This window comes from Pseudomonas sp. BRG-100 (genome assembly GCF_000737955.1).
In the GTDB taxonomy this organism is placed as follows: domain Bacteria; phylum Pseudomonadota; class Gammaproteobacteria; order Pseudomonadales; family Pseudomonadaceae; genus Aquipseudomonas; species Aquipseudomonas synxantha_A.
Map to the genome: position 1 here is coordinate 5,290,393 of NZ_JPRX01000001.1, position 55,963 is coordinate 5,346,355.

The 55,963-nt window shown below is 59.9% G+C and carries 54 protein-coding genes, 1 tRNA gene and 1 pseudogene (1 of these 56 cut by a window edge); 34 read left to right on the top strand and 22 right to left on the bottom strand.

Annotation, left to right across the window (positions count from 1 at the left end; all coding sequences use genetic code 11):
- The 6 genes from JH25_RS04070 to JH25_RS04045 all read left to right on the top strand — a co-directional run.
- Nucleotides 1-1,460, top strand: the 3' portion of a protein-coding gene (locus tag JH25_RS04070; protein ID WP_032880162.1) for an RHS repeat-associated core domain-containing protein. It extends 1,447 nt beyond the left edge of the window; 1,460 of the gene's 2,907 nt are visible here — the last part of the coding sequence; its start codon lies beyond the left edge, outside the window; it ends in the stop codon at nt 1,458-1,460.
- Between the two features lie 131 nt (nt 1,461-1,591).
- The gene (trhO, locus tag JH25_RS04065) at nt 1,592-2,533 is read left to right on the top strand and encodes an oxygen-dependent tRNA uridine(34) hydroxylase TrhO (protein ID WP_005789885.1); all 942 of its coding nucleotides are present in this window, start codon (nt 1,592-1,594) and stop codon (nt 2,531-2,533) included.
- Between the two features lie 3 nt (nt 2,534-2,536).
- Complete coding sequence (locus JH25_RS04060; RefSeq protein ID WP_032880163.1) at nt 2,537-3,172, top strand: DsbA family protein; 636 nt, start codon at nt 2,537-2,539, stop codon at nt 3,170-3,172.
- On the top strand, nt 3,165-4,967 hold the full coding sequence (locus tag JH25_RS04055) for an ABC transporter ATP-binding protein (RefSeq protein ID WP_005789883.1): 1,803 nt from the start codon (nt 3,165-3,167) through the stop codon (nt 4,965-4,967). The genes JH25_RS04060 and JH25_RS04055 overlap by 8 nt, the downstream gene beginning before the upstream one ends.
- Nucleotides 4,968-5,038: 71 nt before the next feature.
- Entirely contained in the window at nt 5,039-7,501 is a 2,463-nt protein-coding gene (locus tag JH25_RS04050; protein WP_032880164.1) for an EAL domain-containing protein, read from the top strand.
- 78 nt (nt 7,502-7,579) lie between these two features.
- Nucleotides 7,580-8,359 carry a TenA family transcriptional regulator gene (locus JH25_RS04045; RefSeq protein ID WP_282442878.1) on the top strand — a complete coding sequence of 260 codons (780 nt, stop codon included), beginning with the start codon at nt 7,580-7,582 and terminating at the stop codon, nt 8,357-8,359.
- 21 nt (nt 8,360-8,380) lie between these two features.
- Here JH25_RS04045 and JH25_RS04040 read toward each other — a convergent pair whose 3' ends face one another.
- Nucleotides 8,381-9,307 (bottom strand): GGDEF domain-containing protein, encoded by a 927-nt coding sequence (locus JH25_RS04040; protein WP_032880166.1) that lies wholly within the window; start codon nt 9,305-9,307, stop codon nt 8,381-8,383.
- Nucleotides 9,308-9,716: 409 nt separating this feature from the next.
- Nucleotides 9,717-10,853, bottom strand: coding sequence for an FMN-dependent L-lactate dehydrogenase LldD (gene lldD, locus JH25_RS04035; RefSeq protein ID WP_032880167.1), 1,137 nt, complete (start codon nt 10,851-10,853; stop codon nt 9,717-9,719).
- A 100-nt stretch (nt 10,854-10,953) separates the two neighbouring features.
- Between lldD and JH25_RS04030 the strand changes: the two genes are divergently transcribed.
- Complete coding sequence (locus tag JH25_RS04030; RefSeq protein WP_032880168.1) at nt 10,954-11,850, top strand: LysR family transcriptional regulator; 897 nt, start codon at nt 10,954-10,956, stop codon at nt 11,848-11,850.
- Nucleotides 11,851-11,910: 60 nt separating this feature from the next.
- Nucleotides 11,911-11,986 (top strand) — tRNA-Asn (locus JH25_RS04025).
- Nucleotides 11,987-12,281: 295 nt separating this feature from the next.
- Here the strand turns inward: JH25_RS04025 and JH25_RS04020 are convergent.
- Nucleotides 12,282-13,529: a benzoate/H(+) symporter BenE family transporter gene (locus JH25_RS04020; RefSeq protein ID WP_032880169.1), complete on the bottom strand. Its 1,248-nt coding sequence runs from the start codon at nt 13,527-13,529 to the stop codon at nt 12,282-12,284.
- Nucleotides 13,530-13,624: 95 nt separating this feature from the next.
- Here JH25_RS04020 and pdxR point away from each other — a divergent pair, with 95 nt between their 5' ends.
- Nucleotides 13,625-15,124 (top strand): MocR-like pyridoxine biosynthesis transcription factor PdxR, encoded by a 1,500-nt coding sequence (gene pdxR / locus JH25_RS04015; protein ID WP_032880170.1) that lies wholly within the window; start codon nt 13,625-13,627, stop codon nt 15,122-15,124.
- A gap of 38 nt (nt 15,125-15,162) precedes the next feature.
- Here pdxR and JH25_RS04010 read toward each other — a convergent pair whose 3' ends face one another.
- The gene (locus JH25_RS04010) at nt 15,163-15,441 is read right to left on the bottom strand and encodes a hypothetical protein (RefSeq protein ID WP_032880171.1); all 279 of its coding nucleotides are present in this window, start codon (nt 15,439-15,441) and stop codon (nt 15,163-15,165) included.
- The gene (locus tag JH25_RS28775) at nt 15,422-15,595 is read right to left on the bottom strand and encodes a hypothetical protein (RefSeq protein WP_164365968.1); all 174 of its coding nucleotides are present in this window, start codon (nt 15,593-15,595) and stop codon (nt 15,422-15,424) included. The genes JH25_RS04010 and JH25_RS28775 overlap by 20 nt, the downstream gene beginning before the upstream one ends.
- Before the next feature lie 136 nt (nt 15,596-15,731).
- Here JH25_RS28775 and JH25_RS04005 point away from each other — a divergent pair, with 136 nt between their 5' ends.
- Complete coding sequence (locus tag JH25_RS04005; protein ID WP_032880172.1) at nt 15,732-16,406, top strand: response regulator transcription factor; 675 nt, start codon at nt 15,732-15,734, stop codon at nt 16,404-16,406.
- Nucleotides 16,399-17,709, top strand: a complete 1,311-nt coding sequence (locus JH25_RS04000) for a sensor histidine kinase (RefSeq protein WP_032880173.1) — start codon at nt 16,399-16,401, stop codon at nt 17,707-17,709. The genes JH25_RS04005 and JH25_RS04000 overlap by 8 nt, the downstream gene beginning before the upstream one ends.
- 128 nt (nt 17,710-17,837) lie before the next feature.
- On the opposite strand, the gene JH25_RS03995 is transcribed toward JH25_RS04000, so the two are convergent.
- Entirely contained in the window at nt 17,838-19,700 is a 1,863-nt protein-coding gene (locus tag JH25_RS03995; RefSeq protein WP_032880174.1) for a DUF3857 domain-containing transglutaminase family protein, read from the bottom strand.
- A 252-nt stretch (nt 19,701-19,952) separates the two neighbouring features.
- Between JH25_RS03995 and JH25_RS28780 the strand changes: the two genes are divergently transcribed.
- Both JH25_RS28780 and JH25_RS03990 read left to right on the top strand, forming a co-directional pair.
- Nucleotides 19,953-20,105, top strand: coding sequence for a hypothetical protein (locus JH25_RS28780; RefSeq protein WP_164699537.1), 153 nt, complete (start codon nt 19,953-19,955; stop codon nt 20,103-20,105).
- 31 nt (nt 20,106-20,136) lie between these two features.
- Nucleotides 20,137-21,198, top strand: a complete 1,062-nt coding sequence (locus tag JH25_RS03990) for an NAD(P)-dependent oxidoreductase (RefSeq protein ID WP_032880175.1) — start codon at nt 20,137-20,139, stop codon at nt 21,196-21,198.
- 23 nt (nt 21,199-21,221) lie between these two features.
- On the opposite strand, the gene JH25_RS03985 is transcribed toward JH25_RS03990, so the two are convergent.
- Complete coding sequence (locus JH25_RS03985; protein WP_005789870.1) at nt 21,222-21,662, bottom strand: hotdog fold domain-containing protein; 441 nt, start codon at nt 21,660-21,662, stop codon at nt 21,222-21,224.
- Nucleotides 21,663-21,797: 135 nt separating this feature from the next.
- Between JH25_RS03985 and JH25_RS03980 the strand changes: the two genes are divergently transcribed.
- From JH25_RS03980 to JH25_RS03955, 5 genes are all read left to right on the top strand, one after another.
- Nucleotides 21,798-22,415 carry a TetR/AcrR family transcriptional regulator gene (locus tag JH25_RS03980; protein ID WP_032880176.1) on the top strand — a complete coding sequence of 206 codons (618 nt, stop codon included), beginning with the start codon at nt 21,798-21,800 and terminating at the stop codon, nt 22,413-22,415.
- 528 nt (nt 22,416-22,943) lie between these two features.
- Complete coding sequence (locus tag JH25_RS03970; RefSeq protein ID WP_032880178.1) at nt 22,944-24,155, top strand: YeeE/YedE family protein; 1,212 nt, start codon at nt 22,944-22,946, stop codon at nt 24,153-24,155.
- Nucleotides 24,145-24,678: a GNAT family N-acetyltransferase gene (locus JH25_RS03965; RefSeq protein ID WP_032880179.1), complete on the top strand. Its 534-nt coding sequence runs from the start codon at nt 24,145-24,147 to the stop codon at nt 24,676-24,678. Before JH25_RS03970 ends, JH25_RS03965 begins: the two co-directional genes overlap by 11 nt.
- A 91-nt stretch (nt 24,679-24,769) precedes the next feature.
- Nucleotides 24,770-25,312 (top strand): cysteine hydrolase family protein, encoded by a 543-nt coding sequence (locus tag JH25_RS03960; RefSeq protein WP_032880180.1) that lies wholly within the window; start codon nt 24,770-24,772, stop codon nt 25,310-25,312.
- A 4-nt stretch (nt 25,313-25,316) separates the two neighbouring features.
- Nucleotides 25,317-26,312, top strand: coding sequence for a GlxA family transcriptional regulator (locus JH25_RS03955; protein WP_032880181.1), 996 nt, complete (start codon nt 25,317-25,319; stop codon nt 26,310-26,312).
- Here JH25_RS03955 and JH25_RS28330 read toward each other — a convergent pair.
- Nucleotides 26,284-26,454: a DUF2986 domain-containing protein gene (locus tag JH25_RS28330; protein ID WP_078821893.1), complete on the bottom strand. Its 171-nt coding sequence runs from the start codon at nt 26,452-26,454 to the stop codon at nt 26,284-26,286. The genes JH25_RS03955 and JH25_RS28330 overlap by 29 nt on opposite strands.
- 154 nt (nt 26,455-26,608) lie before the next feature.
- Here JH25_RS28330 and panB point away from each other — a divergent pair, with 154 nt between their 5' ends.
- A complete protein-coding gene (gene panB / locus JH25_RS03950) occupies nt 26,609-27,424 on the top strand; it encodes a 3-methyl-2-oxobutanoate hydroxymethyltransferase (RefSeq protein ID WP_032880182.1) in 816 nt (271 codons plus the stop codon).
- Here panB and JH25_RS03945 read toward each other — a convergent pair.
- The 4 genes from JH25_RS03945 to JH25_RS03930 form a co-directional block, all read right to left on the bottom strand.
- On the bottom strand, nt 27,412-28,803 hold the full coding sequence (locus JH25_RS03945) for an aminotransferase-like domain-containing protein (protein WP_032880184.1): 1,392 nt from the start codon (nt 28,801-28,803) through the stop codon (nt 27,412-27,414). The two genes, panB and JH25_RS03945, sit on opposite strands and share 13 nt — an antisense overlap.
- Nucleotides 28,804-28,937: 134 nt before the next feature.
- A complete protein-coding gene (locus tag JH25_RS03940) occupies nt 28,938-29,966 on the bottom strand; it encodes an alpha/beta hydrolase family protein (protein WP_032880185.1) in 1,029 nt (342 codons plus the stop codon).
- A gap of 176 nt (nt 29,967-30,142) precedes the next feature.
- Nucleotides 30,143-30,451: a DUF6124 family protein gene (locus JH25_RS03935; RefSeq protein ID WP_032880186.1), complete on the bottom strand. Its 309-nt coding sequence runs from the start codon at nt 30,449-30,451 to the stop codon at nt 30,143-30,145.
- A gap of 336 nt (nt 30,452-30,787) precedes the next feature.
- Nucleotides 30,788-31,399 carry a DapH/DapD/GlmU-related protein gene (locus JH25_RS03930; RefSeq protein ID WP_032880188.1) on the bottom strand — a complete coding sequence of 204 codons (612 nt, stop codon included), beginning with the start codon at nt 31,397-31,399 and terminating at the stop codon, nt 30,788-30,790.
- Nucleotides 31,400-31,760: 361 nt separating this feature from the next.
- Here JH25_RS03930 and JH25_RS03925 point away from each other — a divergent pair, with 361 nt between their 5' ends.
- The 3 genes and pseudogenes from JH25_RS03925 to JH25_RS03915 form a co-directional block, all read left to right on the top strand.
- Complete coding sequence (locus JH25_RS03925) at nt 31,761-32,135, top strand: addiction module antidote protein (protein WP_032880190.1); 375 nt, start codon at nt 31,761-31,763, stop codon at nt 32,133-32,135.
- Between the two features lie 322 nt (nt 32,136-32,457).
- The gene (locus tag JH25_RS03920) at nt 32,458-33,093 is read left to right on the top strand and encodes a lytic polysaccharide monooxygenase auxiliary activity family 9 protein (protein ID WP_032880191.1); all 636 of its coding nucleotides are present in this window, start codon (nt 32,458-32,460) and stop codon (nt 33,091-33,093) included.
- Nucleotides 33,094-33,133: 40 nt separating this feature from the next.
- Nucleotides 33,134-34,135, top strand: a pseudogene (locus JH25_RS03915) (chitinase); the annotation flags it as partial.
- 197 nt (nt 34,136-34,332) lie between these two features.
- Here the strand turns inward: JH25_RS03915 and gudD are convergent.
- A complete protein-coding gene (gudD, locus tag JH25_RS03910; RefSeq protein ID WP_032880193.1) occupies nt 34,333-35,658 on the bottom strand; it encodes a glucarate dehydratase in 1,326 nt (441 codons plus the stop codon).
- Nucleotides 35,659-35,678: 20 nt separating this feature from the next.
- Nucleotides 35,679-37,040, bottom strand: coding sequence for an MFS transporter (locus tag JH25_RS03905; RefSeq protein WP_032881269.1), 1,362 nt, complete (start codon nt 37,038-37,040; stop codon nt 35,679-35,681).
- A 328-nt stretch (nt 37,041-37,368) separates the two neighbouring features.
- Between JH25_RS03905 and JH25_RS03900 the strand changes: the two genes are divergently transcribed.
- The 7 genes from JH25_RS03900 to JH25_RS03870 all read left to right on the top strand — a co-directional run bounded on the left by JH25_RS03900 (nt 37,369) and on the right by JH25_RS03870 (nt 44,903).
- Nucleotides 37,369-38,082: a FadR/GntR family transcriptional regulator gene (locus JH25_RS03900; protein ID WP_032880194.1), complete on the top strand. Its 714-nt coding sequence runs from the start codon at nt 37,369-37,371 to the stop codon at nt 38,080-38,082.
- 10 nt (nt 38,083-38,092) lie between these two features.
- Nucleotides 38,093-38,788 carry a tRNA (adenine(22)-N(1))-methyltransferase gene (locus JH25_RS03895; RefSeq protein ID WP_032880195.1) on the top strand — a complete coding sequence of 232 codons (696 nt, stop codon included), beginning with the start codon at nt 38,093-38,095 and terminating at the stop codon, nt 38,786-38,788.
- 67 nt (nt 38,789-38,855) lie between these two features.
- Nucleotides 38,856-39,482, top strand: coding sequence for a glutathione S-transferase family protein (locus JH25_RS03890; RefSeq protein ID WP_032880196.1), 627 nt, complete (start codon nt 38,856-38,858; stop codon nt 39,480-39,482).
- A 186-nt stretch (nt 39,483-39,668) separates the two neighbouring features.
- Nucleotides 39,669-41,399, top strand: coding sequence for an OPT family oligopeptide transporter (locus JH25_RS03885; protein WP_032880197.1), 1,731 nt, complete (start codon nt 39,669-39,671; stop codon nt 41,397-41,399).
- Nucleotides 41,400-41,509: 110 nt separating this feature from the next.
- Complete coding sequence (locus JH25_RS03880; RefSeq protein WP_032880198.1) at nt 41,510-42,250, top strand: BPL-N domain-containing protein; 741 nt, start codon at nt 41,510-41,512, stop codon at nt 42,248-42,250.
- A gap of 138 nt (nt 42,251-42,388) precedes the next feature.
- Entirely contained in the window at nt 42,389-43,795 is a 1,407-nt protein-coding gene (locus JH25_RS03875; protein ID WP_032880200.1) for an amino acid permease, read from the top strand.
- 22 nt (nt 43,796-43,817) lie between these two features.
- Nucleotides 43,818-44,903: a GlxA family transcriptional regulator gene (locus JH25_RS03870; protein WP_032880201.1), complete on the top strand. Its 1,086-nt coding sequence runs from the start codon at nt 43,818-43,820 to the stop codon at nt 44,901-44,903.
- A 19-nt stretch (nt 44,904-44,922) separates the two neighbouring features.
- Here JH25_RS03870 and JH25_RS03865 read toward each other — a convergent pair whose 3' ends face one another.
- The 4 genes from JH25_RS03865 to JH25_RS03850 form a co-directional block, all read right to left on the bottom strand.
- On the bottom strand, nt 44,923-47,760 hold the full coding sequence (locus tag JH25_RS03865) for a TonB-dependent receptor (RefSeq protein WP_032880202.1): 2,838 nt from the start codon (nt 47,758-47,760) through the stop codon (nt 44,923-44,925).
- Between the two features lie 96 nt (nt 47,761-47,856).
- Complete coding sequence (locus JH25_RS03860; protein WP_032880203.1) at nt 47,857-48,819, bottom strand: FecR domain-containing protein; 963 nt, start codon at nt 48,817-48,819, stop codon at nt 47,857-47,859.
- Nucleotides 48,816-49,322, bottom strand: coding sequence for a sigma-70 family RNA polymerase sigma factor (locus tag JH25_RS03855; protein WP_032880204.1), 507 nt, complete (start codon nt 49,320-49,322; stop codon nt 48,816-48,818). The genes JH25_RS03860 and JH25_RS03855 overlap by 4 nt, the downstream gene beginning before the upstream one ends.
- An 89-nt stretch (nt 49,323-49,411) precedes the next feature.
- Nucleotides 49,412-49,792: a cupin domain-containing protein gene (locus JH25_RS03850; RefSeq protein ID WP_032880206.1), complete on the bottom strand. Its 381-nt coding sequence runs from the start codon at nt 49,790-49,792 to the stop codon at nt 49,412-49,414.
- Nucleotides 49,793-49,976: 184 nt separating this feature from the next.
- On the opposite strand from JH25_RS03850, the gene JH25_RS03845 reads away from it, so the two are divergent.
- On the top strand, nt 49,977-50,693 hold the full coding sequence (locus JH25_RS03845) for a class I SAM-dependent methyltransferase (RefSeq protein ID WP_032880207.1): 717 nt from the start codon (nt 49,977-49,979) through the stop codon (nt 50,691-50,693).
- Between the two features lie 38 nt (nt 50,694-50,731).
- On the opposite strand, the gene JH25_RS03840 is transcribed toward JH25_RS03845, so the two are convergent.
- From JH25_RS03840 to JH25_RS03830, 3 genes are all read right to left on the bottom strand, one after another.
- Complete coding sequence (locus JH25_RS03840) at nt 50,732-51,097, bottom strand: hypothetical protein (RefSeq protein WP_032880208.1); 366 nt, start codon at nt 51,095-51,097, stop codon at nt 50,732-50,734.
- A gap of 667 nt (nt 51,098-51,764) precedes the next feature.
- On the bottom strand, nt 51,765-52,019 hold the full coding sequence (locus tag JH25_RS03835; RefSeq protein WP_032880210.1) for a hypothetical protein: 255 nt from the start codon (nt 52,017-52,019) through the stop codon (nt 51,765-51,767).
- A 32-nt stretch (nt 52,020-52,051) separates the two neighbouring features.
- Nucleotides 52,052-52,594, bottom strand: coding sequence for a GNAT family N-acetyltransferase (locus tag JH25_RS03830; protein ID WP_032880211.1), 543 nt, complete (start codon nt 52,592-52,594; stop codon nt 52,052-52,054).
- A 162-nt stretch (nt 52,595-52,756) separates the two neighbouring features.
- On the opposite strand from JH25_RS03830, the gene JH25_RS03825 reads away from it, so the two are divergent.
- Nucleotides 52,757-52,990, top strand: coding sequence for a hypothetical protein (locus JH25_RS03825; RefSeq protein ID WP_003192651.1), 234 nt, complete (start codon nt 52,757-52,759; stop codon nt 52,988-52,990).
- Between the two features lie 6 nt (nt 52,991-52,996).
- Here the strand turns inward: JH25_RS03825 and JH25_RS03820 are convergent, their stop codons facing one another.
- Nucleotides 52,997-53,491 (bottom strand): GNAT family N-acetyltransferase, encoded by a 495-nt coding sequence (locus JH25_RS03820; RefSeq protein ID WP_032880212.1) that lies wholly within the window; start codon nt 53,489-53,491, stop codon nt 52,997-52,999.
- 119 nt (nt 53,492-53,610) lie between these two features.
- Between JH25_RS03820 and JH25_RS03815 the strand changes: the two genes are divergently transcribed.
- The 3 genes from JH25_RS03815 (at nt 53,611) to JH25_RS03805 (ending at nt 55,884) form a co-directional block, all read left to right on the top strand.
- Nucleotides 53,611-54,126 carry a GNAT family N-acetyltransferase gene (locus tag JH25_RS03815; protein WP_032880214.1) on the top strand — a complete coding sequence of 172 codons (516 nt, stop codon included), beginning with the start codon at nt 53,611-53,613 and terminating at the stop codon, nt 54,124-54,126.
- Between the two features lie 163 nt (nt 54,127-54,289).
- Nucleotides 54,290-55,165 carry a glyoxalase III HchA gene (hchA, locus tag JH25_RS03810; protein ID WP_032880215.1) on the top strand — a complete coding sequence of 292 codons (876 nt, stop codon included), beginning with the start codon at nt 54,290-54,292 and terminating at the stop codon, nt 55,163-55,165.
- The gene (locus JH25_RS03805) at nt 55,165-55,884 is read left to right on the top strand and encodes a PA1136 family autoinducer-binding transcriptional regulator (RefSeq protein WP_032880216.1); all 720 of its coding nucleotides are present in this window, start codon (nt 55,165-55,167) and stop codon (nt 55,882-55,884) included. The genes hchA and JH25_RS03805 overlap by 1 nt, the downstream gene beginning before the upstream one ends.
- The last annotated feature ends 79 nt before the right edge of the window (nt 55,885-55,963 follow it).

Consider the following 55,963-nt stretch of genomic DNA (forward strand, 5'->3'; position numbering starts at 1 on the left):
CTTATGTGTATGCAGGCGACGGCCAGCGTGTGCTCAAGCTCACTCACCAGCAGGTTGCCGGCAGTCGACAAACGGCGCGTGTCTATTACCTGCCAGGCCTGGAAATTCGTCAGTGGCCATTGCGTCGATTGAATGTGTTGCGCCTTGACGTAGCGCGCTGCGCGGTGGAGGTCTTGCAATGGGAGCTGGGACTTGATGAGGGGGCTGACGATGAAGCCCTGCGTTTCTGCCTGACCGATCAGCAGTCGAGCCATGGGTTGGAGTTGGGCGAAGAGGCCGAGTTATTGAGTCAGGAGAGTTATTTCCCGTATGGGGGGACAGCGTGGTGGGCATCGCGCAACGCGGTGGAGGGCAGTTACAAAACCCGTCGATATTCAGGCAAGGAGCGTGACGGCAGCGGTTTGTATTACTACGGTTTCCGCTATTACGCCCCATGGTTGCAGCGCTGGATAAGCCCCGACCCCGTTGGGGGAGGGACGCAGCTGAATCCTTATCTCATGGCGTTCAACAACCCGGTCACGTTCGTTGATTCAATGGGGTTGCAGCCTACCGACATGGAAAATCCTCAGATACAGGACGAGATCATACTCATCCTGGTTCTGGCCTTGCTGGGCCTGGGGGCGGGAGCGTTGCTGGGTGATGAGAGGGTGGGGGCTGCCGTGGGGGGGCTGGTGGGAGGCCTGCTGGTTGGTACCGCCCGCTTCATTACCTATCAAAGCATGCAGCCGCAGGCCCTGGCCAGCGCAGCGCAACAACAGGAAGAAAATTTCGCCAGGGCCGTTTCGGAGACGGCGATTGCTGCGGCGGAGGATGCGGGGCTGAGTCACGAAGAAACGGAGCGGCTGGTGAATTTTGCCTACGCGCGCCGTCATGCTGAAAAAGGCATTACCCTTATGGTCCATCGGCGTCAGGGGACCCTCCGTGGCTACGTGGGGCCTGTGGACGAGGCGGAAGACCTCGAACGCGTACTGGGGGGGAATCGTAACCCGATGCCGGAGTTGAAACGCATGGGCTATGGCGTGATAGTGCTGCGAAGTCCAGCACGTGAGTCCGCTGCCGCGAGCGGTCAGCAGGCGGGGCCAAGCGCGTTCGAGGTTGGGGTGACGACACCGGTGGCTGGTTCAAGTCGCGCACGCGGTGGTCGGCAAGCACAGGCGCAGGTGCCGTTGGTGGCGCCGGCGGCAGCGAGAGCCGCTACCCCGCAGATGGAGTTCGATACCGCGAGGCTTGTAGATACCCAACTATCGGGCCGCGAGCGCCGCAGTATTGCCCTTACCCTCAGCCACTTGCGTGAAGGGCGTTTTGGCGCGGTTCATTGGCATGCTCACAGAGACCAACTATGGTCCGCTGATTTGCACGGCTACGCCGCTGCTCGTGGGCGCGGTGCCTATCGTTTGATGTTCAGCCATCTCGGCGGCCAGCGGTACCGAGTGGAAGGGGTACGTAACCCACATCGCTGAGGACATATCAGCGGCTGCGTGCCGATGCGATGGCGCCGCACTTTTGTTAGAATGCGCGCCGCGTCGCCTGACCGACGCCTTTTTGCATCCGGTTCACCCCTTACGAGGGTAGCCACCTGGAGAGAACACCCATGACTCAACCGATTGTTGTGGCGGCACTGTATAAGTTCGTCACCCTCGAAGATTACGTCGCCCTGCGCGAGCCACTGCTGCAGGCGATGGTCGACAACGGCATCAAAGGCACCTTGCTGATCGCCGAAGAAGGCATCAACGGCACCGTTTCCGGCAGCCGCGAAGGTATCGATGGCCTGATGGCCTGGCTGAAAAAAGACCCGCGCATGGTCGACATTGACCACAAGGAATCCTACTGCGACGATCAGCCGTTCTACCGAACCAAGGTCAAACTCAAGAAAGAGATCGTGACCCTGGGCGTCGAAGGGGTTGATCCGAACAAAAAGGTCGGCACCTACGTCAACCCGCAAGACTGGAACGCACTGATCAGCGATCCTGAAGTGCTGTTGATCGACACCCGTAACGATTATGAGGTGTCAATCGGTACCTTTGAGGGCGCAATCGACCCAAAGACCACCAGTTTTCGCGAATTTCCCGACTATATCAAAGCCAACTTCGACCCGGCCAAGCACAAGAAAGTCGCCATGTTCTGCACCGGCGGAATTCGCTGCGAGAAGGCGTCGAGCTATATGCTCAGCGAAGGCTTTGATGAGGTTTATCACCTCAAGGGCGGGATCCTGAAGTACCTCGAAGAGGTGCCCCAGGAAGAAACCAAATGGCAGGGCGACTGCTTTGTGTTCGACAATCGCGTGACCGTGCGCCACGACTTGAGCGAAGGCGACTACGATCAATGTCATGCCTGCCGCACACCAGTGAGCGTAGAAGATCGCGCCTCTGAGCATTATGTGGCTGGCATCAGTTGCCCCCATTGCTGGGATAAGCTGCCGGAGAAGACCCGTCGCAGCGCGATCGACCGGCAGAAGCAGATCGAGCTGGCCAAGGCACGCAACATGCCGCACCCGATTGGTTTCAACTACAAGCAAACTCCTTCCGAGGCCTGAGCCATGTCTGCGCGCCTGCTCTATGTAATGGATCCGATGTGTTCCTGGTGCTGGGGCTTCGCCCCGGTCGCGCAGGCGCTGGTTGAGCAGGCCCAGGCGGCCGGCGTGGACGTGCACCTGGTGGTGGGCGGCTTGCGTACCGGTAGCGGTGCAGCGCTGGAGCCGACCACCCGGCGCTACATTCTTGAGCACTGGCAAGCGGTGACCGAGGCCACCGGCCAGCCATTCAAGCGTGAGGGCGCATTGCCTGACGGGTTTGTCTACGACACCGAGCCTGCCTGCCGTGCCATCGTCACCGCGCGCAGCCTGGCGCCGGATTGCGCCTGGACGCTGCTGGGGCTGATCCAGCGCGCGTTCTATGTCGAGGGACAGGACGTGACCCTCGCCCATGTGCTGGTGGACCTGGCCGAGCAGGCCGGTATTCCGCGTATCGAGTTTGCAGGCGAGTTCGACCGCGCCGAGCAGCATGCCGCCACGGCCGCCGATTTCACCTGGGTGCAGGATCTGGGGATCGCCGGTTTCCCGACGTTGCTCGCAGAGCGCAATGGCCAGTTGGCCTTGCTGACCAATGGTTACCAGCCGCTGTCCGAGCTGTCGCCGTTATTGGGTCGATGGCTGGAGCGAGCTGCCTGTGTATGAGCAACCTCAACGCACTGACCGCCTGACCTGGGCAGAGATTCGCCGTCTGGCGCTGCGCCACAAGAAAGCCCTGTGGATCGCCAATGGCGTGGCCGTGCTGGCGACGCTGTGCAGTGTGCCGATCCCCCTGCTGTTGCCATTGCTGGTGGACGAAGTGCTGCTGGGCCACGGCGATGCCGCGCTCAAGGTGATGAACCACGCATTGCCCCTGGGTTGGCAGAAAGCCGCCGGCTACATCGGCCTGATGCTATTGGTAACGCTGGCCCTGCGCTGTGGTGCGTTGGTGTTCAACGTGGTGCAGGCGCGGCTGTTTGCGCGTTTGGCCAAGGACATCGTCTATCGCATCCGCGTGCGCCTGATCGAACGCCTCAAGCGGATCTCCCTGGGTGAGTACGAAAGCCTGGGTAGTGGTACGGTCACTACCCACCTGGTCACCGACCTGGACACCCTGGACAAATTCGTCGGCGAAACCCTCAGCCGTTTCCTGGTGGCGATGCTCACCCTGGTCGGCACGTCGGCAATCCTGGTGTGGATGCATTGGCAGCTGGCGCTATTGATCCTGTTGTTCAACCCGCTGGTGATCTACGCCACCGTGCAATTGGGCAAGCGCGTCAAGCATCTGAAGAAGTTGGAGAACGACAGCACCTCGCGCTTTACCCAGGCATTGACCGAAACCCTCGATGCCATCCAGGAAGTGCGCGCCGGCAATCGCCAGGGCTTTTTCCTTGGGCGCCTGGGCCAGCGTGCCCAGGAAGTGCGCGACTATGCGATTCATTCCCAATGGAAAACCGATGCTTCCAGCCGCGCCAGTGGGTTGCTGTTCCAGTTCGGTATCGACATTTTCCGTGCGGCAGCCATGCTTACGGTGCTGTTCTCCGACCTGTCCATCGGCCAGATGCTCGCCGTGTTCAGCTACTTGTGGTTCATGATCGGCCCGGTGGAACAACTGCTGAACCTGCAATACGCCTACTACGCCGCGGGCGGCGCGCTGACGCGGATCAACGAGCTGTTGGCACGCGCCGATGAGCCGCAGTACGCCGGTGGTGCCGACCCGTTTACCGGGCATGAGACTGTCGGTATCGAGGTGCGTGGTCTGGAGTTTGGCTACGGTGAGGACCTGGTGCTCGACCAATTGAACCTGGCGATCGCGCCGGGGGAGAAGGTGGCGATTGTCGGCGCCAGCGGCGGCGGCAAAAGTACCCTGGTGCAGTTGCTGCTGGGGCTCTATACACCACAGGCCGGCAGCATTCGTTTTGGCGGGGCCACCCAGCAGGAGATCGGCCTGGAAACCATTCGTGAAAACGTCGCCGTAGTCCTGCAACACCCGGCGCTGTTCAACGACACCGTGCGCGCCAATTTGACCATGGGCCGCACTCGCTCCGATCAAGCCTGCTGGCAGGCGCTGGAAATCGCCCAGCTGGATGCTACTGTCAGGGCGCTGCCCATGGGCCTGGACAGTGTGGTGGGGCGCTCGGGTGTGCGCTTCTCCGGTGGTCAACGGCAGCGCCTGGCCATCGCCCGCATGGTGCTCGCCGAGCCAAAAGTGGTGATTCTGGACGAAGCCACGTCGGCACTGGATGCGGCGACCGAGTACAACCTGCACCAGGCATTGGCGCGGTTTCTCAGCGGGCGTACTACACTGATCATCGCCCACCGGCTGTCCGCGGTGAAACAGGCTGACCGAGTACTGGTGTTCGATGGCGGGCACATCGCCGAGGATGGTGACCATCAGCAATTGATTGCCGACGGCGGGCTCTACGCCAAACTTTACGGACACCTGCAACAAGTGCGTTGATTTAGCTTAGGCTGTGCTATCGGAAGCGGATTTTCGCGTGCGTATCAAGCTGTGCATGTGTAAGGGACTTCATGAAGCAAAAGCGGACTCTCGGAACGCCACGGTTGTTGGGTATCGTCTGGCCCTTTATTGCCGTTGTCTTGTTCCAGGCATTGTTAGGCTGTGGCAGTCTCTACGTGCTCTCTGCGGTGCGTGGCTATGTGGCTGGCGAAAGCTTGTGGTCCAAGGGCCAGAAGGATGCCATCTATTACCTGACGCTGTATGCCGATAGCCGCGACGACGCCACCTATCTCAAATACCAGCATGCCATTGCCGTACCTCAAGGCGGGCATGAGCTGCGTGTGGCTCTGGATCGGGCCACGCCAAACCTGGCTGCCGCGCGCCTGGGCATCCTCAAGGGTGGCAATCACCCGGACGACGTCCCCAGCCTGATCTGGCTGTACCTCAACTTCCGCCATTTCAGCTACCTGGAAAAAGCCATTGAGCTGTGGACGGTGGGCGATGGCTACCTTGAGCAACTGGATGAACTGGCCCAGCAGATGCACAGCGCCATCAGCACCGATCAGGTCACCGAGCAGGATGTGCGCGCCTGGAAAGCGCGCATCATTGCCATCAACGAGGGTGTAACGCCGGCCGCCAAGGCGTTCAGTGATGCGCTGGGCGAAGGTTCGCGAATGATCCTGCGCCTGTTGTTGATCACCAACCTGGCCACCGCCCTGGGGCTGATCGTCCTGGCGCTGTTGCGTACCCACAAGTTGCTGGCCCAGCGCCACGCCTTCGCTGACGCGCTGCAGGCGGAGAAGGAGCGGGCGCAGATCACGTTGGAGTCGATTGGTGACGGGGTGATCACCACCGACGTCGACGGCGCCATTGCTTATATGAACCCCGCGGCCGAAGCGCTGACCCACTGGAAGTCCGAACAGGCCCAGGGCTTGCCGTTGGCGGCGTTATTCAAGTTGCTGGATGAAAACGCCGAGCCCGACGGCTTTACCTTGATTGAACACATCATCAAGGGCCAACTCAGTGGCGGCAGCGAGCATTCCAAGCTGATCCAGCGCCTGGACGGCAGCACCGTCTCGGTCACGCTGGTGGGCGCGCCGATCCGCAGTGCCGGCAAGGTCAGCGGTGCGGTGTTGGTGCTGCACGACATGACCCAGGAGCGCCAGTACATCGCCAACCTTTCGTGGCAGGCGACCCATGATGCCTTGACTGGCCTGGCCAATCGCCGCGAATTCGAGTTCCGTCTTGAGCAGGTACTGCAACAGGTGGCACGCCAGCAAAATGGGCGACATGCCTTGATGTTTCTCGATCTAGACCAGTTCAAGCTGGTCAACGACACCTGCGGCCATGCGGCAGGCGACGAACTCCTGCGCCACATCTGCGCGCTGTTGCAATCTGACTTGCGCGAGGGAGATACGTTGGCACGCCTGGGGGGGGACGAGTTCGGCATTCTGCTGGAGAACTGCCCGGCGCCGGTGGCGGAAAAGATCGCCGAGAGCTTGCGCCATACGGTGCAAAGCCTGCACTTTGTGTGGAAAGGCCGACCGTTCATGACCACCGTCAGCATCGGCCTTGTGCATATCTCGCAAACCCCAACCACCCTGGAAACCTCCCTGCGGGCGGCCGACATGGCCTGCTACATGGCTAAGGAAAAAGGGCGCAACCGCATACAGGTCTATCACGCCGATGATTCCGAGTTGTCGCTGCGCTTTGGCGAAATGGCCTGGGTGCAGCGCCTGCACATTGCCCTTGAGGAGGATCGGTTTTGCCTCTATGCGCAGGAAATCTCGCCGTTGGGCCACACCGAAGCCGGCAATGGGCACATCGAAATTCTTCTACGCCTGCATGACGAAGCCGGGCGCATCATTTTGCCCGACAGTTTTATCCCGGCAGCCGAACGATACGGTTTGATGACGTCGCTGGATCGTTGGGTGGTTGAAAACGTATTCAAGATCATTGCTCGATGCATGACTGAACGTCCGGGCCGTCCTATGGCCATGTGTGCGATTAATCTGTCAGGAATAACTATCGGTGATGACGATTTTCTAGGTTTTTTACGTGAGAAATTCGGTGCTTACAGCATTCCACCAGAAATGATTTGTTTTGAAATAACTGAAACCAGCGCTATAGCCAATTTGGGTAGTGCCATTCGATTTATTAATGAACTCAAAGCGTTAGGTTGCCATTTCTCACTCGACGACTTTTGCGCCGGAATGTCCTCATTCGCATATTTGAAACATTTACCTGTAGACTTCCTGAAGATCGATGGAAGTTTCGTAAAGGATATGCTGGACGACCCGATTAACCGCGCCATGGTCGAAGTGATCAACCACATCGGCCACGTCATGGGTAAGCGCACAATTGCCGAATTTGTTGAAACACCCCAGATCGAACAAGCGTTGCTTGAGATCGGTGTGGATTACGCTCAGGGCTACCTGATTGAACGCCCGCAATTGTTTACCTTTGATAGCTTGCAGTGTCGACCCGTGCGGCCTCAGCCCTTGGTGTTCAAGGCGCCCGGCACATTCCGCTGAAACATTTGCTGGTCTGTAAAATCACACTTAAAAAGGAGCCCTACAGTGATCGACACATTCAACAGAACCGGGCCGCTTATGGAAGCCTCTAGTTACCCAGCCTGGGCGCAGCAATTGATCCAGGCCTGTAGCGAGAGCAAGCGTCGGGTTGTCGAGCACGAACTGTATCAGCGTATGCGCGACAACGCCCTCAGCGCCAAGACCATGCGCCACTACCTCATTGGTGGTTGGCCGGTGGTGGAACAGTTTGCTTTGTACATGGCGCAAAACCTGACCAAGACCAAGTTCGCCCGCCACCCGGGTGAGGATATGGCGCGACGTTGGCTGATGCGCAACATTCGCGTGGAACTCAACCATGCTGATTATTGGGTGAATTGGGCGCGTGCCCATGGTGTCAGCCTTGAAGAGCTGCAAGCCCAGGACGTGCCGCCGGAACTGCATGCACTGAGCCATTGGTGCTGGCACACCAGCTCGGCGGATTCGTTGATCGTCGCGATTGCCGCCACCAACTATGCGATCGAGGGTGCGACTGGGGAGTGGTCTGCCGTGGTCTGCTCTACCGGTGTGTATGCCGACGCCTTCCCCGAGGAAGATCGCAAGCGGGCGATGAAGTGGCTGAAGATGCACGCCCAGTACGACGACGCCCACCCGTGGGAAGCCCTGGAAATCATCTGCACCCTGGCCGGGAACAACCCTGGCAAGGCCCTGCAGGAAGAGTTGCGCCAGGCAGTATGCAAAAGCTACGACTACATGTACCTGTTCCTGGAAAGCTGCATGCGCCTGGAAAACGTCGAGAAAGACAAAGAGAAGGCGCCAGCCATTCGCGAGCGCCCGGTGCGCGTTGCCAGCGAGGCGTGATGTAAACGTGATGGCGGGGACTTACCCCGCCATCGCCAAGCGGTTGCGGCCTTCGCGCTTGGCCACGTACAGCGCGTTGTCTGCCCGGCGCAGCAGGCTTTCAGCCGATTCGGCCGCCAGCAGCGTCGAGCAACCCAGGCTCACCGTCAATTCGACCCGCGTGCCTTCCACCCAATAGTCCTGGGCTTGTGCCGCCTGGCGCAAACGCTCACCGACCATCTTCGCTGCATCGCGTCCGGTGTTGGACAGCAGGATCAGAAACTCTTCCCCGCCAAACCGAAATACCATGTCGACGTTACGCAACTGGTGTTTGATCGCCCCCGCCACGGTGCGCAGCACGCTATCGCCGGCGGCGTGACCATGGGTGTCATTGATTCTCTTGAAGTGGTCGATGTCCAGCATCAGCACGGACAAGGGGTGCAGATGCCGCCTGGCCATGTCGATTTCCCGTTGCAGCGTCTGATCCATGGCCACGCGGTTACCGGTTTCGGTCAGCGAATCGCGCAGGGCGCTGCGGGTGGCTGCACGGTAGAGCAGGGCGTTACGCATCGGATACAGCAACGTCACCAGCAGGGATTCGAGCTGGCTCAGTTCCTCGTCGATCAACCGTTGGTTGCGGCGAAACACCAGTTCTCCAAGGTGCTCGCCTTCGTGGCTCAAGGTGTAGCTCACCGAATGGTGGCCACGATGACCGAACTCGAGGCGCAGGTCGCTGGCGGTATGGCGATACTGCAACGCGTCCAGCGGCACCAGGCGTTGTATTTCGCGAAAGAACAGGCCGAGGATGCGCTCCGGCTCCAGGCTGGTTTGCAACTGTTGGCTCAGTTGCTGGCACAGTTCGCTCAGGGTTGCGGGGCGGCGTGGCCGCAGGGAAGGCTGACCAAATCCCAGGCGCTGCAATTTGGCAGTGTCGAAGTCAATCGCGTTGGTCTGGGTGGGTGTTTTCATAAGCGGATGGCCTCTAAGCACTTGGCTGTCTTACAGGCGGGATGAGGGCGGCAAGTGCCAGGCGTCTTACTGTTCCTTCAGTTCCGTAAAACATGAGGAGCAGTTTAAACCGCTTTGCATTGAGTTATAACCCCGAGGCACGTGCCGCACGTCTTGTCATCACTTAACCTGCTTGGCAAGTGTTACAGCGAGATTCGTGCCAAAGCCGTTTTGTTTTAAAAAGTTCTTATAAATCAAAAGACTGTAATTAAAATAAAAAATTATCTTTTAATTAATGGCGCCAGTTATTTGGCTGGTATGGGCCGGCGTTGCAGCCGACCCGTTCAACTTTAATGTCACGGTGGTTCGCGTTGTTTGTCGCGAACAAACAACGACTCAAATAAACCTCACATAAATGACACCGCCTTCATCACGGCTGGACCAGCGTCGTGCGGTCGATCTGCGCGATGGAAGTGACGCCGGTCAGCGTCATGGCCACGCGCATTTCCTTGGCGAAGATATCCAGCACGTTCTCTACCCCACGTTGGCCTTCGGCGGCCAGCGCATAGGTGGTCGCACGCCCCAGCAGGCACGCCTTGGCACCCAGGGCGAGCATACGCACCACGTCGAGCCCGGAACGAATGCCGGAGTCCACCAGCACGGTCAAGTCATCGCCCACCGCGTCGGCAATCGGCGGCAACGCCTTGGCGGTGGACAGCACGCCGTCGAGTTGGCGGCCGCCATGGTTGGACACCACGATACCGTCGGCACCGAAACTCACCGCATCCCTGGCATCCTGGGGGTCGAGGATGCCCTTGATGATCATCGGGCCTTTCCAGAATTCGCGGATCCACTCCAGGTCTTTCCAACTGATCGACGGGTCGAAGTTGTTGGCAAGCCAGCCAATGTAGTCCTCCAGATGGGTGGGTTTTCCCAGGTACTTTGAGATATTGCCCAAGTCGTGGGGGCGGCCCATCAAGCCCACATCGAATGCCCATTGCGGCTTGGTGACCGCCTGCAGCATGCGCCGCTGCGCCGCGTACGGCCCGGACATGCCCGAGTGCGCATCGCGATAGCGTGCGCCGGGTGTGGGCATATCCACGGTGAACACCAGCGTGGTCACGCCGGCCGCCTGAGCTCGCTCCAGCGCATTGCGCATAAAGCCGCGATCCTTGAGCACATAGAGCTGGAACCAGATCGACTGCGGGCTCTGCGAGGCCACTTCCTCAATTGAACACACCGACACCGTCGACAGGCAGAAGGGGATGTTTTTGTTGGCAGCTGCCTTGGCCGCTTGCACTTCGCCGCGCCGCGCATACATGCCGGTCAGGCCGACCGGGCTAAGAATGACCGGCATCGCCAGTTCCGTGCCGAACAAGTTGGTGCTCAGGCTCAGGCTGTCGACATTGCGCAGGATGCGTTGGCGCAGGCTGATCTCGGCCAGGTCCGAACTGTTGGCGCGCAACGTGTGCTCGGCGTAGGCGCCGCCGTCGATGTAGTCGAACAGAAAGCGCGGCAACTTGCGCTTGGCCGCAGCGCGGTAGTCGGAAGCGGACGAGATGATCATCGACGGTGTCTCCACAGGGCAAAGTGCTACACGATAAGCAAAGTTGTGACATGATAAAAACAACTTTTATCACTGCTATCCAGTCGCAAAAGGAATACTGATGAACCTGCGAACATTGCGTGCGTTTGTCGAAGTGGTGCGCCAGGGTGGGTTCTCCCAGGCGGCCGAGGTGGTAGCGTTGACTCAGTCTACCGTCAGCAAGGCGATCAAGACGTTGGAAGACGAGCTGGGTACGCCGTTGCTCAACCGCCTCGGCCACAAGAACGAGCTGACCGCCGCCGGTGAAATCGCCTACCGCCGCGCCTTGGTGATACTCGCCGAACGCAACGACCTGATGGCTGAAATCAACGACCTGCGCGGTCTTACACGCGGCGTACTACGCATTGGCCTGCCGCCGGTGGGGTGCGGGGTGCTGTTTGCCGCCATGTTCGCCACGTACCGCAGCCGTTACCCGGACATCGACATTGAACTGACCGAGTACGGCAGTAAAAAACTGCGTGAATGCCTGGAAGCCGGGGAGGTCGATCTGGCCGCACTGCTGTTGCCGGTGGACGAAGGCTTTGACTACCAACCGGTACGCAACGAACCCCTGATCGCAGTACTGCCCATCAGCCATCCACTGGCCCGACGCAAGCGCATCGACTTCACCGACCTGGCGGACTCGCCGTTCATCCTGTTCGAAGCCGGTTTCGCCCTCAACGCCAAGATTCTCAGCGCGTGTGAGCGCAAAGGTGTGACCCCGAAAGTCACCGCCCGTAGCGGGCAGATCGACTTTATCGTCGACCTGGTCACCGCCGGCCTGGGCGTTGCCTTCCTGCCGCGAATGCTGGCGCACAAGCACCAACACGCCGGCATCGCCTTGATCCCCCTGGACGAACCCCACACCGACTGGCACATCGCCCTGGCCTGGCGCGCCAGCGCCCACCTGCCACCGGCGGCACGGGCCTGGCTGGATCTGGCGGCGGAACCGGCGTTTTCAAGCGGTCATGGCGGGTAATTGAAGCGAATGTAACGCAAAGCTTGACTTCTTCTTTTTAATCAGTAACATACGGCGCATTCCGCGATAGCTCAGTTGGTAGAGCAAATGACTGTTAATCATTGGGTCCCTGGTTCGAGTCCAGGTCGTGGAGCCAGATAGAGAAAAGCCTGCAGAGATGCAGGCTTTTTTTTTGCTTTGCGCCCAGCATGGGGCGCAATCTTGTGGGTAAAAGTTCCACCGTAAGCTGATCACAGCGAACGAAGTGAAGCGCAACTGCATGAGGGCGACCGAATGTGGGGAGCAAGCGTGAATCTAAACCGCGAACAGCGGGGGGGCGTGGGTCAAGTCATTGCTACAGGGAGCTGACGCGCCGGTTAACCCGCCATACGAAGGTAGCTCCCAATCATTAGCTATCTGCCAACCATGAACGAAAACAATACGTACGCGCCTCAACTAGCGGCTTCTTTACCACTGACAGACTCGGCAGCCACATTGACGACCGGCTTGCCACGCAGCAGACGGCCATTGATTAAGGCGTACGCCATCAGACCAATCAGCAGCCCCCAGAACGCCCCGCCAATCCCGAACAACGTGATATTGGCCGCACTTGCCAGAAAGGTAATCAGCGAGGCTTCACGGGTTTTGGCGTCGGCCATCGCATTGGCCAGGCTGCCGCCAATGGTGCCCAGCAGGGCGAGCCCGGCCAGCGCCGTGATGAAAGCTGGCGGGAAGGCCATGAACACCGCTGCCAGGGTCACGCCGAATATCCCTACAAGGATGTAAAAGAAGCCCGCTGCAATGCCGGCGATCCAGCGTTTGGAGGGCTCTTCGTGGGCTTCCTTGCCGGTGCAGATGGCGGCGGTAATCGCGGCGATATTGAATGCGTGGGAACCAAAGGGCGCCATAAGCAAGGAGCCCAACCCGGTAAGGGTCACGATTGGATTGGCACTGGTGCTGAACCCGTCATTGCGCAACACCAGCATCCCAGGCATGTACTGGCCGGTCAGCGTGATCAGAAACAGCGGCAGCGCGATACTGAGCAAAGCGTTGAGCGAGAACTCTGGCCGGGTGAACACGGGTGCCGCGAGTTGCAGTGTCAGCCCAGACATATCCAGACGTCCCTGAAGCAGCAGCGCAACCACTCCCACTACCAGGATGCCCACTACTGCGTACCGTGCGGTAAAGCGTTTGAGCAGGATATATACGGTAATCAGCAAGCCGACCAGCATGGGATCAAGGCTTATGCCGCCAAACGCGCCGATGCCAAACTGCAGCAGGATACCGGCCAGCAGCCCCGCCGCCACACCCGGCGGTATCAGGCGGATGACTTTTTCGAAGTGGCCCGACAATCCCAGCAGCACAAAGGCGGCGGCCGAGATCATGTATGCGCCCACCGCTTCGGCATAGGGCGCGCTTGCCAGGGCGATCACCAGAAATGCCGCCGCCGGTGTTGACCAGGCGGTGATGATCGGTTCGCGAGAAACCCAACTGAGGAACAACCCGGTAACGCCCACACCAATCGATACGGACCACACCCACGAAGCGGTCAACTCCGGGCTTAACCCGGCGACCCTGGCCGCCTGGAACACCAGAATGAAGGTGCCGCCATAGTTGACGATGACCGAGATCAAACCGGCGAGAATCGGATGAAGCAGATCGCCGAGGCGAACAGATGACATGGATGTTGATGAAGACATGGCTTTACGTTGCTCCCTGCAAATGGCGATGAGCAGAGTCTACGGATAAACTGGCCTGCCTTTTCCGGCCAATTTATTCGCATAGGGCAGACCGCATGGCGAAAACCTTCGAGCTCGACACCTTGAAGATAAGGATCAATGACGCCGAGTTTCAGAAGCTGGACCTGCATCAGCGGATTCAGCGGGCTCTGCGTGCACTTATCCTTGAGGGCACCCTTGGGTCTGGCCTGAAATTGCCGGCGACGCGGGTCCTGGCCAAGTCGCTTGGCGTGGCCCGCGACACGGTCGAGAACGCTTATGGGCAACTGCATCGTGATGGTTTCATCGTGCGACGTGAGGGGGCGGGAAGCTATGTCTGCGAAACGGTCGGCGCCCAATTGCGCGGTGCTGCACGTCGCCGTATCAAGGCGCAAGCCACCCGACCCAGTGAGGTGACGCCAGGAGTGGGCTTGAGTCAGCGCGGCATGATGATTTTCAACAGTGGTGGCGTTAACGATCAACAGACGGTTAAGGCCTTTGCTACAGGGTTGCCGGAAACCCGTACCTTCCCCACTGATGTATGGGAGCGCCTGCAACGCCACGTCATGAAGGACTATCGCAGTAACGTTCTTCTGCATGGCGACCCGCAAGGCGCTGAGCCTCTGCGCAAGGCCATCGCCACCTACTTGAACCTTGAACGCGGAGCCAAGTGCTCTGCCGACCAGATTCTGGTGTTGAGCAGTACGCGCCAAGCCCTGTTCCTGTGCGCCCAATTGCTGGTGGATGCGGGTAAACCGATCTTGTTGGAAAACCCCGGCTACTACGGCGCCAGAAAGGCCTTTGAAACGGCCGAGACCAAGGTCGTGCCCATAGAGGTCGATGGCCAAGGCATACGTACGGACTTGCTGCGAGCAGACCGCAGCGGCGCCGATTGCGTCTATGTCACCCCCTCGCATCAATACCCCACCGGAGCGACGTTGCCCCTGGAGCGTCGGCTTGAGTTGATCAACTGGGCAGCCGAGCACGGCAAGTGGGTCATCGAGGACGACTACGACAGCGAGTTCCACTACGACGGGCTACCGACCGCCTGCGTGCAGGGCCTGGATAAATATCGGCGCACGATCTACCTCGGCACGTTCAGCAAAACGCTCTATCCGGGGTTGCGGATGGGCTATATGGTGCTGCCTGTCGAACTGGTCAAAGCCTTCACCTATGCGCGCAGCATGATGGACGGCCATACGCCGCAGGTCCTTCAATTGACCCTGGCGCGATTCATGGAGGACGGTCACTACAACGCCCATGTTCGGGCCATGCGCAAACTCTACGCCAGCCGCCGTGCGGTCATGCTCAATGCTATCAGCCAGCATCTGAACGGTATTGCGACGGCCTTGACCACCCAAGGCGGATTGCAGATTCCCTGCCTGCTGGCCGAGGGCTGGTCGGAAGAAAAGACCATCCGCCAAGCTGCCAGTGCGGGCGTGCAACTGCCCGGCCTCAGCCGGCTATACGCCGGCGAACAAAAGAAGCAAGGTTGGCTGTTAGGGTATTCGTCCTTGAGCGCATGTGAAATTGAATCCGCCATGCTGCGTCTGGCCAATGCGCTGAGCAATAAATAGGGCGCGCAAATGCATGGTGCGACAGGCATGAGTCCTGTCTAATCCCGCGCCTGGCCGGCCTCTGTCGATTCACCTTCATCGGCTCTATAACAACTGTCACCGCTGCGCCTGCCATCCGGGTAGACAATAAAGCCCCCGCGACCTTCGGGGCAGGCGTGCAGATACACCGGCGCCAGCTCTCGTTGCTTATCGACGTGGGCATTCAAGCGAGCAATATAGATACCCACCGAAACCGACACGCCAACAATCAGCACCACGCACGCGACCAACTGGGCGGCATAACTGGCGCCGATGTCGTCAGGACGCGCTGGCGACATAACTCGATCCCGTGCGCTCGGCATTCTGGCCAATCGGAAACCAGCCGCTGCCGCCCATGCGCCCCCGCTGAGCGTCCGGCGGCAGGAAACCCACCAGCAGGGCGAGGAAAATCAAGGCTAGCAGGGCACCTTTGATCATCGAAGACAGGTTCATGGCGAGGGCGAGCTCTGGATAAGAGAAGCCTTAGCTTAAGCAGCAGTGGGTTAACGTCAGGTAAACGTCAGCAGAAAGCAGCTCGAGTTCCGTTATCCTGCAAACCTCTGCGCACTCCCTGTTCGAGGTTTTCCCCGTGCATATCCACTTGCTGCTGGTCGAGGACAACCTTGATCTGGCCACCACCGTCATCGAGTATCTGGAGATCAGCGGCATTGTCTGCGACCACGTCAGTAATGGTCAGACCGGGCTTAACCTGGCGCTCAATCAGCATTACGACGTCATCCTCCTGGACATCATGCTGCCGCGACTGAACGGCCAGCAGGTATGCGATCGGTTGCGCCAGCAGGGCATCCAGACGCCGATCCTGATGTTGACCTCGCTGGACGCGTTATCCGACAAGCTCGCCAGTTTCGCTGCCGGAGCCGACGACTACCTGGTCAAGCCGTTCGAGCTGGCCGAGCTGGTCGCCAGGATTCGCGCCCTGAGCCTGCGCCGCAGCGGCCAGACCAGTCGCCTGCAAGTGGATGACCTGGTAATGGAGCTGACCACCCACAAGGTCAGTCGCGCAGGGCAGGAGCTGCATTTGTCGCCCATCTGCTGGACCTTGTTGGAAAACCTGATGCGCGCAAGCCCACAGCCGGTCTCTCGAGAACGCCTGGAAGCGAAGATCTGGGGCGACGAGCCACCCGACACTGATACGCTCAAGGTGCATATGCATCGGTTGCGCAAGGCTGTGGACAAGCCTTTTGGCCGGCCGTTGATCCATACCCTGGCGGGTGTCGGCATTCAGGTAAAACCCCATGCGTAACGGCCTGAGTCTGAAGTGGGTAATCAGCGGCAGTTTCCTGTGTCTGATTGCGGTGGTGCTGGTGATCTACAGCAAGCTGCTGCCTGAATTTACCGTGCGCGGCCTGTTCTATACCGCCAGCGCGATGATGGAGGAGGAAGCCCAATATTTTCTCCGGCACTACAAACAGGACCCGACCACGCCGACGCCGCACAATTACTTCTATACCAGCGTCATCGGCAAGCAGGCATTGCCGCAGGACGTGCGTGAGTTGCTCGATACCCCACCGAGCCTGTCCTTCGGTGCGGTGAATATCTTCGGCGATCTCTATTCCGATGACGACGACGAGCCTTTCCAGATCATCCTCGAACAGCCACTGGGTGACGGCAAAACCCTCTACATGTACGACATCGACCACGATAAGGAAGCCGGGGGTGAGGTCGAGACGCCGTTGTCTGACGCCTATTTCGATCAGGTCATAGAGAGTGTCAAGTTCATCAGCCTGGCGGTATTCGTGCCGGCGCTGATCATCATCGCCTTGCTGGTCTGGTGGCTGGTTCGGCCGCTGGGGCGTCTGGTGCAATGGTCCGGCACACTCAAAGATCCTGATGCCCTGGCCAGCACACGGCCGGGTTTCAGTTTCAAGGAGTTCAATATGCTGGCCGATGCCCTGGCCAAAAGTGTTGAGCAGGTGCAGGCCGCCAGCCAGCGTGAAGGCCGCCTGTTGCGCTACACCAGCCATGAACTGCGCACGCCACTGGCGGTGCTCAAGGCCAATATCGAATTGTTGGCCCTGCAATCGGGCGGTGTGCTGCCGCCTTCCTTGCAACGTATCGAACGCTCTGTGATGAACATGCAGCTGATTGCCGAGACATTGCTGTGGATGAGCCGCGAGCGTTCCGAATCGCTGCCCGAGCAAGACGTTAATCTGAGCGAGGTAGTCGGCGAACTGATTGAGAAGCACCGCTACCTGATCGGTAACCGCGATATCAAGCTAAGCATCGACATCCACACCGAACCTTGCCGACTGCCCCCTACGGCGTGTCGTATCGTGATCGGCAACTTCCTGCGCAATGCGCTGCAATACGCAGAAGAGGGCACGGTAGACATCAGTTTCGAATACCCGCGGCTGATGATTGCCAATCACGTCCGCGAGGCCAAGCCGCGACAGGAGTCCGACGATTTTGGGTATGGGCTAGGGTTGCAGTTGATGCGGCAATTGTGCGCAAAGCTGGGCTGGCAGATTGAAGTGATCCGTGAGCAACAGAGGTTTACGGTCATTCTTGATTTTACGAGCGTGCGGGCTGTCGAGTCAGAACATTAAAGGCAGATAGCGCTTCACAATAGCGACGGCTGGTTGGGGAGCGGTTTTTATACCCGCGCCTCAGCATCACAGCCCACGATTCCCGCGCGCCAGTGCGTCAGCACTGACACGCAAGAAGGGCGAGGGCGTTACAGCGTCTGCACAATGACTTGGCTTTTCAAGTCGTTGACCATGCCTTCAATCGCCGGTTGCATGGCCGCAAAATCCTCTGGGGTGCAGAGAATCTCTGGCTTGCTAAACACATATTGGCGGGTGATCAGCACCGTATTGGCCTTCTTCACATAGGTCGAGCGATAGTCGAAGCCTGCCTGTTTCACCGACACAGCCTTGGGTACCGCGAGGATCTTCACCTTGGCGGGGAACTCCAGGCGCGCTACCTCTGTGATCTCACTTGAGAGGCAAGTGAAGGCCTGAGTGCGTTCCTTTTCGACGATCAAGGAAAACACGCTCTGGCCAATACCGCCGGCCAGGCTGGAGAGGGTAGGCACCCCGGTCGGGCCAGGTAGGTTCACCAGGTTGCTGGTGTGGCCTTTAATCGCGAATTTGAAGGTATTGGCAGTGCCGTCCAAGGCGTCAGTTTCGATCAACCCGCTGCCGGATTGCCCATACATGCTCAGAATCTGCTGCACCAACTGATTGCGGTCGGCCGGCTGCATGGCTTTGAGCATGAAGCGGTTAAACTCTGCGCCCCAACCGTCGATGGTGGAGTCATTGGTAAAGTCTGCAGCGCCTTTGGCGTTGACCTTGAAGGCTATGGTTGTGTTCACTTTGCCAGGTTGGCCGGACGGCGTTTGTGTACGTTCACCGGTCTGTGTCAGCAACACCGGTTTGCCGAGTTCGGGCAGAGGCAGGTAGCCAGCGGCGATGGGTGTCGCGGTGGAGTCCAGGTACAGATCGAGGCTGGGTACATAAGTGATCACATGGTTGAGCACCCCCAGGGTTGGCACCTTGGGCAGTACGTGGGCGTTGCCGGCGTTGATCAGGGCGGGCGAGCTTTCAATGGCGACGGCTTTGAGCAGCGCTTCAAGCAGGGCCACATGGTCCTTGCAGTCGCCATAGCGGTTATCCAGCACCGCTTGCGCTGAATGCGGTACTACGCCGCCGGCACCGACGTACACCGCCACATAGCGAATGTTCTTGCGTACCCAATCACTCAGCACAAGGGCCTTGCTGCGTGAGTTGTCGAGGTTGGCGGTGAGTTCCTTGGCCAGTTGGGTCATGGCCGGGGTCACTTCTACCTGTGCGCGTGCGGCGTAGGCCTGGGCAAACTGTTTGTAGTCGGTGAACGTCGATACGGCCAGCAGTTGCCCGTAGTCGGTGTAGGCAACGGAGCCTTCTTCCACGCGGTTTTTCTTGGTTTGTTCCAAGTCCCAGCGGTACACCGTTCGCCCGTTGGCGTTGGCTGGCGTGGACGCCTTGAAACCCCGTGAGTCGGCGTACAGCTTCATTTCGGCGGGCATGTCGTAGCTCAGGCGCACCTGTTCATTCTGGTAGAAATCTGGCGAGAAAAGGTCTTCGAACTGCCCCGCAAACAATGGCGTATTGCGATGGCGCTGGTACCGCAACACCATCCGATCGCCCACTTGCAGCTCCGGGAAGATCACCACCTTGACCCGCGAGTCCTGGAACATCGGCGCCTGGGCAGACTCAAGCTCCTGCTGCTCCTTGATCCGGTCGGGTGTTACCACGACTTTGCGGCCATCGGGTTTGAGGGTGTAGGCCTCGACGATATCCAGGGTTTCCAGGGTGCGGTTGTAGGTGACCGAGCGCTGGGCGTTGGAGGTGATCGCGCGCTCTTCATTGATCCGCATAACCCGTTCGACATCCAGTACAAAGCTGCCGTCGGCATTCACGACGTAGGACTGAATATTTTTTTCATGGGTCAGGGAAAGGTCGGTGTAATCGGCACGGGCTTGCGTCGTCAACAGCGCACAGACCATGGCTGCCAGCACGCCGAACAGGCGTAACGCAGAGAACGGGAGGCTTTGCATAGAGATCCTTCTGAGCTAGGGGCGCGCCGTTTCACCGGGGCGTATGTTCCTGAATATGCCGATGGATAGGACTCGCAAGCGCTTCGCCTATTCATTTGGCTGACGTTCAAGGGTTATGAAGATTTTTTCAGGTTTCTCTCGCACGCTATGGGGGCCGAGATTTTCCTTTGAGTAAGACGTTTTCGAATTATTTTATTTAGCCCTGATTAATCAAAAAGTTAAACGCCTCGATTATGGTCATGGAGCGCAGGCGTGTTCTTTTTGACGGCCAATGATTTTTTCCCTTTCGTTTTATTCCAAACAGGTCTTTTACCGAAAAATCAGGACCATGCTTTATTGGTCGAAGCGGGCGGCTGCCTTGGGCAATGCGGTCTTCGAAGCGGCAATCAAGCAACCATTGTTTGAGTTATCGATGCCTTCAAAAGGATCAAACCACATGGCATTCACCACGCTGATACTTGACGCGCCCGGTCCGCCGCTGCTCTATGAGGAAATCGATCGATTCCTTGAACTGGGCTTGGCGGTCGTCCTTAACCTCTATTACTTCACCGATAAACACAGCATCCAGCAGCGCTACGGCGCACGCATCGGGTATGCCGATATCAACGGCCATGATGAGCGGGGTTTTATCGCAGCGGTGTATCAGGCTGGGGGTTACAGCGTGTTCAAGACGCGCTTGAACATCCCGCTGGGCGGCGAACTGATTCGCGCCGCCAGCTCACCCGGGTTGCCCATACCGCTGCGCGCCATCGCCCAGGCCGGGACCGGTCTCAACCATATCGACCGACAGGCGTGCGAGCAGGCGGGAGTGACGGTTCTGCATACGCCGGGTTCCAACGCGACCGCTGTCGCTGAATACGTGTTGGCCCAGGCGTTGTTTCTGTCTCGGGATCTGGACCACTACAACGCGCAAACCCACCAAGGCCACTGGTCAAAAGGCACCTTGGCGCCTGCTGCTGAATACGCCGAACTCACCCTCGGGCTGGTGGGCACCGGCAGCATTGCCCAGCAGGTGGCGTGTAAAGCCAGCGCCTTGGGGATGAAGGTGATTGCCACCGGGTCCGAGCGCTTCACCGAGCAGGAGGCGCGCCGCCTCGGGCTGCAACGCAGGCAAACCCTGGAACAGTTGCTGGATGAGGCCAATATCGTTTCGATCCATGTGCCGCTCACCCCGCAGACTCGCGGCTTATTCGGCAGCGCCGAGTTCAAGCGGATGCGCCAGGGTTCGATACTGATCAATACCGCTCGCGGTGGCATCGTCGACGAGCAGCAACTGGCCGCCTTCATGATCCGGTTTCCCCGGCATATCAAGGCGGTCGCCATTGACACCTTCGCCCTGGAAAAAGACCGTTTCAGCTCGCCGTTGGCGGGCATTGCCGGTGCGCAATTGACGCCGCATATCGCCGGCAATACCACCACCGCAATCCGCACCGCTTCGCAGCGCATCGTCGACCACATCCACGCGTTCAGTCACGCCTTGCAGATGCCGTGTCGCTGATACTGCCTGTGCCGGCTGAGGGGCTAAGCGAGCTTCACATTCATGGTGATGTGGGCAGTGAAGACCTTGACGCCGCCCGCATCGAAGATCTCTACCGGCACGATCTTGTCGCCCGCGGTCTGCCAATCGATAGCGCTGCCATCGGCGACGGCGCGGATATCGGTTTTCGCCTTGGCCAGGTATTCCACGCTCATGCCCTTGGGAATCCAGCGTGCGCCAGCGGGGATCGACGCGTCGGTCATCATGCCGCCGGCCAGTTCGGCGGCGTTGCACAGCGCAATGGCATGCACCGAAGCCAGGTGGTTGGTGATTTCCTTGCGAAACGGCACGGTGACCACTGCATGGTTGGGCTTGAGTTCCGCGATCTCGGGAGTGATGGTGCTGAAGTAGGGTGCCATCTGGCACGCCAGGTTGCTGAATGCGGCAGGGCCTACGCTATTGAACATGCTCAGTGCTTGGCTCATACGAATATCCTCAAGGCTTAGTTGCGGAATAATATTCCGTAACAGAACAATATTCTGTAGATTCCGTGCCTGTCAACCCGAGCTTTCTCTGGCGGTCGCTCAGCCTATAAACTGTTTTGATTTGGCGTTCCCCCCATGCACTCCATCGATCTCATCGAGCGCACCTTCCCCGGCAGGCGCAGCGACCTCAAGCGCACCATCCTGCGTGAGGCGTTGGCTTGTTTTAACGAGGCAGGCATCGAGGCGACCAACATCGAGACCATCCGTGCGCGCTGCGACACCAGCGTGGGCGCTATCTATCACCACTTCGGCAACAAGGAAGGGCTGGTCGCCGCGCTGTTCTTTGCTGCGCTGGAAGACCAGGCCAGCCTGCGTGACCACTACCTGCAAGCGGCGGATACGGCCCACGCCGGTGTGGTCGGCCTGGTGTACAGCTACGTTGAATGGGTCACCGCCCAGCCGGACTGGGCGCGGTTTGTTTTCCAAAGCCGTTTTGCCGTGTCCAACGGCCCGTTCAAGGACGAGTTGATTGCGCGCAACAAGCAGCGCAACCAGCAGTTGAAGGAGTGGATGGGCGGGGAAGGGCGCAAGGAGCACTTCAGCCATTTGCCCGCAGAACTTATCCCTTCGTTGATCATTGGCGCGGCGGAAAGCTACTCCCGTGCGTGGCTGTCGGCGAAGGTCAAAAAGAGCCCCTTTGAGTACCGTGAGCTGCTGGCTGAAGCGGCGTGGACCTCGATCAGCCAGCGTTAGTCATTCCTCCTCATCCCCCTGTGGGAGCTGTCGAGCTTTGGCGAGGCTGCGATAGCGATGGTTCAGGCTATGAAGGGTTGACTGTGCCGCCGCCTTCGCAGCCTCGCTGGGGCTCGACAGCTCCCACATTAGGGCGGTGCTGTTGTCGGGAGTTGTGTTTGTCGCAATGGCCCTGCCAACCGAGATCAACCCTGCGCCGCTAATCCCTGTGGGAGCTGTCGAGCCCCAGCGAGGCTGCGAAAGCGGTAGTTCAGGCGATGAAGAGGGTGCCTGTGCCGCCGCCTTCGCAGCCTCGCTGGGGCTCGACAGCTCCCACATTTGGGCGGTGTTGTTGTCGGGAGTTGTGTTTGGCGCAATGGCCTTGCCAATCGAGATCAACTCAGCACTGCCAATCCCCTGTGGGAGCTGTCGAGCCCCAGCGAGGCTGCGAAGGCGGTGGTTCAAACGATGAGCCTCTCGGCAATGCCTGCGCCTGATCAAGTTCCGTCTGGGGCTATACTGGCCTCCTTCCAACCCATCGAGATCCCCATGAGCACCTCCCTTTCCCTGGCGCCTGCACGCAAGCCTGCAGCGCCACTGATAGCCTTTATCATCCTGGTGGCGGGCGCCCTGTTCCTGCAAAACACCGTTGGCGCACGCCAAGTGTTGTTGCTGGTGGTCGGCGCCGCGCTGGGCCTGACGCTGTACCACGCTGCCTTCGGTTTTACCTCGGCCTGGCGCGTGTTTATCAATGATCGGCGTGGCGCCGGCTTGCGTGCGCAGATGGTGATGCTGGCGGTGGCGGTGCTGCTGTTTTTCCCGGCGCTGGGTGCGGGCACTTTGTTCGGCCAGCCGGTCGTGGGGCTGGTGGCGCCGGCCGGTGTGTCGGTGGTGTTCGGGGCGTTTATCTTCGGGATCGGCATGCAACTGGGTGGCGGCTGTGCATCGGGCACCTTGTTCACCGTGGGCGGCGGTAATGCGCGCATGTTGGTGACGCTGCTGTTCTTTATCTGTGGCTCGTTGATCGCCACCCACCATGTCGACTGGTGGTTTGCGTTGCCGTCGTTGCCGGCGGTTTCCATCGTCAAAAGTTTCGGTGTGCTGCCGGCGCTGGTCCTGAGCCTGGCGGTGTTCGCGCTGATTGCGGTGGTGACCGTGCGCCTGGAAAAGCGCCGTCACGGCCAACTTGAACAAGGCGTGCACAGCGAGCATCAAGGGCTGCGTCGTTTTCTGCGTGGGCCCTGGCCGCTGGTGTGGGGCGCGATTGGCCTGGCGCTGCTCAACTACGCCACCCTGGCCCTGGCTGGGCGGCCGTGGGGCATCACCTCGGCGTTCGCGCTGTGGGGCGCCAAAGTGGCGAGCGGGCTGGGTGTGGATGTGGCGAGTTGGGCGTTCTGGCAGATGCCGGGCAATGCCAAGGCCCTGGCCGCGCCGGTCTGGGAAGACATCACCAGCGTCATGGATATCGGCATTGTCCTTGGCGCGCTGCTGGCCGCTGGCCTGGCCGGGCGTTTCGCTCCCAGCCTGAATATTCCGGCACGCTCGTTGATCGCCGCCGTGATCGGCGGCCTGCTGCTCGGCTACGGTTCGCGCCTGGCCTATGGCTGTAATATCGGCGCCTATTTCAGTGGCATCGCCTCGGGCAGCCTGCATGGCTGGGTGTGGCTGGTGGCGGCGTTTATCGGCAATGGCGTGGGCGTGCGCCTGCGGCCCTTCTTCTTTGCCGGCGAACGGCCCCAGGTGGCGTTGAGTGGTTGCTGAGCAGGCCGCCCACATTCGCCTGGCGCGTACGCAAGACGCCGGTTTGTTGCCCGCCATCGAGCATTGCGCGGCCCAGGCGTTTCGCGCAATCGAAGGGCTGGCCTGGCTGGCGGATGCCGCGTCGATTGGCGTCGAGTGCCATCGGCAGTGGATCGCGCTATCGACCTGTTGGGTGGTGGTTGATCACCACGACCAACCCCAGGGTTTCCTCAGCGCAGAACGCTTTGGCGACGATCTGCATATCCATGAAGTGTCCGTGGTCCGGCCGCTGCAAGGCCAGGGCTGCGGGCGCAGGCTGGTGGAAACGGCGATGAACCACGCCCGCGCCCAGCAACTGCATGCAGTGACCCTGACCACCTTTGTGCATGTACCGTGGAATGCACCGTTCTACCGGCGCCTGGGCTTCGCTACTCACAGTGATCCGCGTTTGGAAACGATCCTGGCGGATGAGTACGCCCATGGCTTCGAACCTGGCAGTCGTTGTGCCATGGCGTGCCCGGTGACATGTCCGAATCCGTCCTGAAGTAGTCTGCCTTGCGCCTGTCGTGCGCTGTGGGTTGTCCTTACCATGGCTTGCATCGTTCACCCACTGATGCAAGCCAAAAGGACTGCCCATGAGCCGTAAAGCCCTGATCGTTATCGACGCCCAGCACTCGTTCCGTCATTCAACCTATTGGTCCGAAAATGACCTGCCCGACTATCTGGAAAAACAGCAGGCTCTCATCGACGGTTGTGTTCAGCAGGGCATCCCGGTGGTACAAGTCTTCCATGTTGAAGACCAGGGGCATTTCTCCATGCAATCGGGCAACGTCAGGGCATTGAGCGAGTTGTCGATCAATCCGCAGTTGGTGATCCACAAGCGCTACCACAGTGCCTTTGCCGGTACGCCACTGGCTGCTCGCCTGACGGAGATGGGCGTCAACACGCTGCTCATCAGCGGCATTCGCACCGAGCAATGCTGCGAAACCACCACACGGCAGGCTGCGGACAGCGGCTTCACGGTGGACTTTGTCAGCGAGGCGACGTTGACCTTCCCGATGACCCATGTGTACAGCGGCCGGGTCTACACGCCGGCTGAGATTCGCCAACGCACGGAGCTGGTTCTGGATGACCGCTTCGCGCGCATCGTGACGGTCGCCCAGGCCTTGGCGGGGTGAATCAATGAGCGTGCCGGTGCTGTTTGTGCTGTTGCCCAATGTGCTGATGCTCGACCTGGCAGGGCCCGCCGAAGTGTTGCGCTTGGCCGCGCAAGTCGATGACCCGGCAGCTGTGGATTTTGACTTGCAATACGTCAGCCCGGTGGCGTCACTACACACCTCCATCGGCTTGCCACTGACCGGGCTGGCGCCACTGCCGCCGACCCTGGCCCCCGGCACCCTGGTGGTGTTGGTGGGCTCAACGATGAAGGCCAACAAGGCGCAACAGCAGGCGTTCGAGTCAGCCAGCAACCAATTGACCCATTGGTTGCAAAGCGTCTTCGCGCCTTCGGCTGAACGCCTTATCTGCGTATGCGCCGGCGCATTGAGTGCCGCCAGGGCCGGGCTGCTCGATGGCCGCCAATGCACCACGCACCACTCGTTGTGCGCCACCTTGCAAGCCATGGCGCCCAAGGCTCGCGTCCTGGAAAACCGCTTGTACGTGACCGATGGTCCGGTCAGTTGCAGCGCCGGTGTCACGGCCGGTATCGACCTGATGCTGCACCTGGTCGCCGAGCTGGCCGGGCCACGGCTGGCGTGCGCGGTAGCGCGGGACATGGTGGTTTACCTGCGCCGCAGCGGCAGCGACCCGCAGTTGTCGCCCTGGATAACCGGGCGTAATCACCTGCATCCGGCGGTGCATCGGGTGCAGGACGCCATCGCCGCGGCGCCCTGTGAGGACTGGACCGTAACCCGCATGGCCGCCCTGGCCTGCACCGGCAGCCGCCACCTGGGGCGCTTGTTCCAGGAGCATGTCGGCATCAGCCCGCTGGACTACCTGCACCGCCTGCGCCTGGCGGTGGCCCGTGAACTGCTGGCCGAGTCGGACCTGGGCATTGAAACCGTGGCCGAGCGCGCAGGCTTTGGTTCGGCGCGGCATCTGCGGCGTATCTGGGGCAAATATGAAGCGGCTACCCCTTCAGCCATGCGCCTTACTCAGCAGGCGTCTCGAGGGGCGTGACAGGGTTTTCACCGGCCTCGGTCGCCAGCTTCAAGCGGTCGGCCTTGCTGATGTATTTGTCTTTGCTTTTCGGCGCCAGTTTGGCGCTGGCCTTTTTGGCTTTGGCCTTGAAGAGCTGCTGGAGTTTTTTCTGGCGGTTCATGTCGCGGAGCCTGAGAGGGAAAGGCGCGGATGATACCAGTTTCAGCAAATGTGACCGGGCCCTGGGTCGCTTTTTAGCGCTGATCTGTGCATTGAATCGTCCTTCGTTTCGCCAATAATCGGGCCGAGTATCCAGCGCAAACGGAAAAGCCCCGATGAGCATTCACACCCGTACTAAACGCATGACTGTCCCTCAATTGGTCGCCATGAAGGGGCAGCAGAAAATCGTCTCCCTCACCGCCTACTCCAGCGCTATGGCCAAGCTGATCGATCCGATCGTCGACTTCATCCTGGTGGGTGACTCCACGGCCATGGTCGGCTATGGCCGGGCGTCAACCCTGAGCATGCAACTGGAAGAAATCATCGGCCACACCCGGGCGGTGGTCGACAGTACACGCTTGGCCTGTGTGATCGCCGACATGCCGTTTGGCAGTTACCAGGAGTCGTATGAGCAGGCTTTTCGCAACTGCGCCCAGGTGCTATCGCGCACCGGTTGCGATGCGGTCAAGCTGGAGGCCAATCAGGCCCTGGCCGGTACCGTGGAGTTCCTGGTTGCACGGGGTGTACCGGTGATGGCCCACGTGGGGCTGATGCCGCAGTTCGTCAACGTCATGGGCGGGTTCAAGGCCCAGGGGCTGAGCGCTGAAACCGCTGCGGTGATTGCTGCCGATGCCCGCGCCAACCTGGAAGCGGGGGCTTTCAGCCTGCTGCTGGAAGGGGTGGCCGAAGGTGTCGCCCGGCAGATCACCCTGGACTCAAGCCAACCCACCATCGGTATCGGTGCATCGCCGGCGTGTGACGGCCAGGTGTTGGTCACCGAGGATGTGCTGGGCCTGGGCGGCGGCTCGATGCCGCGCTTCGTCAAGCAATACGCTGATGTGGGGGCGGTGATTCGCGATGCCTGCGAGCGTTTCGCCGACGATGTGCGCCAGGGTCGTTTTCCCGAAGACCGGCACTGCTACGGGCTTTGACGCAGTGCCTGGGCCAGTAGTTGGACGGCCTGGGCAATGTCCTTGCTCCAGTCGAGTGTGTAGCTCAGGCGCAGGTGATCTGGCCAGGCGCCTTGCTGGCTGAACAGTTCGCCGGGGGCGATGACGATGCGCTGGCTTAGCAAGTGCGCGAACACCTGGCGCATATCCACCGGGCGGCTGGCCCGGAGCCAGAAGCTTGCGCCGCCATGGGGTTCGACCACCTGCCATTGGCCATTGCCGTGGGTTAACAGCAGGGCTTTGAGCTGCGTCATGCGCGCCAGTAACCGTGCGCGCAACGCCTTCAGATGGGCGTCGATACGCTTGGACGCAAACAGCTTGGCGATGGCTTTCTGGCGGATCGGCGAGAGGCGAAAGCCGCGCTCCAGGAACAGCTGCTGCAACGGTGTGGCATGCCCGCGACACAGCACATAGCCGTAGGGTGCCTCCGAGCCGATGACTTTGTCGAAGGTCGAAAACACCAGCAGTTTGTGCGGGGCGGCGTAGTCGCGATAACGCGCCGGTTGCGGGCCAAAGTACAGCTCGCCGTAGGTGTCGTTTTCGAACAGCCAGATATCCCGCTCGGCCAACCACTGGCAAATCTGCTGTTTATCCTGCGCGGGCATCACACCACCCTGGGGCATATTCACCGTCGATGACAGCATCGCCAGGCGGATCGGCTCACGCTTGAGCAGCGTGTTCAGAGCGCCCAGGTCAAAACGCCCATCTGCGCCGAGGGGCATCTCGATCACACGGATTTTCGCCGCCTGCAATTGCCGCAGGATCGCCCACGAACACGGCGACTCCACCAGTGCGAGCGTGCCGGCCAGTTCCAAGGCATTGAGCGAGACCTCTAACACGCTGTGCAAATCCGAGCCGATATACACCTGGTCGGCTTGCCAGTAATGGTCAGTAGAGCGGCTGTAGCGTTCGGCCAAGGCGGCGCGCAACTCGGGCTCGCCCATTGGCAGATACAGTGGTGCCAGCGAGCGCGGGTACTGCCGGGTCAGTTCACGCTCCACCATCAGCAAGGGTTGCTCCAGCGACAGCAGCATCGCCGGCGCGTCGCTGCTCAGGGCCAGCATGCCGGGTTGGCGTGCGTTGGCGAAGACCTGGTCGAGCAGGGGGGATGAATTTGGGTTGATGGCGGGAGCCGAGTTCGGGGCGATGAAAAAGCCGAGCTTGGGCCTGGCCTGGATCCGTCCTTGTTCCTCAAGCAATGCATACGCGTACTTGGTGGTCGACACCGACACGCCCAGGCGCAGGGCCAGTTGGCGCAGGGACGGCAATTTGCGTGCGCCGTCGGCAGGGCAGGCCTCGATCAGCTCGATGAGGTAGCGGTACACCGCCTGATAGGCAAAGGTGTCTTTGCTTCTTTTCATACTTATTTGAACCGCTATTCTGTAGGAGCGAGCTTGCTCGCGAAGCACTTCAGCACGCCACGTTTTACCTGGAAGCGCGCGTTATCGTTGAGATTTTTCGCGAGCAAGCTCGCTCCTACATCATCAAACCCTGATCAACGTGCCAAAAACTGGCTGATCAACGTGATCACCTGCTGCTGGATAATCGGTCGTGGCCGTGCACCCGGCCCATCCTGACAAATGATGCTGTCGCCGGGCACATCCGCGTCGAGCACCGCCGCCGCGCCCGGTTTGCATTGCGACATAAAGCTGAAGTGATTGGCGTCGCGGATCTCCACGTACTGCGTCGAGGCGTTTGGCAACCGTTTGGCCATGTCGGCCGATTCCATCTGCGCCGGCAAATCCGCTGACGGTACACCGGCGGCGATCACCAAGGCCCGCACCGGCAGCGCCGCCAGACTTGCATCGGTAAACCCGCGCGACAGGCCCAGGTCCAAAGACACCACGGCGCTGACGCGCTTGTCGCTCAAGTCCGCCGCCAATTGCTCCTTCCCGTTCGCAGTGCCTTCAGGGTTCATCTCACGGTAGGCGGTACACGCGACCAACGTCGGATGAGCGCTGCAGTCCCGGGCAAACAGCGCCGGGTCAAAACGCGCACCGGCCGTCTCCATCACCGTCCAGCCTCCCAGGGAATGCCCCACCACGGCGATCCGGCCGCTATCCACCGCACCGAATGGCTCGGGCTGGGCCAATAGCGCATCAATGGCCCGACTTAAATCCCTAGGCCGTTGCCATAACTGCGCAGCGGCCTGTGCGCTGCGATCCTGGCTGGTAGTGCCCGGGTGGTTGACCGCCGCCACGATATAACCCTGCTGCGCCAACGCACTGGCCAGCCACGCCTGTTTGCCCCAATTGCCCCCGTAGCCGTGGGAGAGCACCACCAAAGGATGCTTGCCGGGCGTCGGCGCCGCATCGGGAACGGCCAGCACGCCGATGAACACCACATTGTCGGCGATCAGCTTGGGTTTGGCAGTGGCGGCGGCGGGGTACCACACAGCCATTTCCAGCGGGCGGTTGTTGTGGGTGTCTGGCAGGGTGGTGGTTTGAAAGCCGACGGGGCTGTCGCTGGCGAATGCGGGAGCGCTCAGGCACATCAGCAGCAGAGCGGCGAGGCGGGCTTTCATGCTGTTTTCGTCCTTGAAAGGGAGGGCGCAGCATGACCTGAAACGGTCGGTTCAGGTAGAGGGTCCAAGAGAAAGGGCGCCCACCAGGCTCCGAGGGCCTGACCGGCGCCTAGGCGCTGCCGAGTCGTCGTGAAGTCGATCATGACGACGCGGCGGTCTATCGGGTGGCTGCAAGACTAGCTAACCCTTGAAGCACTTTCCCTCGCCATCAATTTGTCCACCAACAAACCCCCCCCCAATTCACTCAGCTGATGAATCGCCAGCGCGACATCGCGCTGTTTGCCTGACAGTTCATCCGACAGGTCAAGCAATAACGCTGTCACCGAGGAAAAGGTTTCGTAGCTATTGGCGATGAGCATTTCGTTGCTGGCGTCGTCGGCAACGCTGAACAGCGGTGAGGGAGGTGGTTCGGCGTGGGTGTTAAGGGATGCCTGATCAAGCTTGAGGTTTGGATCGTTTGGAGGGTTAGGCGTGACTTTATACATGTGTGTTGTACCTGTTTTAGGGCCAACACCTCATCGCTACTAAACGATGGGGTGGCGGCTGTACGCAGGTTAGTAGACCGGGGAAACACACAAAGCCGGCGCGCCCGAGGGCGCCCTGCGCACAGCCACCATCAAGCACAGACAAGAACATCTGATCGATGAGGCTCATGCACTTTATGTTGTCACTCGGGCTACTAAACCCGATCACTGAGTTGTCAGCGACCGAGCCACCTTAGAGACGCCCATCCAAGCGCACAAGCCGGCGGATTCTGACGCAACTGTAGGCAATGGAGCAAGGTGGTGCGGAGCGCTGTAGGACATGTCTACGGGCTATCGCTACTCGTAGGCGAACTGGTCAATCAACCCCAAACGCGGAACACGACTGTTTGGCTCTAATATTGCGCCTGGAGCAATGACGGCATTCGCGCCGATTTTGCAGCCGTCGCCTACCAGGGCACCAAATTTGTTTACCCCTGTGTCGATCACATTGTCTGCATAGCGGATCTTGATATCCGCCCCATCCAACTCGTTACGGTAATTGGCGATGATTGCACCGGCTTCAATATTTACCCCTTCGCCAATCAATGAATCGCCGACAAAGTTGAAGTGTGCCAGCTTGCTTGCGGCCAGCATGAAGGTGCTTTTCAGTTCGCAGCTTGGGCCCACAATGCAATGGCTGCCCAGATAAACGCCGCCGCGCAGGTACGCTCCCGCTGCTACGAATGAGCCTTCGCCGATGATGATCGGGCCTTTCAACACAGCGCCTTCTTCGACAATGGCGCTTTCGTGGATGGCACAGTCTCCGTGGCGCCGGTAGCCCGTGCCGAGGCGTGACAGCAAGACCATAATCTGGTTTTCGCAGTCTTGAGACACCCGCCAAGCGGCAGGCTGCGTCACGCCAAGGGAGGGCCATTGAGCAATGAATGTACTGATCTCAGGTAGCTTCATGCAGAGCGCTTCCGATGTCGGGGTGGGAGGGTAGAGCCCGCTGTGACGATAGGGTGGTGGGCTCAGGCAACATCTTAATAGCGTCTGCCCCGGTTTACTTAGTACCAAAGAAAGTCGCGGGTCGCCGTTGTGCGCAAAAATGCTGCCTCAACGACAACGCAGTGCAAATGTGGGAGGGGGCTTGCTCCCGATTGCGGCAGGTCAGCCAACCTCTCAATGGCAGATACACCGCTATCGGGAGCAAGCCCCCTCCCACATTGGCTGTGTGTTGCTGGTTTTAAAAAAGCACTGGCAGATGCAAGATGTAGCCAGTAGGCTACAGGCGGACAAAAGATTCTCGATGCCCTGAGAGGTCAATGACATGAGTCAGTCAACATTCAAACCAGAGGACATGCCGATCCTCGAGCTGGATACATCCGGCACCAGCGCCTATGAGGCTTCACGCTTCCTTGATAGCCCGCAAACCATCAGTGCCTATCTTGCGCAAAGCATGGCGTGCCATGACCCGCAAGTCCTTATGAAGGCGCTGGCCGAGGTTGCCAAAGCCCAGGGTGTGAACAAGGTTGCCGAAGCGGCAGGGGTGAATCGGGAGAGCTTGTATAAAACCCTGAAAGGCGGCTCAAAGACGCGTTATGAGACGGTCCAGAAGCTGATGTTGGCATTAGGGGTGGAACTGACGGTGCAACCGATTGCCGCGACCACAATTAAAAAAACGGCCGTCACCGGCAAAACCTGATGGACCAAAAATCGGACGGTTTATTTGATTGAAAATAGATACGTCCCTTTTTGTCCACAGAGGGCTATCCGTTACGAAGGGATGATGCGATTTACGAGAGAAGCGGTGTTGATGTGCGCCTGGTCTTGTAGGAAATCGACCTCTTGCAGCGTAAGGTTATTCCCATAATACTGGTTATATATCCAGTATTTTCGGGGCGGCGCGCTCATGAAACGAAAATGAGTGAAAAATGGGCCGGTGGCAAAAAAAAGCGACTCCGTTAGGTTGAGGTTCTCTCCTTCAAGAAAGGGGAGTTCTTAATCACTATCAATGGAGTCAAAAAATGAACAAACCACAAACCCAGACACCGCTTCGCCATGGTCGTGTCACATCCCCTTCCAGCCGTGGCGCAGTCGCCGTGGATCTCGGCCTGCTGGAGACCTGGCAGGTCAATGAAATGGAAGGCGGCAAAAACTTCCCGGCACTGATGGCCGGTCCGTTCCCGGCGCCTTACCAAACCGACAGTGACAGCGTCACTCCACCAGCCGACGGCTTCATCCTCAGCGGTGGCAAGACCGATGCGCGTGACTGCATCAACTTCACCAACGAGGAAATGGCCAAGAAACTCAACCGCGCCTTCACCTGGCCGTTACTCAATGTCGAGCCGGGTCAGACCTTCAAGGTCACCTGGGCATACACCGCGCCGCACACCACCCGTGGCTATCGCTGGCTGATCACCAAGGATGGCTGGGATCCGAAACAGCGCATCACCCGCGCACAGCTGGAAACCCAGCCGTTCGCCGAAGACTTCTATACCCAGGTGCCGTACTACAGCCATGCCGGCGAACTGAAGGCCAAGGTCAATCATGAAGTGAAACTGCCGGCCAACAAGAAGGGCCAGCATGTGATCGTATTGATGTGGATCGTCGCCAACACCGGCAACGCCTTCTATCAAGCCTTCGACGTGGACTTCAAATAAGCCCGCACCATTAAACTCACAGGTTCTGAAGGATTAGAACATGTCAAATATTGACTTTACCTCACTGCAATCGCCACTCAACGATGCCGCTTCGCTGATGCCCAGCATTGCCGGCAAAAAGATCCTCATGGGCTTCTGGCACAACTGGCCTGCCGGACCCAGCGATGGCTACCAGCGTGGCCAGTTCGCCAATATCAGCCTGGCGGATGTACCAAAGGATTACAACGTGGTGGCCGTGGCCTTCATGAAGGGCAACGGTATCCCAACCTTCAAGCCGTACAACCTGTCCGACGCCGAGTTCCGTCGCCAGGTGGGCGTGCTGAACAGCCAGGGCAGGGCGGTGCTGATTTCCCTTGGCGGCGCCGATGCACACATCGAACTGCATAAAGGCAACGAACAGCCACTGGCCAACGAGATTATCCGCCTGGTGGAAACCTATGGCTTTGATGGCCTGGATATCGATCTTGAACAGAGCGCGATTGATTTCGCCGACAACAAGACTGTCCTGCCCGCCGCGTTGAAACTGGTCAAGGACCACTACGCCGGTCAAGGCAAACACTTCATCATCAGCATGGCGCCGGAATTTCCGTACCTGACCACCGCCGGCAAATACGTCGGCTACATCCAGGCGCTGGAAGGCTATTACGACTTCATCGCCCCGCAGTATTACAACCAGGGTGGCGACGGGATCTGGGTGCAGGAGGTCAACAATGGCAATGGCGCCTGGATTGCCCAGAACAACGACGCGATGAAAGAGGACTTCCTGTTTTACCTGACCGAAAGCCTGGTGAGCGGAACGCGGGGGTTTACCAAAATCCCGGCAGACAAGTTCGTCATTGGCCTGCCCGCGAACGTCGACGCGGCTGCCACCGGTTATGTGATCAACCCAACAGCCGTGACCCATGCATTCAAGCGTTTGTACGACAAAGGATTGTCGATCAAGGGCCTGATGACCTGGTCGGTGAATTGGGATAACGGGGTCAACAAAGACCACGTGCCCTACAACTGGGAGTTCAGCCGTCGTTATGGGCCGCTGGTCAATGGCACTGCTCTCTCTGGCCTTGAGGAGGATACGGCGGATCTCGAGGTCGCCAATCAGCAGTAGTGCAAAAGAGGCCTCTGGCAGACGTGCCAGAGGTCAAACAGCTAAGCTTCTGATCTGACTAAAATCCGATGCCTGTTTGGGCATCGGATTTTTTGCGTCACGCTCAAATTGCGCTGAGCGTTCATAAAGCCGATTTACCGCACCAAACAAGGCCGCTTGTTATCAAAGCCCCAACCCGGGATCAAGAATTGCATCGCCACACTGTCATCCCGCGCCCCAAGGCCCATGCCTTTGTACAGCTCATGGGCCTTGGCCACGGCGTCCATATCGATATCCACACCCAGGCCCGGCTTGGCCGGCACCTTTACGTAACCCCCTTCAATCTTCAGCGGTTCGCGGGTCAGGCGCTGGCCGTCCTGCCAGATCCAGTGGGTGTCGATGGCGGTGATCTCACCCGGGGCGGCCGCGGCCACCTGGGTAAACATCGCCAGGGAGATATCGAAGTGGTTGTTGGAATGCGAGCCCCAGGTCAGGCCCCACTCGTTGCACATTTGCGCGACGCGCACCGAGCCCTGCATCGTCCAGAAGTGCGGGTCGGCGAGGGGGATGTCCACTGATTGCAGCTGGATGGCGTGGCCCATTTCACGCCAGTCGGTGGCGATCATGTTGGTAGCGGTTTTAAGGCCTGTGGCGCGACGGAATTCGGCCATGACTTCGCGGCCCGAATAGCCGTTTTCTGCGCCGCAGGGGTCTTCGGCGTAGGCCAGCACGCGGTGTTGGTCGCGGCACAGGCGGATGGCTTCTTTCAACGACCAGGCACCGTTTGGGTCAAGGGTGATGCGCGCATCCGGGAAGCGTTCGGCCAGCGCGGTGACGGCTTCGATTTCTTCATCGCCACTGAGCACACCGCCCTTGAGCTTAAAATCGTTGAAGCCATATTTGGCCTTGGCGGCTTCGGCCAGGCGCACCACAGCGTCAGCGGTCAGGGCTTTTTCGTGACGCAGGCGGAACCACTCATCATCGGCGTCGGCTTCGTTGCGGTAGGCCAGGTCGGTAGCGTTGCGGTCTCCCACATAGAACAGGTAGCCGAGCATTTTCACTGCGTCGCGTTGCTGGCCTTCGCCGAGCAAGGCGGCCACCGGCACTTCGAGGAACTGGCCCAGCAGGTCGAGCAGCGCGGCTTCCATGGCGGTGACGGCATGAATGGTGATGCGCAGGTCGAAGGTTTGCAGGCCGCGTCCCGCGCTGTCTCGGGACGCAAAGGTGCTGCGCATCTGGTTAAGCACGCGCTGGTACTGGCCAATCGGCTGACCGATCACCAGGCTGCGCGCGTCTTCCAGGGTTTCACGGATACGCTCGCCGCCGGGCACTTCGCCCACGCCGGTGTTGCCGCTGCTGTCCTTGAGGATGACGATATTGCGCGTGAAGTAGGGGCCGTGGGCACCGCTGAGGTTCAGCAACATGCTGTCGTGGCCGGCGACCGGGATGACCTGGAAATGGGTGACTACAGGGGTATTCATGGCAAGGTCCTTATATACGCTCAAAGGGGTTTGCTGATGGCGGCGCCTGAGGGTGCAGCGCTATGTGAGGTCTGCACGATAGAGGGCGACGTCTTGGCGAAAAACACCAGGATGGCCGCAAGCACCGAGGTGCCGGCCAGGCCATACAGCCCGCCCTGGATCGAGCCCGTGGTTTGTTCCAGAAAGCCGAAGGTGGTCGGCGCCACAAAGCCGCCCAGGTTGCCGATGGAATTGATCAGCGCGATCACGGCGGCGGCGATGCGCACATCCAGGTAGCCCTGGGGGATCGGCCAGAACAGCGACGACGCGGACTTGAACCCGATGGCCGCAAAGCAGATCGCGACGAAGGCGAAGATCGGCCCGCCGGTGGTGGACATGAACATGCCGGCCGCCGCGATCAGCAGGGCCGCCGCGACCCAGGCTTGCTGGAACTTGAACTTGCCCGACAGCGACGCAAAGGCGTACATGGCAATGATGGAGATCAGCCAGGGGATCGAGTTGAAGAAACCCACCTGCACATCACTCAGGTCGCCCATTTTCTTGATGATGCTCGGCAGCCAGAAGGTGGCGGCATAGATCGTCAGTTGAATGCAGAAGTACAGGGCGCAGAACAGCAGGATCTGGCGGTCCTTGAGCAGCTTGCCGATGGTCGGTTTCACCGTGGTCAGGGCTTCACGTTCGCGCTGTTCCTGGTCGATGGCGTCAACCAGGGCGTCCTGTTCTTCGCGGGTCATCCACTTGGCATCATGGGGCTTGGAGTCCAGCCAGAACCACACAAAGAAGCCCAGCGCCACCGAGGCCAGGCCCTCGATGCCGAACATCCATTGCCAGCCGTGCAAGCCAAAACCTTCGATCTGCAACAACGCGCCCGACAACGGCCCGGAGATCAATGACGCCACCGCCGAGCCACTGAGGAAAATAGCGATGGCCTTGCCGCGCTCCACGCCGGGCAACCAACGCGTGAAGTAATAGATCACGCCGGGGAAGAACCCGGCTTCCGCCACGCCCAGCAAGAAACGCAGGATGTAGAAGTGGGTTTCGTTCTGGATAAACGCCATCAGCGTGGCGACGATGCCCCAGGTGAACATGATGCGGGTCAGCCAGATACGGGCGCCGACCTTTTGCAGCAGCATGTTGGACGGCACTTCGAACAGCGCATAACCGATGAAGAACAGCCCGGCGCCGAAGCCGTAGGCCGCTGCGCCGATCCCCAGGTCATGCTCCATGTGCGTGCGCACAAAGCCGATATTGACGCGGTCGATGTAGTTGAGGATGAACATGACCACGAACAGTGGCAGCACATGGCGCTTCACTTTGCTCACGGCGCGGGCGAGCACTGAATCACTTTCGGGTACGGCAGATGCTGGGCTTGAATGGCTCACCATTTGAAAACTTCCCCCTGATTGTTTTTATGCGGGTTTGGTTGTTTTGTTGACAGACATCATACAAGTGGTTTTTCAGAAATCGCAATGCGCTGATGAGTGAATTTGTTTTTATAAGTACTGTGATTGACCAGTTGGTTCGGTTATTTAGGCGTTTTCATTGGTTGTCGCAGCGGGACTCGCGTGGAGTGTTTTGAGCAGATCAGCAATACAGTTGGTGAACATTTGATGTGTTGTCATACAAGTTAGAGGTTTTTTGCAGCAAAAGGGCGGTGCTTCCGGGCAGGGTGATAAGCTTGCTCCTGCCCAACCCTGCGGACCTGTAGTCATGCCCATTGAAAGCCCAACGCCTGTGCGTAAACGCTCAACCAACCTGGCCCAGGGCGTGGTTGAGGCGCTGACCCAGCGCATCCTGCTCGGGCAACTCAAGCCCGGTGAAAAACTGCCGTCTGAATCCACCATCGTGCTTGAGCACGGAGTGAGCCGCACCGTGGTGCGTGAAGCCTTGTCCAAGTTGCAGGCGTCGGGGCTGGTGGAGACGCGTCACGGCATCGGCACCTTTGTGCTGGAGCAACACACGCAGCCGGGCCTGCGCCTGCATGTGGACACGGTCGCCAGCGTGCGCAACATGCTCGAATTACGCTTGGGCCTTGAGGTGCAGGCCGTGGCGTTGGCCGCCCTGCGCAGGAGCGAAGCGCAACTGGCCCATATGCGCCAGGCGCTGGACGACTACCAGGCCTCGCTGGCCAACAACGACAGTTGCGTGGAGGAAGACAAGCGCTTTCACCAGCTGATCGCCGAGGCCACCGGCAATACCTTTTTCACCGACATCATGCTGCACCTGGGCAGTGCGATGATCCCGCGCACCCAGGTCAAGGACGCCGAACGCGGCGGCGCGGACTTTGCCAAGCTGGGGCAGTTGGCGAACCTGGAGCACGAGGCGATCTACAACGCCATCAAGCGCCAGGACCCGGATGCCGCACGGGCAGCCATGGTGCTGCACTTGACCAACAGCCGGGATCGATTTTCCGGGCACTCATAAGGAACCACCGTTGAACCAACACACCTTGTCCATGCGCCTTGAGCGTGTGGCAGCGCATGTGCCGATCGGCGCACGCCTGGCCGATATCGGCTCGGACCACGCCTACCTGCCGGTGGCGTTGATGCGCCGAGGCGCTATTGCGGCGGCAGTGGCGGGGGAAGTGGCCGCTACACCGTTTCACGCAGCCAACCGTACCGTGGCCGACAACGGTCTGGCGCAGCACATCACCGTGCGCCGGGCTGATGGCTTGGCGGCAATCAAGGCGGGCGATGATATTACCGTCGTCAGCCTGTGCGGCATGGGCGGCGAAACGATCCGCGACATTCTCGACAGCGGCAAGGCGCACCTCAATGGCCGCGAACGCTTGATCCTGCAACCCAACGGCGGCGAACAGCCGCTGCGCCAATGGTTGATGGACAACGGCTACCGGATCCTGCACGAGGAGCTGCTGCTGGAAAACCGCTTCTACTACGAAATCATCGTCGCCGAACGCGCCGAGGCGGTCACCTATACCGCCGAGCAGCTGTACTTTGGCCCGTTGCTAATGCAGGCGCGTAGCGAGGAGTTCCTGGCGAAGTGGCAGCGTATAGTGCGCGAAAAACGCAAGACACTGGCCAGCCTCGAACAGGCGCGGCAGGCCGTGCCCGAGCAGAAAGTGCAGGAGATCGTGCAGCAGGTGAAGTGGATCGATCAGTTGCTCGCCTGAGCCACATTCACGGCACTTCACCGCTACCCTGTAGTCTTCTCCTAAATCCCCCAAGGTGTTGCCCGCTATGATCACTGTTCACCATCTCAACAATTCCCGCTCACAACGTATCCTGTGGGCGCTTGAAGAATTGGGCCTGCCCTACGACATCAAACGCTACCAGCGCGACGCCAAGACCAACCTGGCGCCACCTGAACTCAAGGCCATTCACCCCCTGGGCAAATCCCCGGTGATCGAAGACGGTTCCCGCGTGCTGATCGAATCCGCCGCAATCATCGACTACCTGATCCGCCGCCACGGCAACGGCCAACTGCAACCCGACCCGGCCACCGACGCCTACGACAGCTATGTGCAATGGCTGCATTTTGCCGAAGGCTCGGCCATGCTGCCGTTGATGCTCAACCTCTATGTGGGGCGGCTGGGGGAAGCGGGTGCACCGCTGCATCCGCGGATTGAATCGGAGTTGGCCAACTACCTGGGCTACCTGAATGATGTGCTGGGGCGCACGCCTTACCTGGTGGGCGACGAACTCAGCGGTGCGGATATCCAGATGAGCTTTATCGGTGAAGTTGCCCAGGCCCAGGGCAAATTGCAGGCTTACCCGAACCTGGCGGCGTGGCTGCAAAAGCTCCAGGCGCGGCCGGCTTACCGCAAGGCGGTGGAGCGGGGCGGGGAATATGCGTTCGCCAAATAGCCAGAGGTGAAGAGGACCAATGTGGGAGGGGGCTTGCTCCCGATAGCGGTGGGTCAGCTACAAAAATGCTGACTGACAGACTGCTATCGGGAGCAAGCCCCCTCCCACATTTGGAACCAGGTGAACCTTCGAGTCCTCCAGCGCTCACTTAAGAGGTGGCACTGGTTTTTCTCGAAAGGAATCTGCATGCACTCCACCTCGTCAATCGCGCCCGTAGAGCGTGAACTGAGCCTGCGGGCAGTCATCACCGGGATCGTGCTGGGTATCCTGCTGACCCCTTCCAACGTGTACGCGGGCTTGAAGATCGGCTGGTCGTTCAACATGTCGATCATCGCCTTGCTGATTGGCTATGGCATCTGGCAGGGCCTGGCCCGGCGTTCCGGCGAGCACCTGCCGTGGACCCTGCACGAGAGCAATATCAACCAGACCGTGGCCTCTGCCGCGGCGTCGATCATTTCCGGCGGGCTGGTCGCGCCCATCCCGGCCTATACCCTGCTCACGGGCAACCAGCTGGCGGCGCTGCCGATGATCGCCTGGGTGTTTTCGGTGAGTTTCCTGGGGATCTGGATCGCGTGGTACCTGCGGCCTTCATTGCTCAATGACAAGGCGCTGAAGTTTCCCGAAGGCATGGCCACCCTGGAAACCCTGCTGCACATCTACAACCATGGCCGCGAAGCCGCCACGCGCTTGAAAGTGCTGCTCGGCGCGGCGCTGTTGTCCGGATCGGTCAAGTGGGTAGATACCTTTATGTGGGCCTTCCCGCGCTGGTCGCCGAGCCCCGCGTTGGAGCGCCTGACCTTCACCGCAGACCCTTCGCTGCTGTTGCTGGGGTTCGGCGGCATTATCGGCATTCGTGTGGGCCTGACCCTGCTGCTCGGCGCCTTGCTGGCCTGGGGCGGGCTGGGGCCGTGGCTGTTGGCCAACGGCTTGGTGAGCCTACCCGCCGACAGCAACGGTCCGCAATTTGCCGCGCTGGTGGAATGGCTGCTGTGGCCCGGGGTGAGCCTGATGGTGTGTTCCACCTTGGCGTCCCTGGCGATTCGCCTGTGGGCACTGCATCGCTCGACCCGGGCGTCTGGCGGCACGCCGTGGACGGTTCCCAAGCCCGGGCCTGCCGTGGGGTTTGCCTTGGCGATCGCGCTGGTGGTGAGCCTGCAAGCGCTGTTGTTCGGTATCAACCTGGGCATGGCGCTGCTGACCATTCCCCTGGCGATCTGCCTGGCCGCGGTGGCGGCGCGGGTGGTGGGGGCGACCGGTATTCCGCCGATTGGCGCCATCGGGCAACTGTCCCAGCTGAGCTTTGGCATTGTTGCGCCTGGCCAGGTGCCGATCAACCTGATGAGCGCAAACACCGCCGGCGGTTCGGCGGGGCAGTGCACGGACCTGATGAACGACTTCAAGGTGGGCAAAGCGATTGGCGCGACGCCGCACAAGCAAGTGATCGCCCAGATCCTCGGAATTTTCGTCGGCAGCATCGTCGGCGTATTCGCGTACCTGGCGCTGATCCCTGACCCTCAGACCATGCTGCTCACCGAACAATGGCCGGCCCCGGCCGTCGCCACCTGGAAAGCCGTGGCCCAAACCCTGACCCACGGTTTGGATTCACTGTCCCCCAGCATCCGCTGGGCCATCGGCATTGCAAGCTTGTTCGGCGTGCTGCTGGGCATACTCGACAGCACATTACCCACACATCGCGCCCGCTATCTGCCAAGTGCGGCCGCCCTGGGACTAGCGTTTGTGTTGCCTGCGTCGGTGTCGCTGATGATGGCCCTTGGCGCGATCATGACCTGGGCCGTGAGCTGTCGCTGGCCGAGCGTGACGCAGCGCTTTGCGATCACGGCAGCGGCGGGGTTGATCGCCGGCGAGAGCATTACCGGCGTGGGCGCGTCGTTGTGGCAGATGCTGGGGAGTGGATGAATGACCCACGTGGATTTACAACTTTTCACGAATTCAAAAGGCTCATCGTTATAGGCTTGGCGCTGCGATCACTGGATCAAACCCATTCAACTGAGCGTTGAGCCTGCCCCATGAAACTGCCTGCCCTCGCTGCCACGTTTCTCGCCGTTGCTACGCTGCACCCTTTACCCGTGCACGGCGCAGGCGCCATCACCCATGTCGCCATCTACCGTGGCCCGGCAGGTTGCCCGGACTGCTCGGAAAATGTGAAAACCGCCCTGCAGCGTCTCAACCCCAATTACCAGATCGACTTCGTCGGCGCCGACGAACCCATCGACATCACGCCAGAAAACCTGGCGCACTATGACCTCTACGTGCAACCCGGTGGCGGCCAGGACATCCCGGCCGCTCTCGACAGCCTGGGCGATACACGTGCCGAAGCCATCCGCGCTTACGTCGCCAACGGCGGCCGCTACCTGGGCCTGTGCATGGGCGCCTACCTGGCCGACGACAACAACCTCGGCCTGATCCCTCAGGCCATTGACACCGAAGCCGGCCGCCCCGGTTTTGAAGTGACTGGTATCGACGATGCCGCCGTGCGGGTGACGTGGGACGGGCAGCCTGACCATGTGTTTTACCAGGACGGCCCTTACTTCCCCAAAGCCAGCGCCGCGGCACCGTACAAGGTCATCGCGACCTACCACAATGGCGACGTGGCGGCGGCGCGCTACACCTACGAACGTGGCGTGGTTGTTCTGAGCGGGCCGCATCCGGAAGCCGGGCGAGAGTGGTTTGAAAATGCCGATATCGAGCTGAGCAAGATGCCGCGTGGAGAGCTGTTCGGGTCGTTGATACGCAGCGCGCAAGAGTAGGGCGCCACGCTCGTCACTTCAGGGGGCCACCCTCACAAATGTCGATATCAGACACGATGGTGGCGTAACCAGGCTACTTGCGCCTGGCCTCGGGCACTTAAGGTGAGGGTCATTGGCCGCCCGAGAACAACAAAAACAATGACTAGCCTCAACTGCAACGATTCCAACGGTCAGCTGGCGCAGGGCTTCAAGCCGCGTCACGTGACCATGTTGTCCATCGCCGGCATCATCGGCGCGGGGTTGTTTGTCGGCTCCGGACACGCCATCGCCGCAGCGGGACCGGCGGTTTTACTGGCTTATCTGTTTTCCGGCCTGCTGGTGGTGCTGGTCATGCGCATGCTGGGGGAGATGGCGGTGGCACGCCCCGACACCGGCTCGTTTTCCACCTACGCCGACCAGGCCATCGGCCCCTGGGCGGGGTTCACCATCGGCTGGTTGTACTGGTGGTTCTGGGTGCTGGTCATTCCCATCGAAGCCTTGGCCGCCGGGCACGTGCTCAACCAGTGGTTCCCTCAGGTCGATGCGTGGCTGTTCGCCTTGGTCTCAATCGTGTTGCTGGTGATCACCAATCTGTTCAGCGTGGCCAAATATGGCGAGTTTGAGTTCTGGTTCGCCATGGCCAAGGTGATTGCCATCGTCGGCTTTATCGGCCTGGGTTTCAGCGTGCTCATGGGCTGGATTCCGGATCGTGAAGCCAGCGGCTTGAGCCGCTTGATGGAAGAACACGGAGGTTTTGCCCCCAACGGCCTGTCGGCGGTGGTGGGCGCGTTCATTACCATCATGTTCAGTTTCATTGGTACCGAAGCGGTGACCATCGCCGCAGCCGAATCGAGCAACCCGGCGCAGAACATCGCCAAGGCCACCCGCTCGGTGATCTGGCGCATCGGCGTGTTCTACCTGTTGTCGATCTCCATCGTGATTTCCGTGGTGCCCTGGAACGACCCGCTGCTGGCGTCCGTGGGCTCCTATCAGCGCGCACTGGAACTGATGAATATTCCCAACGCCAAGTTCATGGTCGATGTGGTGGTGTTGATCGCCGTAGCCAGTTGCATGAACTCCTCGATCTACATTTCCTCGCGCATGTTGTTTTCCCTGGGCAAACGCGGCGATGCGCCATCGGCCCTTAAAATCACCTCGAAGGCGGGCGTGCCCCGGGCGGCGGTGATCGCCAGCACCATCATCGGTGCGGGCGTCACGTTGCTGAGCTACTTCATGCCAGCCGGTCTGTTCCAGTTCCTGCTCGCCAGCTCCGGCGCCATCGCGTTGTTGGTGTACCTGGTGATCGCGATCTCGCAACTGCGTATGCGTCGCTTGCTGCTTCGGCAAAACGTCGAGTTGACCTTTCGCATGTGGCTGTTTCCGTGGCTGACTTACCTGGTGATCGTGTTCATCTGCCTGGCCCTGGGGGTGATGATGGTGACGCCCGAGCACCGCACCGAAGTGTCCTCGACCATTGGCCTGGCGTTGGTGATTTCCTTCATCGGCCTGGTCACGTCGCGCCAGCACAACCGGGCACCCAAGCCGGTGGCGCTGGAACATTCCTGATCACGCCTGCGGGGTAGCGGTGATGGAAACCGAGGCACCTGTTTGCCAGACCATCGGCTTTTTGCTGCTGGACCAATTCACCCTGATATCGCTGTCGTGTGCGGTCGAGCCGCTGCGCATGGCCAACCAATTGGCGGGCGAAGAACTCTACCGTTGGCAAACCCTGAGCCTGGACGGCCAGCCGGTTTGGGCCAGCGATGGCGTGTCGGTGACCCCGGATGCGTGCGCGCAGGACCAGCGCGGCTTCGATGCGGTGATCGTGTGCGGCGGCGTCGGCATTCAACAGGCTATCAGCCCTGCGCTCATCGCCTGGCTGCGCAGCCAGGCGCGCTTGTACTGCAAACGTCTCGGCGCGGTGTGCACCGGCAGTTGGGCACTGGCCCAGGCGGGGTTGCTCGATGGCTTCCAGTGCAGTGTGCATTGGGAGCTGATGGCGTCGATGCAGGAGGCGTTTACCCGCGTCAAGGTCAGCTCCAGCGTGTTCACGCTCGATGGCAACCGCTTCACCAGCTCCGGCGGCACTGCACCGCTGGACATGATGCTGCACCTGATCGGCCGCGATCACGGGCACACGTTGTCGGCGGCGATTTCCCAGATGTTCGTGTACGAGCGCATTCGCAATGAGCGCGACCACCAACGCGTGCCGCTCAAGCACCTGCTCGGCACGCAACAGCCCAAGCTGCAAGAAGTGGTCGCCCTGATGGAATCTAACCTGGAAGAACCCATCGACCTCGACCAACTGGCCGCCTATGTTCACGTGTCCCGACGCCAGTTGGAGCGCATGTTCCAGAAGCACCTGTACTGCACGCCATCGCGCTATTACCTCAAACTGCGCCTGACCCGTGCGCGTCAGTTGTTGATGCAGACGCCGATTTCGATTGTCGAGCTGGCGGTGATTTGCGGCTTTGTGTCCACGCCGCATTTTTCCAAGTGCTACCGGGACTTCTTCGGCGTGGCGCCCAGCGATGAGCGCTCGGACATGCGCCTGCATCCGCCGCCTGAGCTACGGCCCGAGGTGCAAGCCCGGGCCCCGCAAAGGCCCAGGAATGCACTGGAGCAGGCGCGCGACGAGCCGACCTTTGCCACGGTGCAGATTCAGCGGCGCTAAGGCGATGCTCAGCTTAGCGTCAGAATGTTGTCTGTAGACCCACCCTGAGGGTTCGGCCCGGTGCCGGCATAAAGCTTTGCGCCAGCGGGTCCAGGTAGTAGCGGTCGGTGAGGTTTTGCAGCGAGACATTCAGTTGGGTGTGGTCCTGCAATTTGTAGTTGAGGAACAAGTCCACCAGCGTCACTTCGCGATAGACCAATTGTGGCGTGGTGGCGCCTGTCTGCCAGGGTTTATCGGCGGTCACCGTGGGGCCGGAGGTGTAGGTGATGCGCGTGCCGACCGTCAGCGACTGGTCGAAAAAGCGCACGCCGGTGGTCAGGTTGGCGGCAAAGCGTGGCGGGTTCTGGGTGTTGGTGTAGGAGCCCATGAAACTGCCGGGCGTGCAGTTGGGCGTCTGGCTGGTGTCGCGATAGCGGTTGCTGCTGGCACGCAGGCGAGCGGCGAACGCCGAGTCGCAGGTTTGGGTCTTGAGGTAGTAGGTGGATGACAGGTCGGCAAACACACGGCCGGCATCGTAATGGGACTGCAACTCCAGGCCGCTGGTCTTGAAGCTGTCGGTGTTGCTGAATTGCATCTGGCCCATCAGGCCGGGGCTGGGGTCGTAGTAACGGGTGATGTAGTTTTTGATCGTGTTGTTGAAGTACGCCAGTTTGATCGCCGCCTCATCGTCAGCCACAAACAGGCCTTTTTGGAGGGTGCTGGCGCCGATTTCCCAGTTGCTCGAACGCTCGGGCTTCAAGCCTTTGCCGGGTAGGGTTTGTAATACGCCCTGGCTGGTCTCGAACAGCGACGGCATCCGCAGGCCCTGGGTGTAAGAGGCGTAGACGAAGGTGTCGGGCGCCACCTCCAGATTGATGCCGAAGGCAGGCGCAAATGCACCGCCGCTGTTGCGGTTTTTTCCGGAGTAGTCATAACCGCTGACCACTTCGCCCACTTGGGGCTCATACACCGTGGTATCCGTGGCCCCGAAATCGTTATAGCGCGGGCCCTCAAATGGGTAGTTGGTGTTACTGAAAACGATGCCGTTGTTCAGGCGCGGGTCGGTAGTGTCGGTGTAGTCCCCGTTCATGTCGGGGAACCAGAGCATGTTGCCGTAGGCCCCGGCGTTCGTGGCTGACACGTAGCGCAACGGGCGCTCTTCCCGGCGCGCCGTTGAAAGCGGCACATGGTCTTGTGTGCGGTAATAGGTATAGCGGCCACCGCCCCATAGTGTCAGGCGGTCCACGGGTTGGTATTCGAGCTTGCCGTTGAGGTTGAATTCCTGGCGTGAACCATCGCGCAAACTGCGGTTGGCGTTGATGTCGTGCTGGGTGGTGACCACGCCTTTTTGCGGGCGCAGCTCTTCGACCTGGAAGCCACCGCCCAAGTCCAGCTTGAGGTCACCATAGTCGCTGGTGAACCGTGAAGTATTGGCCAGGTCACCGCCGATGCGACGGTTGGCCTGACGGCTCCAGTTGCGGTCCGAACGGTAGGCTTGGGAAGCGGGCGCGAGCACTGAAGTCAGTTGGCTGGTTTGCGCATCGGTCATCCACAGGCTGGTGGTAAGGTCCACCAGCGGGTTGTTGGTGGGCAGGTAATGGTAGCGCGCGGTATAGGTGTCGATCTGGGTATGGCCCAGCGGGTACTGGTAGATACCGCCGGTGCCGAACCGAAAAATATCCGACGGCATGATCTCGCCGATGTGCCCGTTGTAGCGCTGGTAACCGAGGTCGAAGGTGTGTTCGTCGGTGGGGCGGATGGTGGTCTTGAGCAACCAGGATTCAGTCTCGGCCGACGAATTGAGTACTTCTTCGCCGGCGTTATAAGTGCTGGCCACCGTGCTTTCTTCGTCGCCATAGCGGTCGTAGGTACGGTAGCGATCCTGGCCCTTTTTGCCGGCAAAATAGTTGCCTTGATTGCGGTGAGCGTAGGCTGCGACCACATCGAACAGGTCATGGGTGTAGGCAAACGCGGCGCTGCCGGATTCGGCTTGGGAGCCGAACAGCCCGCCACGGTTTCGGTGCGGTTCGGCGTACAGGCTGCCCTCGGATGAGTGACCGTCGCGGTAGGCGGGCGCAACGCCGTTGTTCCACGCCTCGCCCTTGAGGCGCAGGCCGATGTTTTGCCCATCGCGCAGAATGTCTTCAACCCCAAGGGTGCGCATTTTTACCGTGCCGCCAATGGCGCTGGAGTTAACGCTGGGGCCCTTGTCGATGGTCACGTCGCTGATCAAATCCGGGTCGATGTAACTGCGCTGTTGGGTGCCGGCATAGCCGCGATACACATCCAGCGCTTGCTGCGCGCCATCCACCGTAACCGCCACGCGGCTCTGGCCCTGGATGCCGCGGATGTTCACATCCAAACCGCCGCCGTTGCGGCTGTCGCCCACCTGCACGCCGGGCTGGCCTTTGAGCAGGTCGCCGGCGGAGATCACGCCGAAGCGCTGCATGTCCTCGCCGGAGATATACACGGAGGAACGCGGCGCCGAATACACCTGCTGTTTTCGTGGGTCTTCGCCGATGACTTTCTGCGTGGGCAGCGCAAGGGCCGTGCCGCCCGGGTACAGCTCGTAGCTGCCATCGGCCAGGCGCTGATAACTCAAGCGCGTGCCTTCCAGCAGCCGTGTCAACGCGGCTTCGGTGGTGAAGTCGCCGGTCAGGCCCTGGCTGCTCTTGCCGGCAGTCAGCGTGGCGCGCCCCGCCATGCTGATGCCCGCCTGCACGCCAAAGCGCGAGAGCACCTGGTCCAGCGTACCGGCGTCGATGTGGAAGTGCTGGCGCTCATCGGCTGCCAACACCGCCGCGCCGTACAGCGGTTGCAAGCCAAGAAACAGCAGGCCGAGCGTGCGGCTGCGCAGAACATGGAGGGGGGAGGTCATGCAGGGCTCCTGAGGGTGAAGGCCCACCTGTTTCGATGGGTTATTCCCATAGGCCAAGCGACGTGGAAAAAACTGCGCTGTATGACAAAAATATTTTCAGGCTGGCACCACGGTCACCCAATAGCGCGTGCGCCGCTCAATGCGCACCGGCAGCGCTTGGGCGAGCAGGGCCAGGGCTGCATCGGTATCGTCGAGCTGGAAACTGCCGGTAACGCGCAAGCCTGCAACGGTTTCGCCACAGCGCAAAATCCCTGGGCGATAGCGCGAGAGTTCGGCCAGCAGCGTGTCCAGGCGCATGCGTTCGGCGGGCAGCAAACCCCGCAGCCATGCCTGGGCGAGGAACCCATCGACAGGAGCCGGCGCGGCGATACCCTGGCTATTGACCTGGGTACGCCAGCCCGCGTCCAGCCGCAGGGGCAGTTGGTGGCCTCGCGCATGCACCTGCACCAAGCCGCGCAGGACCGTCACCTGGGTACCCCGGCGGTCGTGGCGCACCAGCAGATGAGCGCCCGGGCTATGCAGCGTCGCGTCGGGTGTCAGCAGTTGCAGCGCCCGCGATTCGACGGGCGCGTCCAGGGCCATCTCGCCTTCGACCAACTGCACGCTGCGCTGTGCGGCGTTGAAGTCCAGGTTGACCGCGCTGGCGGTGTTCAGCCACAACGAACCGCCGTCGGCCAACCGCCATTCGCGCCGCTCGCCGGTGCCGGTGCTATAAGTGGCCAACGCCGAACGTACTACGGTGGACTGCGCACCCTGCCACGACAGCCCGCCGAGCAGGCCGACGGCGAGCAGCGCCTTGAGCATCTGGCGGCGCTGCTGTGGATCATTGCCGGCAGCTTCCAGCGCCCGTCGCGTGGTGGCATCCGCCAACAGTGTCGCTCCCGGTTGCAACGACAACGGCAAACTGCTGACGCGCTGCCAGGCGTATTCATGTTCGGTATTGGCTTGGCGCCATTGCTGCAAAGCCAAACAATCGGCAGCGTTCATCAGCCCGGATTGGCTTTTGACTAGCCAGTTGATGGCGCTGTCGCGGACCTGCGGATCAACCGGCAGGCTCATTCAAAACGACTCGCGTAACACACGCTGAACGCCTTGCCCATGGCCCGCTGCACCTGAGCCACGCTGAGGTTCAGCTGCGCGGCGATTTGCGGGTAGGTTAAGCCGTCGAGCTGGGACAAGAAGAAAATCCGCCGCACCGGCATCGACAGCCCCACCAGCAATGAGTCGAGTTGCAGCAGGGTCTCGATGGTCAGCAGTCGCTCCTCCGGCGAGGGCTCCAACGCTTCGGGCCGAGCGGCCAGTGCCTCCAGGTAAGCGCGTTCAATCGCCTGGCGCCGCCAGCGATTGATCAGCAAATCATTGGCAATCTTGGCCAGAAACGCCATGGGCTGGCGCAGCTCGCCCACCTCCTGGCGCGAACACAACACGCGCACGAAGGTGTCGTGGGCCAGGTCCTCGGCATCGGCACGGTGCCCCAGACGTCGATGCAACCAGCTCCGCAACCAGGTGCGGTGGCGGGTATACAACTGCTCGACCGGCGAGGCGGTGCTGTCGTTGAACATGTGAGATTCGCTTGGCTTAAATGATAACTCTTCTCATCTTATGGGTTTTGGTTAAGGGTTGTACAGCGCTAAGCAGCGTACGCCTGCGCTCAAATCCACTGATCGTTGACTGCCGTCCGCTCTCCGCCTTCGTGTCCGGTGTTCAAGATGCCCCTTGGCTCGATCATCATCAGCCTGGCTTCTCCTTCGGCGGCGGTCCTGTGCTCAATGCCACGCGGCACCACATACAACTCACCCGGCTTCACATACACCGGGCCACCCGGCAGGTCGATACGCAGCGTGCCTTCGAGCACCAGGAAGGCTTCATCGGTTTCGGGGTGCGAATGCCAGATGAACTCGCCCTCGATGCGCACCACCTTGAACTGGTAGTCGTTCATTTCGGCAACCACTCTTGGGCTCCATTGCTGATCGATGAGCGAGGCTTTGTGCGCGAGGTTTATCGGTTGGGCGGGTTGCTGTAGGTGAGTCATGCTGAGCCTTCCTGTCGGTGAGAAGGCCAGACTATCCCGGCTACAGGTCAGAGGCTTGTACGATCCTGCAACCCCTCCACTCGCACGCCCCCGCATTCCCCATGGGAATGCAGCACATAACATTAATGAATTTTTCTTGCTGCCACGGTTAACGTAATTTGCGTCAAGGCCACGGAGAACCGCCTTGAACTCATCCTCACCCAACCCTGCTGACAAATTCGATACCTCAAGAGCCAACGAGTACGCACGACAAAGCCGTATCGCATTGGCGGGCTATGACGCGTGCCAGGACCTGGCAGCGTGCATGCTGGCGGCAAGCCTTGGCGATACCCCTTCGGCCAAGGTACTTGTGGTCGGCGCTGGCGGTACGGCGCAAGAGATCATCGCCATGGCCAGCCTTGAACCGGGCTGGCGTTTTATGGCGGTTGATCCCTCCCAGCCGATGCTGGACGCGGCAAGGCAGCAGTTGGAAGCCAACCACTTGCTTGATAGAACCACCCTGCATCTCGGGCAGCTCGAAGACCTGCCAGCAGACGCGTCATACGACGCCGCCACCTTGATCGGTGTGCTCCACCATCTGGAGGATGACGACGCCAAGGACCGGATACTGCGATCGATTCGGGCGCACCTGAAACCGGGGGCACCGCTGATCGTCGCGGGCAATCATTATGCGTATGCCAGCCAGCCGTTGCTGCTGGCGGCGTGGGGGCAACGGTGGCGTCAGCATGGCGCCAGCTCGGACGAAGTAAAGGCCAAGCTCGGCAAAATCCTTCAAGGCGCTGACCCGCCCCATTCCGAGGCCGCGGTTCAGAAGCTGTTGCACGACGCCGGCTTCGGCGACGCGACCCGTTTCTTCAGCAGCCTTTTCTGGGGCGCTTGGTTGACGTGCAAAGTGGGGTAGCGAGGTGTTCCACCATACTCAGTAACCCGTGGCGCGATTCAGATCGCCCGGAGAGTAGCCAGCCGCCGACGCCAATCGCCGCCATGCCGAAGGTGGCATTCTTCTTCAGAGTCGAAACTGACGCAGCGGGCGATGTTCGGGACGTGCACGTCAGAGTCATCCAGCGCGGCGGTGGTCAGCTCGCGCATACGGGCGTCTGCCCCGGTTGCGAGGGCGTGAGCCTTACTCGCAAGGCTGTCGAATACCCAGATCACCCGCAGGCTTTGGGGGAAGGCGCGGTAGTCGACTGTGTGGGTCAACCAGTCGAAGCCCGGGATTTCGACCTTTGCGATCTCGCAGGCGTCGGTCAGGGCTGCAATGAGACGGCGTTCGATACGGGCGTGGTCGCGTGAGGCAGGCGGCATAAAAAGGAGGTCCGTGAATCCTGGGAGTGGGTTGGGGCGCCAGCCGATAGGCTGATCAGAGCATAGGTATCTACACAACTTCGGCACGACGCTAAATCTGTGGCGAGGGAGCTTGCTCCCGTGACGGCCTGACAGCCGATGCATGTCCATCTGACGCTCCGAAATACAAATGTGGGAGCTGGCTTGTCGGGTCGCCGCATCGCTGCGAAGACGGCCTGACAGCCGACGCCAATCTACCTGACACCCCACGATCAATTGTGGGAGCTGGCTTGCCTGCGAAGACGGCCTTACATTCGACACCGTGATACCGAGTACATATCCATTCCTGCGGTAACGGCCACCTAGGGTTCCGCTCTGACAGCGGCTCACTTTTGAAAAGCGCAAAAGTAAGCAAAACGCTCTTGCCCCACCACTCGGCACCTCGCTTAGGCTCGGTGTGCCCGAACACAGGCTTGAATCCGTGGGCCGCCGCCACGCGCCATCCATGGCGCGGGGCGGCTAACCCGGCGTCCTGCCGGGTTACCCACGAATTCAAGCCTGCGTTCGGCCAGCGTGGTTTAACGGGGCGCCTAAGATCAAGATCAAAAGCAGATCAAGATCAACAGCGGCTCGCTTCGCATCGTGGTTACCGCTGAGCGCTACAGAGTTGTGTAGATACCTATGCTGATCAGAGCGGGCGCGATTGAAGCGAGGGACGCAACCGTTGCCATTCATTCCAGCAATCCTCGGCAACGATATCCGGGTAACCCCGTTCTTGTTCCATCGCCAGCGCGGTGGAGAAGGTTACCGCAATGCAAGTGGCCTGGTCGCGGATATTGCACACTTCGACTTCGCTGAGAGGGGCACCCTTTTTTGACTCGGCGGCCGTCAGCACGGCGGCAAGGGCGGGGACAAAAACCAGGCAGAGGGGCTCGGTAGACATCAGCTTTTTCCTGAGTAGGGTGGGTGGTGCGCTTATTCTTCAGGGTTGATCAACGATCTCAACGTATGGTCCTCCCAAACGCCAGCAATCTTCAGATAGGCTCGCGCATAACCTTCGTTTTCAAACCCCAGCGACTCCAGAAGGCGTTCACTTCGCACATTGCGGGGCAAATGATTGGCCATGATCCGGTGAAGCCCCAACTGCTCAAAGCAATGACGGTTAGTGACCTGAAGTGTTCTTTTCATCAGGCCACGGCCCTGGGCAGATTCCGCCAACGAAAAGCCGAGATGACAGGCCTGAAAAACGCCCCTCACAATGTTCGTGTAGTTACACCGCGCTAGAACCTCTCCGCTCTCGGGTTCAAGCAAGAGGAAACACAGAGCGTTGCCAGCCTGCATATTGTTTACCTGCTGCTCGACCCTGGCCTTGGCGTTGCCAGTGGTGAAGTATTCCTCATCCCTGAGCGGCTCCCAGGGTTGCAGATGCCTGCGGTTGACGCTTTCGTAACGGCTGATCCTCTCGAAATCGTCGCGGCACAATGGCCGAAGGCAGTAGCCCTCAACGCAATAATCCATAAGCCCCTCCAGATTTACCAATGGCCCCCCACCTCACTGCGTAGCCGCACAGAATAGCGCCGCTACGCGTAAAGCGACCCCTTTCACTGCAAACAGGTCTACCATGCCAGCCCCGGCAGTGGTTCCACTCGCTCCCGAACTCCATTTTTCAAGGTAGCGATAATGTCCATCGACCAGATCTCCCTCCCCAAAGGCGTCGGCCCCCACGCCGCCAAGCTGCTTGACGCTATTACTGGCGCCTCGACCCATGAAGAACTTAACCGTGCTGGCGGTAAAGCCGAGGGTTTTGTGCTGGGGCTGGAGGCCACCAAGGCGATCAAAAGCCAGATTGCGGAGTCGCTGTATGTGGCGTATGACGACGCGGCGAGCAATCGGGCTGGTGAACTGAAGGGCTAGTGCACGTCAGTCCATGGTTCCGGAATGAGGGCCAATCGCCGGAATAGGCTGACGAACATAATAATTGTCGAATTCACTGCTTTCGATGAACTGGAAGCCATGGCGAGTATAAAAGCGATTCGAAGCGCTTTCTTTGAGAGCCCCCACTTTAATAGGCAGCGCAGCCGCATCCGCCTCTTTGAAAACCTGAGTGAGAACAGCGGACCCTACCCCTGACCCTTGCGCGCTCGGCCTGACATACAAGTGGTCGAGCAAGAGTTCATTGCGGTGATGTTTGACCACTACGAAACCCACCCGCTCTCCAGCTGCCTCGATATAGCGTGTGTCGCGAGCTTCAAAGCCGCCAAGAAACCGCTCCCGCGCACGCACAGGATCAAATCGCCCAACACGCTCCAGACTTTCGCGCATGGCCTCAATTCGAATGGCTACCAGATTATCCAAGTCGCTTTGTTGAACCGGGACCAAAATGATCGGGGAATTTTGATTGGGTGCGACGGGCATATTGTGTGCTCCAACTACCATCCTGGGGGCCCAGTATAGAGAGCCTGATACTGATGAAGCGACCCGCATGGTATGTTCACGGCATACATGGAGTAACGGCCCCCAGGAAGGAAATTGCAATGCCAGTGGACACCCACCCAATCCGCATTCTCTCGCAACGCCTGAGCATCGAGCCCTTCTGCGAGCAGGACGCTGTTGAGTCCTTCCCTTATATCACGCCGACTCTGACTCGCTACATGTCCTGGGAACCGCCTGCCTCGCTGGAAGAGTACGCGCAAGTCTGGGGGCAGTGGCTGCCTGCGATAGCGGATGGTAGCGACATCGTGTTCACGGTCAGGGAGCTGGTGAATGCCCGTTTTACTGGCTTGGTCGGGCTGCACCATACCGGCAGTGAAACACCGGAGTTGGGCATCTGGATCCGTGAAGATAAACATGGGTTGGGGTTTGGTGGTGAAGCGGTGCGGGCGGTTGTTCAGTGGGCTAGCCAGTGGGTGGTGGCAAAGCACTTTATCTACCCTGTTGCGACGCAGAATCGTGCGAGTCGGCGTATTGCCGAAACTTTGGGGGGAGTTGTCATTGAGAGGCGGATGTCGGAAAAATATGAGTCGGTTGTGTATCAGATACCGGTGGTTTAACTCTGGGTATCAGGTTGGTCGGAGGCCTGCTTTCGGCCAAAAGCGGCCGATCGGCGTACTGTATGGGTGCGGAAAATTTCTTTGAGGGAAAACCCTCATTGCTGGGCCTGCGTCACGCTATTAGCATTGATTTCGACAATCGGCCCATTCGTAGGAGAAAACCATGACTACCTTGCAGAGTGACGACAAGCGCCCCACACCGGATCAGGCAGAGGACAATGCCTTTTTCCCCTCTCCATACTCGCTAAGCCAATTTACCTCGCCAAAATCTGATTTGAGTGACGCGGATTACCCTAATCCTTACCAAGGTGGCCGCTGGAAGATATTGCTGATCGGCGCCGACGAGCGCTATTTACTGACCGACAACGGCACCATGTTTTCCACCGGTAATCACCCGGTCGAGACGTTGCTACCCATGTACCACCTCGACAAAGCCGGCTTCGCGTTCGACGTTGCGACCCTGTCAGGCAATCCGGTGAAGTTTGAATTCTGGGCCATGCCTTCCGAAGATACCGAGGTAAAGAATTTCTACGCCAAATACCGCGAACAGTTCAAAAAACCCTTGAAGCTTTCCGATGTGGTCGAAAAGGCACTGGGCGAGGATTCGGATTACATCGGGGTTTTCATACCCGGCGGACACGGCGCGCTGATTGGATTGCCGGAGAGTGCCGACGTGAAAGCGGCTTTGCATTGGGCAATCACCAACGACAAATTTGTGATTTCCCTATGTCACGGCCCAGCAGCAATGCTCGCGGCGGGTATTGGAGAGTCGAGGGATTCCTACATTTTCAACGGCTACAAGATCTGCGCATTTCCAGACAGTCTCGACGCAAAAACGCCCGACATCGGTTATATGCCTGGGCATTTGACCTGGAAATTTGGTGAGCAATTGAAAGCCCTGGGAGTTGAGATCGTCAACCAGGATATTTCAGGTGCAACGCTCCAAGACCGCAAGTTGCTGACCGGCGACAGCCCACTGGCAGGCAATAATCTGGGCAAGTTGGCAGCTGAAGCATTGTTGAAAGAGGTCGCATCGTAGTGAGCGACGGGCCGGCCGAAACAGCGATGCGAGCTGCTCTGGAGATAGAGACGGCGCGCACACTTGAATCAATCAAGAAAGCCGTCAGGGGTTTTGCCACACCCTACGGCTATGATCGATTCGTGTTGTTTTCTGCATCGCCGGCAAGTGAAGAAGTGGTTGAGCATATCTACTGGGTCGAAGGCGATTGGTTCGATAACGGTCGATCGGTGGATGCCGAGACTTATGTTCGACATTGTCCGGTGACTCGCCACCTTCTGAATGCTCGGCAATCCTTCTTCTGGCAGAAAGAACAGGTCAAGGGAGAAGAGCGCTACCGGGTGATTCGTTCTCCAGGTGATCCAGGGATTCAGGGGTTGCAGGTACCAGTTTTCGGCCCGCAGGGGCTTGAGGGCGCGATGAGCTTGGGGGGTGAGCCGGTGGATGGAAGCGCGCGGGTTCGCTTGGGACTAAGCCTGGTTGCGACGGCCGCTTTTTTCGCAGCTAGGGGGTTGCTTGAGGCTCCACTGGACGAAGCGTTACAAAGCCTTTCCCCGCGAGAGCGCGAAGTCATGGAATGGACGGCTGCCGGAAGACGGCAAGCGGATATTGCAGCAACTCTCGGTTTGTCGGAGCGTACGGTTGAAAATCACCTGCGCTCAGCGCGCCGACGTCTGGGCGTGACAACGACAGCACAAGCCATCAGGATGGCCATCCGTAACGGCGATATCGATGGTTAAGGACGCGGCGAGATCGAGTGGTGGAACGTTTGGACCTCCGAGTAATTTCCTCAATGGGCTGATCTGAATGTCGGCTATT

What these genes read in the sequence shown, in the direction of transcription:
- JH25_RS03970 (WP_032880178.1), top strand. Translation starts at nt 22,944, where the DNA reads ATGAGCACCTCCCTTTCCCTGGCGCCTGCACGCAAGCCTGCAGCGCCA.
- JH25_RS03995 (WP_032880174.1), bottom strand. Translation starts at nt 19,700, where the DNA reads ATGCAAAGCCTCCCGTTCTCTGCGTTACGCCTGTTCGGCGTGCTGGCA.
- JH25_RS04045 (WP_282442878.1), top strand. Translation starts at nt 7,580, where the DNA reads ATGGAAGCCTCTAGTTACCCAGCCTGGGCGCAGCAATTGATCCAGGCC.
- JH25_RS28330 (WP_078821893.1), bottom strand. Translation starts at nt 26,454, where the DNA reads ATGAACCGCCAGAAAAAACTCCAGCAGCTCTTCAAGGCCAAAGCCAAA.
- JH25_RS04030 (WP_032880168.1), top strand. Translation starts at nt 10,954, where the DNA reads ATGAACCTGCGAACATTGCGTGCGTTTGTCGAAGTGGTGCGCCAGGGT.
- JH25_RS03890 (WP_032880196.1), top strand. Translation starts at nt 38,856, where the DNA reads ATGATCACTGTTCACCATCTCAACAATTCCCGCTCACAACGTATCCTG.
- JH25_RS03920 (WP_032880191.1), top strand. Translation starts at nt 32,458, where the DNA reads ATGAACAAACCACAAACCCAGACACCGCTTCGCCATGGTCGTGTCACA.
- panB (WP_032880182.1), top strand. Translation starts at nt 26,609, where the DNA reads ATGAGCATTCACACCCGTACTAAACGCATGACTGTCCCTCAATTGGTC.
- JH25_RS03815 (WP_032880214.1), top strand. Translation starts at nt 53,611, where the DNA reads ATGCCAGTGGACACCCACCCAATCCGCATTCTCTCGCAACGCCTGAGC.
- lldD (WP_032880167.1), bottom strand. Translation starts at nt 10,853, where the DNA reads ATGATCATCTCGTCCGCTTCCGACTACCGCGCTGCGGCCAAGCGCAAG.
- JH25_RS03875 (WP_032880200.1), top strand. Translation starts at nt 42,389, where the DNA reads ATGACTAGCCTCAACTGCAACGATTCCAACGGTCAGCTGGCGCAGGGC.
- gudD (WP_032880193.1), bottom strand. Translation starts at nt 35,658, where the DNA reads ATGAATACCCCTGTAGTCACCCATTTCCAGGTCATCCCGGTCGCCGGC.
- JH25_RS04000 (WP_032880173.1), top strand. Translation starts at nt 16,399, where the DNA reads ATGCGTAACGGCCTGAGTCTGAAGTGGGTAATCAGCGGCAGTTTCCTG.
- JH25_RS03930 (WP_032880188.1), bottom strand. Translation starts at nt 31,399, where the DNA reads ATGAAGCTACCTGAGATCAGTACATTCATTGCTCAATGGCCCTCCCTT.
- hchA (WP_032880215.1), top strand. Translation starts at nt 54,290, where the DNA reads ATGACTACCTTGCAGAGTGACGACAAGCGCCCCACACCGGATCAGGCA.
- JH25_RS03955 (WP_032880181.1), top strand. Translation starts at nt 25,317, where the DNA reads ATGAGCGTGCCGGTGCTGTTTGTGCTGTTGCCCAATGTGCTGATGCTC.
- JH25_RS03880 (WP_032880198.1), top strand. Translation starts at nt 41,510, where the DNA reads ATGAAACTGCCTGCCCTCGCTGCCACGTTTCTCGCCGTTGCTACGCTG.
- JH25_RS03940 (WP_032880185.1), bottom strand. Translation starts at nt 29,966, where the DNA reads ATGAAAGCCCGCCTCGCCGCTCTGCTGCTGATGTGCCTGAGCGCTCCC.
- JH25_RS04050 (WP_032880164.1), top strand. Translation starts at nt 5,039, where the DNA reads ATGAAGCAAAAGCGGACTCTCGGAACGCCACGGTTGTTGGGTATCGTC.
- JH25_RS03820 (WP_032880212.1), bottom strand. Translation starts at nt 53,491, where the DNA reads ATGCCCGTCGCACCCAATCAAAATTCCCCGATCATTTTGGTCCCGGTT.
- JH25_RS03900 (WP_032880194.1), top strand. Translation starts at nt 37,369, where the DNA reads ATGCCCATTGAAAGCCCAACGCCTGTGCGTAAACGCTCAACCAACCTG.
- JH25_RS04060 (WP_032880163.1), top strand. Translation starts at nt 2,537, where the DNA reads ATGTCTGCGCGCCTGCTCTATGTAATGGATCCGATGTGTTCCTGGTGC.
- JH25_RS03985 (WP_005789870.1), bottom strand. Translation starts at nt 21,662, where the DNA reads ATGAGCCAAGCACTGAGCATGTTCAATAGCGTAGGCCCTGCCGCATTC.
- JH25_RS04040 (WP_032880166.1), bottom strand. Translation starts at nt 9,307, where the DNA reads ATGAAAACACCCACCCAGACCAACGCGATTGACTTCGACACTGCCAAA.
- JH25_RS03825 (WP_003192651.1), top strand. Translation starts at nt 52,757, where the DNA reads ATGTCCATCGACCAGATCTCCCTCCCCAAAGGCGTCGGCCCCCACGCC.
- JH25_RS28775 (WP_164365968.1), bottom strand. Translation starts at nt 15,595, where the DNA reads ATGAACCTGTCTTCGATGATCAAAGGTGCCCTGCTAGCCTTGATTTTC.
- JH25_RS03990 (WP_032880175.1), top strand. Translation starts at nt 20,137, where the DNA reads ATGGCATTCACCACGCTGATACTTGACGCGCCCGGTCCGCCGCTGCTC.
- JH25_RS03870 (WP_032880201.1), top strand. Translation starts at nt 43,818, where the DNA reads ATGGAAACCGAGGCACCTGTTTGCCAGACCATCGGCTTTTTGCTGCTG.
- JH25_RS03850 (WP_032880206.1), bottom strand. Translation starts at nt 49,792, where the DNA reads ATGACTCACCTACAGCAACCCGCCCAACCGATAAACCTCGCGCACAAA.
- JH25_RS03835 (WP_032880210.1), bottom strand. Translation starts at nt 52,019, where the DNA reads ATGTCTACCGAGCCCCTCTGCCTGGTTTTTGTCCCCGCCCTTGCCGCC.
- JH25_RS03925 (WP_032880190.1), top strand. Translation starts at nt 31,761, where the DNA reads ATGAGTCAGTCAACATTCAAACCAGAGGACATGCCGATCCTCGAGCTG.
- JH25_RS03840 (WP_032880208.1), bottom strand. Translation starts at nt 51,097, where the DNA reads ATGCCGCCTGCCTCACGCGACCACGCCCGTATCGAACGCCGTCTCATT.
- pdxR (WP_032880170.1), top strand. Translation starts at nt 13,625, where the DNA reads ATGGCGAAAACCTTCGAGCTCGACACCTTGAAGATAAGGATCAATGAC.
- JH25_RS04010 (WP_032880171.1), bottom strand. Translation starts at nt 15,441, where the DNA reads ATGTCGCCAGCGCGTCCTGACGACATCGGCGCCAGTTATGCCGCCCAG.
- JH25_RS03830 (WP_032880211.1), bottom strand. Translation starts at nt 52,594, where the DNA reads ATGGATTATTGCGTTGAGGGCTACTGCCTTCGGCCATTGTGCCGCGAC.
- JH25_RS03885 (WP_032880197.1), top strand. Translation starts at nt 39,669, where the DNA reads ATGCACTCCACCTCGTCAATCGCGCCCGTAGAGCGTGAACTGAGCCTG.
- JH25_RS03855 (WP_032880204.1), bottom strand. Translation starts at nt 49,322, where the DNA reads ATGTTCAACGACAGCACCGCCTCGCCGGTCGAGCAGTTGTATACCCGC.
- JH25_RS03865 (WP_032880202.1), bottom strand. Translation starts at nt 47,760, where the DNA reads ATGACCTCCCCCCTCCATGTTCTGCGCAGCCGCACGCTCGGCCTGCTG.
- JH25_RS04020 (WP_032880169.1), bottom strand. Translation starts at nt 13,529, where the DNA reads ATGTCTTCATCAACATCCATGTCATCTGTTCGCCTCGGCGATCTGCTT.
- trhO (WP_005789885.1), top strand. Translation starts at nt 1,592, where the DNA reads ATGACTCAACCGATTGTTGTGGCGGCACTGTATAAGTTCGTCACCCTC.
- JH25_RS03960 (WP_032880180.1), top strand. Translation starts at nt 24,770, where the DNA reads ATGAGCCGTAAAGCCCTGATCGTTATCGACGCCCAGCACTCGTTCCGT.
- JH25_RS03860 (WP_032880203.1), bottom strand. Translation starts at nt 48,819, where the DNA reads ATGAGCCTGCCGGTTGATCCGCAGGTCCGCGACAGCGCCATCAACTGG.
- JH25_RS03935 (WP_032880186.1), bottom strand. Translation starts at nt 30,451, where the DNA reads ATGTATAAAGTCACGCCTAACCCTCCAAACGATCCAAACCTCAAGCTT.
- JH25_RS03980 (WP_032880176.1), top strand. Translation starts at nt 21,798, where the DNA reads ATGCACTCCATCGATCTCATCGAGCGCACCTTCCCCGGCAGGCGCAGC.
- JH25_RS03945 (WP_032880184.1), bottom strand. Translation starts at nt 28,803, where the DNA reads ATGAAAAGAAGCAAAGACACCTTTGCCTATCAGGCGGTGTACCGCTAC.